Below are 56,441 nucleotides of genomic sequence, written 5' to 3'. Positions count from 1 at the left end.
GACATGCCGACGGTTGGTATAAATACGTCGGTTTGAACGGCGCGGTGGTCGGTATCAACCGCTTCGGCGAGTCTGCACCTGCTGATTTGCTGTTCAAAGAATTTGGTTTTACCGTAGACAATGTGGTTGCCACTGTCAAATCCGTTTTGTAAATCAGATTTTTGATTGAGATAAAAAGGCCGTCTGAAATTTCAGACGGCCTTTTATTTTTAACCAGTTAAACAGTTTCTGTTTCAGGTTTGACCTTGCTTTTCTTAAACTTCAACACGGCTTCTTCTTTTGCTGCATCCCAGTCTATCCGCACAAAGCCGCCGTCGGCAAGTTTGCCGAACAGGAGTTCGTCAGCGAGTGGTTTGCGGATTTTTTCCTGAATCAGGCGGTTCATCGGGCGTGCGCCCATTTGCGGGTCGAAACCTTTTTCTGCCAGATATTTGCGTAATGCCGACGTGAATTCGGCTTCGACTTTTTTGTCGAGGAGCCGGTGTTCGAGCTGGAGCAGGAATTTGTCCACGACTTTGACGATGATGGGTTCGGACAAGGGCGCAAACGGGATAATCGCGTCCAAGCGATTGCGGAACTCGGGCGTGAAGAGTTTGTTGATTGCCTGCATTTCGTCGCCGCATTCGCGTTTGGCGGTAAAGCCGAGGCTGGGGCGGCTGAGGCTTTCCGCGCCTGCGTTGGTGGTCATAATCAGGATGACGTTGCGGAAATCGGCACTCTTGCCGTTGTTGTCGGTCAGTTTGCCTGCGTCCATGACTTGCAGGAGGACGTTGAAAATGTCGGGGTGGGCTTTTTCTATTTCGTCTAAGAGCAACACGCAATGCGGCTGCTTGTTGACGGCTTCGGTCAAAAGGCCGCCTTGTTCAAAGCCGACGTAGCCCGGCGGCGCGCCGATGAGGCGCGATACGGCGTGGCGTTCCATGTATTCGGACATATCAAAGCGTTGCAGCGGTACGCCCATCGAGTAGGCAAGCTGTTTGGCGACTTCGGTTTTGCCGACGCCGGTCGGGCCGGAGAAGAGGAAACTGCCTATCGGTTTGTCGGGCAGGGCGAGGCCGGAGCGCGACATTTTGACAGCGGCAACCAGCGCGTCGATGGCATTTTCCTGACCGTAAACCATGTTTTTCAAATCGCGGCCGAGGAATTGCAGCACTTGTTTGTCGTCGTGCGACACGGTTTTTTCAGGAATCCGCGCAACCTTGGCGATGACGGTTTCGATTTGCGCTTTGCCGATGACTTTTTTCTGTTTGGATTTGGGCAAAATCCGTTGCGCAGCGCCTGCTTCGTCCATTACGTCGATGGCTTTGTCGGGCAGGAAACGTTCGTTGATGTAGCGGGCAGAGAGTTCGGCAGCGGCTTCAAGTGCACCTTGCGTATAGCGGACTTGGTGGAAATCTTCAAACATCGGTTTCAAGCCGCGCAGGATTTGCACGGTTTCGGAAACGGTGGGCTCGATGACGTCGATTTTTTGGAAACGGCGGCTTAAGGCGTGGTCTTTGTCGAAAATGGTGCGGTATTCGTCATAAGTGGTTGCGCCGATACAGCGCAATGAGCCTTTCGCCAATGCAGGTTTGAGTAGGTTAGATGCGTCCATCGTGCCGCCGCTGGTACTGCCCGCGCCGATGATAGTGTGGATTTCGTCGATAAACAAAATGGCGTGCGGGATTTTTTCGAGCTGCTTTAAGACGGACTTGACCCGCGCTTCAAAGTCGCCGCGGTATTTCGTGCCCGCCAAAAGCGAACCCATATCCAGTGCGTACACTTCGGCTTCTTTCAGCGCGTCGGGAATGTCGCCGTTGACGATTTGATGCGCCAAGCCTTCTGCCAGCGCGGTTTTGCCCACGCCTGCCTCGCCGACCAAAAGCGGATTGTTTTTACGGCGGCGGCACAGGATTTGCACCAGTCGTTCCATTTCGTGTTTGCGACCAATCAAAGGGTCGATACGGCCGGCTTTGACTTCGGCGTTGAGGTTGACGGTGTAGTCGGAAAGGGAGCCGGTTTTCTGTTCCGCTTCCTCGCCTTCGCGTCCCAGGCCGTCTGAATCATTGCCATCCTCGTCATCGGGCGAGCCATGGGCAATGCAACGCAAGACTTCAAAGCGCGTAATGGATTGCAATTTGAGGAAATAAACGGCATGGCTTTCAGATTCGCTCATCATGGCAACCAAAATATCTAAAGGCTCTACTGCGGCTTTGCCGGCAGACTGGGTATGCACCATTGCCCGTTGGATGACGCGTTGGAAGCCCAATGTCGGCTGGGTTTCGACCGTATCTAGAAGATGATCGGGAATTTGCGGCGTGTTTTCAGCAACGCTGGCCGCAAGCTGCTCGGACAGGACTTTTAAATCCGCACCACACAGTTTCAAGACGTTCGGCACAGCCGCATCTTCTTCTATCAACACCAAAAGCAGGTGTTCCAAGCTGATAAACTCATAACGGGCGTTGCGTGCTTCACGGTAGAGCAGTTGCAGGATGTGTTCCAATTCGGGTGAAAGCATGATTTAAACCTCTTCGACTATACATTTGAGCGGATGCCCTTCAGCTTTGGCACGTTCCATGACCTGATGTTGCTTGGTCTGCGCAATATCGCGCGTGTAGGTGCCGCACAGGCCTTTGCCTTCGTGGTGCACCAACAACATGACGGCCACTGCTTGTTCCTGTGCAAGCATAAAGACTTCGGTCAGGATTTCGACGACAAATTCCATGGTGGTGTAATCGTCGTTCAATAAAAATACGCCGTAACGTTTCGGCGGCTGTGTGTTGATATCGCTGAGCAGGGTATCGGATTGGTGGTCGGTATTCGGATGGTTCATAATCTTAGGTTTCAGTTTTCAGACGGCCTGTTTTAGAGTGTAAACCGTTTTCTGTTGTATTTCGGCAATTTTTTTCTATTTTCCCACTTTTTTGAAAACATAGCTTGACGTTTTGTCTTAACAAATGTAAAAAGACAGTTAAGCAGAAGTTGGCACTCGACCGCGTATGCAATACGGGGGAGAAACGCTGAACGTTTTAGTTTGCTGTATGCCTTGTTTTGCTAATTTTGTTAATTTTTAAGTATAGGAAGTTTCTAATGGCAACCGGTATCGTAAAATGGTTTAACGACGCTAAAGGTTTTGGTTTCATCACTCCTGATGAAGGTGGCGAAGATTTGTTCGCTCACTTCTCAGCGATCAACATGGATGGTTTCAAAACCCTGAAAGAAGGTCAACGCGTGTCTTTCGACGTAACCACCGGCCCTAAAGGCAAACAAGCTGCTAACATTCAAGCTGCTTAATCAAATGCGCGGCGTAAGCCGTAAAATCATGGCGGGGTTTCCCGCCATTTTTTATGGGCGTTCGGGTTAAAAATTATGAGTCAAAATTCATCTTATCAAAATGCTTTAAAGCAGCTAGACGAGCTTATCCACCATTTTCGCAGCGAAGGTGAGGTCAGTTGCGCCGTTGCCGAGCGTGAAGACCAAATCTTGATCCGCCTTGCCGATTTGAAACTGGATTTGCGTCCTGAAGATGAAAAAGCCATTGTCGATATAGACCGTTTTTACCGCCGCCATGTTTTAAGCGAATAAACGTTTCAAAAGCGTTTGCCGTTTTATTTTTTAAGCATGCCTGATAAAATAGGCCGTCTGAAAAGTTTGTAAAGAATCAGCATAATGAGTATTGCCAATAATAAAAAAGCCTTTCACGATTTCTTTATCGAAGACCAAATCGAAGCCGGTATAGTATTGGAGGGATGGGAAGTCAAAGCCATCCGCGCTGCACGCGTGCAATTAAAAGAAAGCTATATCTACTGGAAAAAAGACGCATTCTATTTGGTGGGCTGCCATATTACCGCATTGCCCACTGCCTCGACACACGTCAAACCCGACCCTGTCCGTCCGCGTAAGTTGTTGTTGAAACAATCGGAAATCAATAAGTTAATCGGTAAAACCGAACGCGCCGGTTATACGATTGTCCCCTTAAACCTGCATTACACCCGAGGTAGAATCAAAGTGGAAATCGGTTTGGCCAAGGGTAAGAAACAGCATGACAAACGCCAAAGCCTGAAAGAAGCGGATTGGAAGCGTGAGAAACAGCGTTTAATGAAAAACGTACGTTGATTTTTTCAGACGGCCTTTTTATAAAGGCCGTCTGAATATTTATTGTTTGAAAATTTTAAAAAGGAAAACAGATGAAAACTATGATTTTAGCGGCGGCTTCTGCCGTATTGTTGTTGGGCGCGTGTTCCACTACGGAACAACGAGTATTGAAACCTGAAGAGCTGACCAGCATCAAACATGTCTGCATCATTCAAAATGCAAAAGTAAGGCCGCATGATTTGGATCGTGCTTTGTCTAAAGCTTTGGCAAAACGCGGTATCGGCAGCACGATTGTGACAGCGGATAACCGTGGCAAACTGTATGATTCTTCTTGCCCGTATAATCTGCGTTATAAAACCAAAGGCAATAATGAAATCTTGCGTAAAGGTGTATTTGTGTTGAGAAGCACGAAGTACGCGGTTTCGACTGTCAGCTACTCCTTGAATGATGAAAACCACTTCCGAACCAATCCTGATTTAGTGAAACAGGCTGAAGGCGTTGTGGCTAAATTGTTGGAAAAAAACAACAAATAAAAGCCAGAATAAAAAACCGGCTTGCCGTGATAGAGAATATCGGGCAAGCCGGTTTTATTTTCAGACGGCCTTAAATGGATTTGATTTTTTCCCAAAGGGTTTTAACCGTACCTTGGTAGTAGGTTTCGGAAGTGCAATAGACTGTTTCTAAAGCGCATTGTCCTTGTGAGCCGTATTTTTTGATACACTGGTTCAAGGCAATTTGATGCACGGTTTTGAAACGTGGAGAGGTAATGGCCACTACGTTTTGCGCAGTCAATTTGCCCATGGCTTTAGGGTAGGCAACAGCGATACAGGTGTTGTGCAGAGGGACAACTGTTTTACAGCCTGTTGCTTGGCCTGCGCTGATACCGGCTAAGGCATCTTGGCCTTTGCAGAATGTTTCGAGTTCGGCTGTCGCATCCAGTTGGGTGGCATTTTCTTTGGTGGTTTTGATTTGCAGCACTTCATTGCTGTCGGCAGGGTTTTGCCACATGGCCAGGTAGCCGTAAGTATCGGCAGCCAGGGCGGCAGGAGTCAGTGCGCAAAGGATAAGTGTCGTTAGTGTTTTTTTCATGTTTGTTCCCTGTTTGTTGGGTATTTGTCGTTATTATAAAGCAAAAGTTCTTATTTGATATAAATTTGCTTTTAAAATGAATATTTGAGTGTGGTAGATAGATTATAGGCCGTCTGAAATTTCAGACGGCCTTTTATTATGTTTTAAAGAATAGGGCGTAGCTTAGAGGCTTATACGCCGTGGCGGTCGAGCCAACGTTCGGCATCCAGCGCGGCTTGGCAGCCGGAAGCTGCGCTGGTGATGGCTTGACGGTAGGTATGGTCTTTGACGTCGCCTGCCGCCCATACGCCTTCGATATTGGTTGCGCCGACATTGTCACCGGTACCGCCTTTGGTTTTCAAATAGCCGGTTTCATCCATATCGAGTTGGCCTTTGAAAATATCGGTGTTGGGTTTGTGGCCGATAGCGATGAAAACGCCTTTGACGGCGATTTCTTCAGTGCTGCCGTCATTGTGTTTCAGGCGTGCACCGGTAACGCCGCTTTCGTCGCCCAAGATTTCATCAACTGAGCTGTTGAGCTTGAGGATGATTTTGCCTTCCTCGACGCGTTGCATCAGTTTGTCCACCATGATTTTTTCGGCACGGAAGCTATCGCGGCGGTGAATCAGGGTAACGGTGTTGGCGATATTCGCAAGGTAGAGGGCTTCTTCTACTGCGGTATTGCCACCGCCGACTACGGCAACATCTTGTTTTTTGTAGAAGAAACCATCGCAAGTCGCGCAGGCGGAAACGCCTTTTCCGGCAAAAGTTTCTTCGCTTGGCAAACCTAAATATTTGGCGGATGCGCCGGTGGCAACGATGAGCGCATCACAGGTGTATTCGCCCATATCGCCTTTGAGGGTGAACGGACGGTTTTGCAAATCAACGGTATGGATTTGGTCGAAAATCATTTCAGTACCGAAGCGTTCGGCATGAGCTTGGAAACGGGCCATCAGTTCCGGACCTTGTACGCCTTCTGCATCGGCAGGCCAGTTGTCCACTTCGGTGGTGGTCATCAGTTGTCCGCCTTGCTCAACGCCGGTAATGATCACAGGGTTGAGGTTGGCACGGGCAGCATAGACGGCGGCAGTATAGCCGGCAGGGCCGGAGCCGAGGATGATGAGTTTGTGATGGTTGCTCATGATGGTTTCCTTGCTGATAAATGATTGAATTTTGTCGTATCTAAGCTTTCAGACGGCCTGAATTTTACTTGAATCTGCTGCCGTCTGAAATATATTTGTTGCTTGGGTTTAGTGGCTGTCTTTCCATTGATAGTATTTTGAGCCGAGGAAAGAGCCGAGTTTGCGCAGAAAAGGCTGGGTAATGATGTTGCTGTGGCGCAGTTGCTCAAAAGGTTTCAGACGGCCGTCATCACCCATAATGGCTTCGGCAATCGCCAAACCCGCAATGCCGGTAATCGCCATACCGTGTCCGGAATAGCCTTGGGCGTAGAAAACGGTAGGGGCGAGGCGACCGAAATGTGGGGCGAGGTTGCGCGTAATGTCGCATTCGCCGCCCCAAGAATGCTCGATTCTGGCATCGGCAAGTTGCGGGAAAACTTTCAGCATGTCTTGGCGGACGAGTTCGGTCATGCGGTCTGGGTCATCGATAAACTCGTTGTCTTTGCCGCCAAAGAGCAGGCGGCCGTCAGCGCTGAGGCGGTAGTAGTCGAGAACGTGGCGGTTGTCGCAGATGGCCATATTGTTGCGGATCAGGTCTTTGGCACGCTCGCCCAGAGGCTCGGTGGCGATGATAAAGGTGCTGACTGCAATGGCTTTTTGTTCCAATACTTTGAATTTTGGGTGCAAGCCTGCATAAGTATTGACGGCATAAACGAGGTTTTTGCACTCAACGCTGCCGTTAGGAGTATGTACCAGCCAGCCGTTATCGCATGGTTCGATACGCGTCATCGGGGATTGCTCAAAAAGTTGTGCGCCTGCATCGGCTGCCGCTTTGGCAATGCCTAGGGTGTAATTGAGCGGGTGCAAGTGGCCGGATAAAGGATCAAATTGCGCGCCTTGATACATATCGCTGGCAAGTTGCTGCTTCAGCGTGGCTTTATCCCAAAGCTGGTAATGGCTTGCGCCATAATGTTTTTGGGCGTGTTTGTGCCATTGTTGCAACTCTTCCCAATGCTGAGGACGGACGGCGACGGTAGCGTAGCCGCGTTGCCAATCGCATTGGATATTGTGTTTTTGAATGCGAGAGTCAACCAGTTCAACGGCTTGCAGAGATTGCTGCCAGAACCATTGGGCCTGTTCCAAACCGACTTGTTTTTCGATTTCTTCCATGCCGCAGGCAAAGTCGCTGATGACTTGTCCGCCGCTGCGACCTGATGCGCCGAAACCGATACGGGCGGCTTCAAGTACGATGACTTCATGGCCGTTTTCGGCAAGCGGCAGGGTGGTGCATAAGCCGGACAGGCCGCCACCGATAACGCAGGTTTCAGTTTTCAGACGGCCTTCAAGTGTCGGATAAGACGGATGGGGATCGGCCGTGCTGACATAGTAGGAAGGAAGGTATTCTTTGAAGCTGGGATTGATCATGATTTGAGCTTTAGGTTAGTTTTCACTTCATTGAAATTGGTTTTCAGACGACCTGGAATGTGGGTTTGGGTTCAGGCCATCTGAAAGGATAAGATGCAGTTAATAAAACAGGCTGTTCCGACGCTTTATCGGACAGCCTGTCTGCATATTAGGCGACTTTCTCGGCTGCCAATTTTTCTTGGCGGTAGGCTTCGGCAGCCTCGCGTTCCCGTTTGGTTGCCTGACGCATCATCCAATAGTTGACGACAATCACCAGCGTACCGATGATACCGATCAGGATGGTTGCCAAAACGTTCATCTGAGGGTCAAGACCGAGTTTGATTTTGGAGAAAATCACTTGCGGCAATGTCGATGAACCCGGGCCTGACAGGAAGGAGGTAATCACCAAGTCGTCCAAAGACAGGGTAATGCCCAAGAGGAAGCCGGAAGCAATCGCGGGGGCAATCAACGGCAGGGTAATCACGAAGAAAATCTTCAGCGGACGGGCACCCAAGTCCATAGCCGCTTCTTCCAAGGATTGATCCAATTCTACCAAGCGCGAGCGGATAACGACGGTAATGTATGCCATGCAAAGCGTGGTGTGGCCGAGGAAGATGGTGAAGAAGCCGCGATCGAAGTAGAGCGATTGCAGCAATTCACTGCCTTGCAGGAACATTTGCACCTGAATAATCAACAGCAGCATGGACAAACCGGTAATCACATCAGGCATCACCATAGGCGCGGAAATCATACCGGCAAACAGGGTACTGCCGCGGAAGCGTTTGATGCGCGCCATGGCGTAACCTGCCAATGTGCCGAGTGCTACGGCGGCAAGCGAGGAAACGATGGCGATACGCAATGACAGCCAGGCCGCTTCCAAGATGGTGTCGTTTTCCATCAATGCGCCGTACCATTTGGTTGAGAAACCGCCCCAAACGGTAACCAGTTTGGATTCATTGAAAGAATAGACGACCAAAACCACCAGCGGAATATAGAGGAATGCCAGCGAGAGCAGGAGCATCAGTTTCAAGAACCAGGATAATTTGGTTTTCTGCATTATTTGCCTCCTTCTTCCAATTCGCGGTTTTCATAGTGCTGGAACAGGGCAATCGGTACAACCAGCAGGGCAACCATAACGACGGCGACGGCAGAAGCCAGTGGCCAGTTGTTTTGGTCGAAGAATGCCTGCCACAATACTTTACCGATCATCAGATTTTCAGAACCGCCCACCAATTCAGGAATCACAAATTCGCCGACGGCCGGAACGAAGACCAGCATAGAGCCTGCGATAATGCCTGTTTTGGATAAAGGCAGAGTAATGGTAAAGAAGGATTTGATCGGACCTGCACCCAAGTCGGAAGCGGCTTCGAGCAGACGGTTGTCCAGTTTGACCAATTGTGTATACAGCGGCAAAATCATAAACGGCAAATAGGCGTAAACCATCACCAAATTCAGCGAGAAAGCATTGTAGAACAGGTCTAAAGGCTCGCTGATGATTCCATATTTAATTAAGAAATTATTGATGATGCCGTTGTGACCCAATAAGCCCATCCATGCGTAAACACGCAGCAGGAAAGAGGTCCAGAAAGGCAACATGATTGCCAACAGCAGGCCGTTGCGCGCAGCCGGATTGGCGCGTGAAATGGCATAAGCGGTCGGATAACCAATCAACAGGCAGATGATGGTTGTCGTCAGCGCAGTCTTAATCGAAGACCAGTAGGTCATCAGATAGATATTGCTGTTTTCACTGTCGCCAAACGGATTGAGCGTATTCCAAAAGTTTTGGAAGATGTCGGCGTAGTTCTGATAGCTGATGGCAATATTCAGACGGCCTAAATCTTCATCAATCGTTGTCAACGGCGTAAATGGCGGAATGGCGATTTCTTGTTCGGCAAAGCTGATTTTCAAGACGATGGCGAACGGAATCAGAAACAGCACCAAGAGCCAGATATACGGCACGGCAATCACTGCACGCTGTCCAGGGCGGCGGAACAGTTTATTTTTCAGTTTTTTAAGGTTCATCGCATTTCCCTCAAATTAACTGAACAGAGGTGTCGGTTGGTTTTCAGGCCAGCTGATATAGACGGTTTCATCCCAAGTCGGCGGCGTAATGTTACGCACATACCAATAAGGTGCGGGAACTTGGCTCTTGACGACACGGCCGTTGGCGAGTTTGATGTGGTAAATCGCAAAGCTGCCCAGGTAGGCAATCTCTTTGACTGTGCCTTGAGCCCAGTTGTGCGCGCCTAAGTGTTCTGGTTTTTCTTTGTGCAAATCAATGTCTTCAGGGCGGATGCTGATCCAAATTTCATGGTCGTTCGGAACGCCCAAGCCGTGGTCGATGCGGACGTGGTTTTCCAAGCCGTCACATTTGACGATGGAGAAATCGGCGCGGTCATCAACAACGACGCCGTCAAAAATATTGGTTTCGCCGATAAATTCGGCAGTAAAGCGACTATTAGGATAATCGTACACGTCGCTAGGCGTACCGACTTGTCGCAATTGGCCGTCAGACATAATGGCGATACGGGTAGCCATGGTCATCGCTTCTTCTTGGTCGTGGGTAACCATGATGCAGGTTACGCCGACTTGTTCCAGCGTGTTGACCAATTCCAGTTGGGTTTGTTGGCGCAGTTTTTTATCGAGTGCGCCCAAAGGTTCGTCAAGCAGCAGGATTTTAGGACGTTTCGCCAGGCTGCGTGCCAAAGCGATACGTTGTTGCTGACCGCCGGAGAGTTGGTGCGGCTTGCGTTTGGCGTATTTGGTCATTTGCACTAGGCGCAACATTTCTTCCACTCGGGCGTCGATTTCGCCTTTAGGCATTTTGTCTTGTTTCAGACCGAAAGCGATGTTTTGCTCAACGCTCATGTGTGGGAACAGAGCATAGCTTTGGAACATCATGTTGATTGGGCGCTCGTACGGAGCAAGCTTGGTAATGTCTTGGCCGTCGAGAATGATTTTGCCCTGATTTGGGCTTTCCATGCCTGCCAACATGCGCAGCAGCGTGGATTTGCCACTGCCTGAGCTGCCCAAAAGGGCAAAGATTTCATGTTGGTAAATGTCCAAGTCGATGTTATCGACAGCGTAATTGTCACCAAACTTTTTCACCAAGCCTTGGATTTGCAGATAAGGTTTGGCTGAAGACGCAGTGGTTGCGGTCATAATGGCAATACTCCAAAAAGAAAGACGAGTACCGGCAAAACGGATTTTCGAATGGGTGATAAAAAGCTGTTTGATTGCTGGCGGGAGTCGGACGGAGGCCGTCTGAAACTCTTGTAAAGCGCACGGGCAGCGTGGATAGAAAGCAGTTTAAGCCTAAGCTTTTGCTCTCGGCAAACTCGATATTATATTAGCCTAAGCCTCATAGGGGCAATATGAAATTGCTTGTATCGGCTGATTTGAAACAAATATGAAAGGAAAGGCAGGCAGGGAAACACGATAGTAAAAATGGGTAACGTTGTTTTTCTGCACAAAGTGGCTTAATTGTTATTTATATGTCTTAAATAATTATTCAAAATAGAATAAAATACGCAAATTGCATTTATTTGCTAAAACCATAATGGATTACGTTTTATATCGGGCGGGGCGGTTTGCTCAAAATTGAAACTAAATCCGCTATATAAAAAATAAAGGGACTGACGTAGATTAGCAGTTATGCTAGGCTACGAAAATGCAGATAACCAATTGTAAATTAAGCAAGAGAGTTCAAAAGAAACTACTTGAATTTTTTGTACTCCAAGTTACCTCCCGCTCCGCTGCCGATATTTTGGGCATTCAGCCCAACTCCGCTATTCTGTTCTACCGCAAAATTCGTATGGTTATCAGCCATTATCTGGCCTTGGTTGCCAATGAGGTTTTTGAGGGCCCTGTCGAGTTGGACGAAAGCTATTTCGGCGGACAGCGTAAAGGCAGACGTGGTCGCGGCGCGGCAGGAAAAGTGGTTGTCTTTGGTATTCTGAAACGCAACGGACGGGTCTATACCGTTGTGGTGGATAATGCCAAGTCTGAAACGTTACTCCCTGTCATCAAAAAGAAAATCATGCTGGACAGCATTGTTTACACGGATAGCCTGAGCAGCTACGACAAGTTGGATGTGAGCGGTTTCATCCATTACCGCATCAACCATTCCAAGGAATTTGCCGACCGTCAGAACCACATTAACGGCATTGAGAATTTTTGGAATCAGGCAAAACGCGTCTTGCGCAAATACAACGGAATCGATCGCAAATTTTTCCCGCTGTTCTTGAAAGAATGCGAATTTCGATTTAACTTCGGCACACCGTCCCGGCAGCTGAAAATCCTGCGGGATTGGTGTGGAATTTAGGGCTAATCTACGTCAGCCCCAAAATAAAAGGGAAAATATGAGTATCAAAGAATGGCCCGAGGGGGAGCGGCCGCGCGAGAAGCTCTTGGCGCATGGTGCGGCGGCGTTGAGCGATGCGGAGTTGCTGGCGATTTTGTTGCGTGTCGGAACGCGCGGTATGAGCGCGGTCGATTTGGCGCGTTATTTGTTGGGGGAGTTTGGCAGTTTGGGGAAGCTGATGAGTGCGGATGCTAAAACACTCGCTGCTTATAAGGGCATGGGTTTGGCGAGCTATACGCAATTTGCCGTGGTCAAAGAAATCGGGCGGCGGATTTTGGGTGAAGATTTGCAGGAGCAGATTGTTTTGTCAAACCCGAAATCGGTTGCGGATTATCTGCGTCTGCATCTTGGGCATGAAAAAATCGAGGTCAGCGTTGCTTTGCTGCTCAATCGTCAAAATCAATTGATTGGAGTACGGGAATTATCGCGCGGTACGGTGGCGGAAAATACGGTTTATATCCGTGAAATCGTCAAATTGGCATTGGATGAATACGCTGACAGTTTGATTTTGGCACACAACCATCCAGGCGGTTTGGCAAGGCCGTCTGAATCTGATGTGCAGTTTACAGAGCGTTTGAAACAGGCTTTAAGTTTGGTCGATATTACGCTGTTGGACCATTTTATCGTGACGGCAAAAGAAACCTGTTCTTTGCGCGAACAGGGTTATATGTAAGTATGAATGTTCAGACGGCCTCAGTAGGATTGGTTACCTTACTGAGGCCGTCTGAAGGATCATTGCGTTACTTCTTCGGAAGGCTCTTCCTTATAGATGATTTCTTCCGATTTTGGCTTTTCTTTGTTCTTTTCCTTCTCTTTTTCTTTTTCTTTATCCTTGTCTTTTTTACCGTCGGGAGTGGCGGCATCAATCACTGCCCCCGTTCCTTTGACAACCAATTTTCCGGCAGTCAGGACGGTTGTAGTGGCCAAATCGACAGCCGCACCTACAACGCAGCCGTTAAGCGTCAGGCAAAAGGCAAGTGCCGGAATCAGACGTTTTGTGCATCTCAATGACTGCATCCGCAGCGTCCTTCATGATGATGGCCGCATCCGAGTGCTTCTTGCCAAGCATCATCATCACCGTCAAATTCTTCAACTTCGTCAAATTCGCCGTTTTCTACCATGCTTACCAGCTCTTCCAGGCTTTCTGCGCCTTCTACCCAAAAGCAGGGAATATCGGGTGGTGTGTCGGGGGCAAGCAGGGCGGCTTGCTGGTCGTGCCAAGCAATCCAATAGCCGTTTTGCGTTTGTACGAATACGGCATCGGGATGGATGGTTTCGTTTTCGGTATTGACCAGCATTCTGTCAGCGATATCGGTTTGAAAAGGTAAGGTTTGCATAATAGTTTGAGAATGTGGGAAAAGGAAGTATTGTAACATGGCAAAAACAAACGCACCGTCTGAGTCAGGCGGTGCGTTTGTGTCTCGGCAACTTGGGTGCGGTCAGTTTAGAGTGTCAGCCACACCGGGAATGTCATTCCGTCAAGATTATTTGTCGTCGTTAGCCAAAACGAAGCGGTAAATAGCCGCGCCAACTGCTGCGCCGGCAATAGGAGCCAACCAGAACAACCACAGTTGTTCAACAGCCCAGCCGCCTTGGAACAAGGCAACACCGGTAGAACGTGCAGGGTTAACGGAAGTATTGGTTACAGGAATGCTGATCAAGTGAATCAGGGTCAGACCCAGGCCGATGGTGATAGGAGCGAAGCCGGCTGGAGCCAGTTTGTCGGTAGAACCCATGATGATGATCAGGAAGAATGTGGTCAGGACGAATTCGATCAGCAAAGCGGCCATCATGTCGTAACCGTTAGGAGAGTGCTCGCCGAAACCGTTGCTGGCAAAGCCGGAAGCAACAGCATCAAAACCGGTTTTACCGGAAGCAATCAGATACAGAACGCCCGCAGCAGCAATCGCACCGATCACTTGGGATACGATGTAAGGCAACAAGTCTTTACCGTTGAAACGGCCGCCGATGAAAAGGCCGACGGAAACGGCAGGGTTGAAGTGGCCGCCGGAAATGTGGCCGACAGCGTAAGCCATGGTCAGTACGGTCAAACCGAATGCTAAAGCGACACCGGCAAAGCCAATGCCAAGCTCAGGGTAAGCTGCTGCCAAAACCGCGCTGCCGCAGCCGCCGAATACCAGCCAGAAAGTGCCGAAAAATTCTGCAAAATATTTTTTCATTTGTTTTTCCTCGTAAAGGGTGGGGTGTTGCCGAAGGCATGAATCATAATAATATTGTTTCTAATCGAAAAACGGATTTACCTGTTTTTCCCGGTCTTGACAAAAGGCCGTCTGAAAATGGCGACAAATGGATAGGGATATATATCTGGCAGGCTATTTAGGCTGGGTTTATTTAATAGCGAAACAAATACCGTTAATGCAAAAGCATTTGGTTTTGTAGGTAATATTATTTACAGATTATTAATTTGATCAAAATCTCTGAACCCATTATCTGATTTAAAAAGGCCGTCTGAAAAGTTTTCAGACGGCCTTAATTTTAAACAAGGATAAGTTAATCCAGATGGTCGCTGCTTTGCGCCAAGATGGTGCGGTTGCCGTTGTTTTCCGCCGGTGAAACAATGCCGTCGGCTTCCATTTGGTCAATCAAGCGGGCGGCGCGGTTGTAGCCAATGCGCAGTTGGCGTTGGATATTGGAAATGCTGGCCTTACGCGATTTTAAGACAACGGAAACGGCTTCGTCATACATGGGGTCAAGGTCGCTGTCGTTGCTACGGCTGGTGCCGGTAAAGTCCTCGGTCGAACCGCTGCTTAAAATATCGTCGATATAGTCAGGCGCACCGAATTGTTTCAGATATTCCACTACGCGGTGTACTTCGTTGTCGGAAGCAAACGCGCCGTGTACACGTTGCGGATAACCGGTGCCGGGTGGCAGGAACAACATATCGCCTTGGCCGAGCAGGTTTTCTGCGCCCATTTGGTCAAGAATCGTGCGGCTGTCGATTTTGCTGGATACTTGGAAGGCAATGCGTGTCGGAATATTGGCTTTAATCAGGCCGGTAATGACATCCACGCTTGGGCGTTGGGTGGCAAGAATCAAATGGATACCGGCTGCGCGGGCTTTTTGGGCAAGACGGGCAATCAGTTCTTCAATTTTCTTGCCGGCAGTCATCATCAGGTCGGCAAACTCATCTACCACGACCACGATAAACGGCAGTTTCTCCAATGGCTCAGGGTTTTCAGGCGTGAGGCTGAACGGGCTGCCGATTTTTTCGCCACGCGCGACGGCTTCGGCAATTTTTTGGTTGAAACCGGCAAGGTTGCGCACGCCCATAAAGCTCATCAGGCGGTAGCGTTTTTCCATTTCGTTGACGCACCAGTTCAGGGCGTTTGCTGCCAGCTTCATATCGGTCACGACAGGGGCAAGCAGGTGCGGAATGCCTTCGTAAATGCTCAGCTCCAGCATTTTCGGGTCAATCATAATCATGCGCACGTCTTCAGGCGTTGCTTTGAAGAGCATGGACAGAATCATGGCGTTCACGCCTACGGATTTACCCGAACCGGTCGTACCGGCAACCAGCAGATGCGGTGCTTTGGCCAAGTCTGTCACAACAGGCTGGCCGGTAATGTCTTGGCCGAGTGCGAGAGTCAGTTTGGATTTAGATTCGGTAAACGCAGGCGAATTGAAGATTTCGCTTAAGCGGATCATTTGGCGTTTCGGATTAGGCAATTCCAAACCCATGCAGGTTTTGCCGGGGATGGTTTCCACCACGCGGATAGAAGCCACACCAAGCGAGCGCGCCAAGTCTTTTTCGAGGTTCAAAACGGCACTGCCGCGCACGCCGACATCAGGCTCGATTTCGTAGCGCGTAATGACCGGGCCGGAATAGGAATCCATCACTTTGACTTTAACTTTGAACTCGGCCAGTTTTTCTTCGATGGTAATGCTGTTTTCCAACAACTGTTCTTCAGTTTGCGATGCGCTTGGGTCAAATTGCGGCGGCAGAAGCAGGGCGGTAGTCGGCAGGCGTGCATCGGTAAGTGTTGCCGAAGTTGGATGAACTACGCTTGGCGTACTCTCTTGAACGCTTGGTTCTACGGTTTGAACAGGCGTTTCAACGGCTGTCTGTGTATATTCGGACGGCCTTGAGATTGTTTCAACAGATTCAACGGGTTCAATAGCTTCAACCGCTTGAATAGCTTCTGCTTCCGGTTGTACAGTTGCTTCCGGCTCACTATCGAATTCCGTTTCTTCGACGGCAGATTCGCTGATTAAATAATCGTGGATACTGCGTTCAGGCTGATTGCTGACATGCGCATTGACTTGTGCATCAAAAATCGGCACTTGGATTTTATGTTTAAAAGCAGGCGGTTCGGGGATATCAATCGGCGCAATCGAGGTTTGGAAAACAGGAGGTTCAGGAATATCGGTTTTAGCCATAGGGACAACCGGTACGGCAGGCGGCTCGACTACGGTTGCGTTTGGCGCGGCAGGTCGGGAGATATAAGGGGATTTTTTAACAGGCGCAGCCGGTTTCGGACGGGACGGCGTTGCCGGTGCGGCAGGTCGTGGTGCAACAGCTTCCGTGGCAGCTTGTTTACGCGCCCATCTTTCGGCGGCCGCTTCGGTATAGCGAACTTGACGGCGCAAGCTGGCAGGACGGCTGATTTGTCCCAAGTTGGCCAAAATTTCGTCATTTTCGATGGTGCGCGGAGAGTAGCCGCGTAATGGGGCGACGGCCTCGGCCAGTTTGTGGCGGGCGGCGGTGCGGCGGGCAAGGTTGTTGTGAATATCTTCCGCTTGGATTTCAGAAGGGAATGCCTGCATGGAAGTATAGGGGAGGATGGCTTCTTTTTCGGCAGTTCTTAAGGCCGTCTGAACGGTTTCGATATGCGGCGCATTGGCTTCTGCCACGCGGACATTATTGGCACGCGCTAAAGCACGCTCGCGTGTGCGGCGCAAGATAGGGTCGTTATAGTCGATGATTTCCATGCCGGTCATCGGCAGGGATGAAGCGCGCAATAATGGGGTTTCGACTTCGTCTTTGTAAATTGGCGCATTTTTTTCGGCCAAATGCTCGTTCCATTCTTCAACCGCTGCTTCGTGCAGGGAACGGGTGGCTTCTTCTAATGTGATTTCTTCAAAATTGCTGTTTTGCACCAAAGACGGGCTGTATTCGGGCGTTTCCATCTGTGCAAACGGCGTTATTTTAGGAATACGTTCCGGTTTGGCAGATTTGCGGGTTTTAGGTGCAACTTTGATTTCTTCTTCGGTAGCTGTGATGTGTTCCAGCTCTTCGGTAAACGGTTCTGCTGCGTGCTCTTCGTTTGTTTCGGCGCGTTTCATTTTATTGTGTTCGAGCACGGAAAGCAGGCGGATGCGGGCAATTTTATGGTTGTCGGCAGTGCGCTTGTTCATGCTGAACAAACGTTTCAGGCTGTCCAGTTGGTCGAAAAAACCGACCGGGCTGTCTTCTTCGTTTATTTCTTGTTCGTCGCCACTGAGTCGGGCCAATTCATGGCGCCACTTTTGCTCTTGTTTCTGGCGCCACCAGAACAAGCCGGCTATGACAGCCAGCAGAATTAAAGCCAATATTGTCCAAAGCATGCGTCCATCCCCTTAATTAAACGGCAAAGTCCGTTATTCTAACGCTTTTTTCGGGTAAACAAAACCAGCCGAAACAAGCTTTAACGGCAAAGGCAAACAGGATTGTCAAAGCTGTGGCTTGAGACGCGTATAATAGGCCGTCTGAACATTTTGCGGATGAGATGATGATTTTTCAAAACGGATGGTTTCCCGTCGGTATCGTGATGGCGGCATGGCCTGTGTTGCTGGTGATTTTTGCTTTGTGTGCAAAGCAGGCATGGGTGTCGGTATCGCAGCATCGTTCCGCATTTTTGGTGGCTGCCGTGATGTTGCCGCTGGCTTGGAGTTTGAATGCCTCCCCTGAAAGCGGACAACTGGCCGGCATGAGCTATCATCTGCTTGTTTTAAACCTGACGGCTTTAATGCTGGGCACCTCTGCCGCGTTCTGCCTTGGCGTTTTACTGTTTTTTCCATATTTGTGGCTTTGGGGCGATTGGCATATGTTTCCCATCAACGCCTTGTCCGTATTGCTTCCGCCTTTGTTGGTAAACTTGGGTTTCCGCCATTGGGTGTCGCGTTTGCCTGCCAATATCTTTATCTTTATTTTTCTGAATGGTTTTTGGGCTGCGGCGGTCGGCATGGTGTTTACCGGTGTGGTTTTGGTCGGTTTGTTGGACTGGGCGGATGTGTTTGATACGGCGGTATTGTGGAAAACCGCTTTTCCTGTTTTCTTCTTAATCGCTTGGGCAGAGGCATTTTTGAGCGGTATTTCAACAGCCATTTTTATCGCGCTCAAGCCGCAATGGATTTGTACTTTTGATGACGACAGGTATTTGAAATCCGCGCCTAAGATTTGGCAGTAAGACATGAAGGCATCCTTGCTTGGTTTTCAGACGGCCTAAATGTCCGAATGACCTGTTTTTGAATTGAATTTTTAACTTGTTATGTTTGCTTATATTTTTCCCATTGTTTGCGGTGCCGCTGTCGGGGCTGTATTGCGTTGGCTGTTTGGCTTGGTGCTGGTGTCTTCTGCGCCTTTTTCTATCGGTACATTGGCGGCAAACTGGCTGGGCGCGCTGCTGATTGGTGTATTGGCGGAACTCTTAACCGATCCGCAATGGCGTTTGCTTTGGATTACCGGCTTTCTCGGCAGCTTGACCACATTTTCAGGTTTTTCAGTGGAGATGGTGGGTTTGATGCAGGCGCAACGTTGGGGCGTAGCTTTGATGGCAACCTGTCTGCATGTTTTCGGTTCGTTTGGTTTGACGGTGCTGGGGATTAAATTGGCGCAGATTTGGAAGTAAACAAAAACAACAGGGTGCAAAATAGCACCCTGTTGTTTTTTATAGGCATTTAATCAATGCCAATAGGTAAACAGACGGTTTCTTGACAATAGGTTTTGCCGGACTCGCTTAAGTGTGCCGGTTTGTAGGCGGCAAAGGTGTAGGTCAGGTCTGCGCGGAATGTGTCGGGATCGGCTTCGGCGGTGTCGCAGTTGAGGCCGGTGGGAATATCGAGGGCGACTTTCAGGCCGTCTGAATGATTGAGTTGGCGGCAGAGGGCGGCGATTTCGGTTGGGAGCGCGCCGCTGAAGCCTGTGCCGAATATGCCTTCAATAATGATGTCGTAACCTTTTTTCAGACGGCCTTCCAGCTCTTGCTTGGTAATAAATTCAATATAGGGCAAACCGTTGAGGCGTTCGCGATTGGTTTGAGCCAAGGGGGAGAGGTTTTCTCCGAGTAAAAACAGAATGTCGATGTGCCAACCTTGCGCCTGCATATATCTTGCCATGACCAGGCCGTCGCCGCCGTTGTTGCCTTTGCCGCAAACGATCAGGGCGCGTCCGGCTTGAGAATGACGCTGCATCAGGTCTTGCGCGGCAGAGCTACCGGCATTTTCCATCAGTTGGTCGAAGCTTGTGCCTTTATCGACGGCTGCTTGTTCGCGTTCGCGCATCTGGGCGGCGGTATAGACTTTCATGATCGGCTCTCTTTACAGGAAGTTATTTGTCGGCGGTATTCATCAGGCGCAAGGCTTTCAGACGGCCTATTTCTTTTTGATATTCCACCAGTCCGATAAATGAGCCGTCTCGGCTGTACACACGGATGGGCTGTTCGGCAGAAATGTCTTCGGTAAATTGGGGGCGTTGGCCGTGTTTGAGCATGGTAACGGCGTAGTCGTTTAACTCAAGTTTGGGGAAATGTTGTACCAAGACATCGCAAGGTAGCAACAAGGCATCGCGTTCGGCTTCGTCCAATTCTGCCAAAGCTTCGAGCGTGTGGCTTTGGGCAATGGTAAAGCCTGCGGTTTCGGTACGGCGCAGGGCGGTCAGGTGGGCGAATGTGCCGATGTGTTTGGCGATGTCTTCGCTGAGGGTGCGGATGTAAGTGCCTTTGCTGCAACGTACGTCGATGACGGCTTTGGGCGCGTCAAACTCGGTAATATCGATGGCGTAAATTGTAATATCGCGCGCTTTGCGTTCAATAACAATGCCTTTGCGTGCGTATTCGTACAGCGGTTTGCCTTCGTGTTTGAGGGCGGAAAACATAGGCGGCACTTGGCGGATATCGCCCGTTAAAGCTTGGCAGGCCGTCTGAAATTTGGACAATGAAATATCGGCGCGTGCAGTGGCAACGATTTCTCCTTCTGCATCACCTGTGCTGCTGGCTTCACCCAGTTTCAGCGTGGCGGTGTAGGCTTTGTCGGCATCAATCAGATATTGGGCGAACTTGGTCGCTTCGCCGAAGCAAACAGGCAAAAGCCCTGTGGCCAAAGGATCGAGTACGCCGGTATGCCCGGCTTTTTCGGCACGGAACAAGCGCCGCGCTTTTTGCAGGGCGGTGTTGCTGGAAAGGCCTTCGGATTTGTCGAGGAGAAGAACGCCGTTGACCGGGCGTTTGGTGGGTTTGGCTGTCATATTAAGTAGGGGAGTGTTAATGTTCAGGCCGTCTGAAAGCATTCAGACGGCCTGTATGTTTTAATCAATCAGTCTTCAACCGGTTTTTCCGCCGCTACTTGGTCGATCAGGCTGGAAATGCTCATGCCGCGTTCGAGTGATTCGTCGTATTTGAAGTGCAACTCGGGCGTTTTGAAGAGTTTGATGCGTTTGGCCAATTCGCTGCGCAAATGGCCTTTGGCGTGTTCCAAAGCTTCTTCGGTAATGTCGCGTGTGCTGTCGTCAAGGACAGTGTAAAACACGGTTGCGTGGCTGTAATCGCGGGTGACTTCGACTTCGTTGATGGTGATGAAGCCTGTGCGCGGATCTTTCAGGCCGGTGCGGACGAGTTCGGCAAGCTCGCGCATGATTTGTTCTTTGACACGGTCTTGGCGGGCGTAGCCGCGTTGGGGTTTTCTCATGGTTTTCCTTGATGTATGGCAGGCTGTCGTTTTCAGACGGCCTGCGGTTTGGATTTTGAACAGCTGCCTATTATAACGGAGCGCGGTTTATTGTGCTTGAACTGAGAAAGGCATATCGATTTTTTGCCATTGTGCGCTTTCGTAGTCCAGTGCATCGGCGATGAGGGGGTGTTGTTCCAGCCATTGGGCGTTGATACGCAAGATGAAGCTGTGGTTGTTTTCATCGATGCGAAGCTGGGTTTGCGGCGGCAAATCAAGCGGCAGGCGCGAACGGCAGAAGAGGGCAGCCAGGCGCAGGGACAATACGGCACACCACATGATTTCGTTGTTGCCGATAATGTCCGCCATTTTCTTAAGATCGCCGCGATGGCCAATAACCAGTTGCGCCAAAATGGTTTGCTCTTTGCGTGAGAAGCCCGGCATATCGGCGTTTTCGAGAATATAGGCGGAGTGTTTGTGATAGCCGGTATGGGCAATATCCAAGCCGATTTCATGCAGACGGCCTGCACGGCTGAGGTATTGGTTCCACAGGGCAAGTTCTTGAACGGTTACGTTTTTGGCGTGGCACAGGCTGTTCATGAAGGCTTGCGCGGTATCAGCAACGCGTTTGGCTTGGTTGAGGCTGACGTGGTAGCGTTTTTGGAACTCTGCCGTTGTCTGTTCGCGCATATCGACATTGAGGCTGCGGCCGATTAAGTCGTAGAACACGCCGTCGCGGAGTGCGGCTTCGGTAACGGTCATTTTGGTCAGTGAGAGTTCTTCAAAAGCGGCCATCATCACGGCCAACCCGCCCGCAAAAACTTCAATGCGGTCGGGTTTAAGGTTTTCAAATTTGGCTTTTTTAACTGAACCGGCTTCGATAATCCTATCGGCAAGATAACGCATGCCTTGGGCGGTAATATCGGCTTCTTGCGGCAATTCAGCTGCCAAAACGTCGCGTATGGATTTTGCCGAACCGGACGTGCCGATGGCGAAATCCCAACCGGTGCGCTTCATCATTTTGCTGATGCGTTGAATTTCGATACGCGCGGCGGAAACGGCGGCTTGGAAATCTTTGGTGGTCACTTTGTTTTGGAAGAAGCGCATGCTGTACGTTACGCAGCCCAAAGGCAGGCTTTCTGTGGTCAGCGGTTGCAAATCCGAGCCGATGACAAATTCGGTCGAGCCGCCGCCAATGTCGATAACCAGCATTTTGTCGCCTTTGGGCGGCAGGGTATGCACTACGCCGGTGTAAATCAGACGCGCTTCTTCACGGCCGGCAATAACTTCGATGGGGAAACCCAGCGCCGCTTCGGCACGAGGCAGGAATTGGGCGATGTTTTTGGCAACACGGAAAGTGTTGGTGGCCACCACGCGCACGTTTTCAGGTTGGAATCCGCGCAGGCGTTCGCCAAATTTTGCCAAACATTCCAAGGCTTGTTCTTGAGAGGCTTCGCTCAGGTTTTTTTGTTCGTCCAAGCCGGCGGCAAAGCGAACCATTTGTTTGAAGGAGTCGATGACTTTCAGCTGGCCGTTGTTGTTTTCACAAATTTGCAGGCGGAAACTGTTGGAACCCAAGTCGACGGAGGCTAAAACGTTGGCGGGAGTGGTGGTCATAAAAAATACCGGTTGATTCGAAAAACCTAAATGTTACTTGAGGCGGTATCACTTGACAATAAAAGGTATACAGCTCTTTGATTCTGCTCATAGATGTATTTTATAATGCTGACTTTAAGCAAGTATATCAAAGGCCGTCTGAACTTTTCAGACGGCCTAAAAAGAGAAAACACATGAAATCGGAAAACCAAGATTCCTTATTTTTATCGCGCCGCCGCCTGTTGCAAGTCGGCGGAGCCATGCTTTTGACGCCTGCGACCGCATGGGCGGGGGCTCAACGTGAAGAAACGCTGGCCGATGATGTGGCTTCCGTGATGCGCAGTTCGATTAATAGCGCCAGCCCAGCGCGGCTGGTGTTTGCCGATTCGAGGGAAGGGGAACGTTGGTTGGCGGCGATGTCTTCCCGATTGGCACGCTTTATTCCTGATGAGGGCGAGCGCCGCCGCCTGTTGGTTAATATTCAATATGAAAGCAGTCGTGCCGGACTCAATACTCAAGTGATTTTGGGCTTGATTGAAGTGGAAAGTGCGTTTCGCCAATATGCCATCAGCGGCGTGGGTGCGCGCGGTTTGATGCAGGTGATGCCGTTTTGGAAAAACTATATCGGCAATCCGTCGCACAACCTTTTCGATATCCGCACCAATCTGCGCTATGGCTGCACCATTCTTCGCCATTACAACAATATCGAAAAAGGCAATATTGTCCGCGCTTTGGCAAGGTTTAACGGCAGCTTGGGCAGTAACAAATATCCGAATGCCGTGTTAGGCGCGTGGCGAAATAGATGGCAGTGGGGTTGATTAGGGATAATGGGATAGGGCAGATCTTGCGTGACGTTGGTTTCTGTTGTAACCGTTTTATACCGATGAAGCAGGTTTGCGATAAACAGCTTGCGATTTGACCCCATGCAATTCCTTTGAATCCTGTATAATCAGAAAATCTGTTAATTCACACTTTCAGACGGCCTTTCGCAAACTTAAGGCCGTCTGAAACATTATTTATGGCAAGAGATAACCGCATTCAAATGTTTCCGCACGAGTGGCGTGCCAGTACCACACTTTCCGGTGTTTACGCACTGCGTATGTTGGGGATGTTTTTGGTGTTGCCTGTCTTGGCGATGTATGCCGCTTCGTTGCCCGGCGCAGAAAACAATAAAGCGTTGGTCGGTATGGCGATGGGTATTTACGGGCTGACACAGGCTTTGCTGCAGCTGCCTTTAGGTATGGCTTCCGACAAGTTCGGTCGTAAAAAAGTGATTTATGCCGGCTTGATTGTGTTTGCGGCAGGTAGTTTTTTGGCCGCAGTTGCCGACAGCCTGCAGATGTTGGTTGCCGCGCGTGCCATTCAGGGCGCGGGTGCCGTCAGCGCGGCGGTAACGGCTTTGCTGGCGGATTTGACCCGTAACGAAGTGCGGACGCGTGCGATGGCGATGATCGGTCTGAGTATCGGCTTGACCTTCTCCGTCAGCCTAGTGCTGGCCCCGATGATTGCCAGCTTTATCGGCGTATCCGGCCTGTTTGCGCTGACCGGTATTCTGACTGTAATCAGTATCGGCGTGGTTGCCTGGATGACGCCTGATCCGGAAGTGTCAAAAATGCACGAAGACACGCAGGCGCAGCCTTCTCGTATGGGCGAGGTATTGAAAAATCGCCAACTGCTCAATCTCGACTTCGGTATTTTTGCCTTGCATGCGGCGCAAATGGCTTTATTTACCGCATTGCCGTTTGCCATGACGCAGTTGGGTTTGGAAAAAATCCATCACTGGCAAGTATATCTGCCGTCAACCATTACCGGCCTGATTATTATGGTGCCGCTGATTATTGTCGGCGAAACGCGCAACAAGCTCAAACAAGTGTTTATCCTTGGTATCGTCTGCATTGCCGCGGCGCAAATTGGTTTGCTGTTCGGAATGCACTCGGTATGGTTGATTACCGCTTATCTGATTGTTTACTTTATTGGTTTTAATGTGTTGGAAGCCAGCCTGCCGTCTATGGTGTCAAAAATCGCTCCGTCCGATTTGAAAGGCACCGCTATGGGCGTGTATAACACCATGCAGTCGGTCGGCTTGTTTGTCGGCGGCGCAACCGGTGGTTTATTATTCCAAAAATACGGTTTTGCAGGCGTATTTGCCTTTTGTAGCGTATTGATGTTGCTGTGGCTGGTATTGGCAGTCATTTCGCCTGCACCGAAACCCGTCAAAAACCTCAGCTATCCGCTTAACGCCGAATGGCAACAAAATCCGGATTTGCTCTACCAAAAATTGACCGAAATTGAAGGCGTTGAAAGCATCAGCTTTAGCGCAGACAAACAAACCATTTATATCAAGGCCTTGCAAAAAGGATTCGACCAAGAGGCCGCCGAAAAAATTATCACAGGAGTGTAAAATGTCATTGAATAAAGTTATCCTCATCGGCCGCCTCGGCCGCGACCCGGAAGTCCGCTATATGCCCAACGGCGAGGCCGTCTGTAACTTCAGCATTGCCACCAGCGAAACGTGGAACGACCGCAACGGCCAACGCGTAGAACGTACCGAATGGCACAACATCACCATGTACCGCAAACTCGCCGAGATCGCCGGTCAATACCTGCGTAAAGGCAGCCAAGTGTACCTGGAAGGCCGTATCCAAAGCCGCAAATACCAAGGCAAAGACGGCATCGAGCGCACCGCTTACGACATCATTGCCAATGAGATGAAAATGCTCGGCAGCCGCAACGACAACAGCGGCGGCGCACCATACGATGACGGCTATAATCAAGGCGGTCATTCAAGCCAAAGCAGCTACCAACAAGCGCCACAACAGCAATATCAATCTGCTCCGGCTCAAGAACCCCCAGCCGCCCCAGCCCGTCGTCCTGCCCCGGCACAACCGACCGCTCCGGTTGATGATATCGACGACGATATTCCGTTCTAATTATTGAGCAAATAAAAAGGCCGTCTGAAAAATATACTTTCAGACGGCCTTTTAAATGATTTAAAAGAAAATCCTACATTTGCACCGAGCCGCTGACGGTCAGGCTGATCTCTTCCGAACCGGGGGAGGCAGGTATGCCATCTTCTATTCCTGCCGCTATCTCTGCGGCGGGGATTGCACGCAGTATTTTGGCGTGTGCAAAGTCGCCGCCGACTTGGCGGTTGCCGATATGGCCCAGGTTGAGTTTAACGATTTTGTAGCTGGAGAAGCCGAGCGTTTGGGCGAGATTTTGGGCGCGGTCTTTGAAGCGCAGGATGACGGCCTTGCTCAGTTGGTCGACGGTTTCTTCGCGTTTTTCTTTGGATACGGAAAATGAGGAGCTTTCCAAAACGGCGATATTGATGCTGTCGGCAATCAAGCGGTTGAGTGCTTCAAAGTCTTTGCTTTCTACTTTGAAGTAGGCGTGTTCTTCCCAGCCGGTTTGGGTGCGTTTGCCGTTGGTGTATTGATAGCGCGGGGATGCGTTGCGCTCCATCAGCTCGGCTTTAAATTTGCTGTTTTGGGAGATTTTGTTGAACTGGTTAAATTTTTTCATGAAGACTTGGTTGACGGCTTGACGGTCTTTGCCTTCTGCGTTGATGCTGAAATGCGCGGTCATGGTATCCCGCGGCACTTCCATATTCGCGGATTCGGAAAATTCAACGATGTTGTAGTTGAGGCTTTCTGCTGCTACGGGCAGGGAGGTAGCTAGGAGTAGGGCGGTAAGGGTTGGGCGGAGCATTTTGGTTTTCCTTGTAATGCGGATTTTAAAAAAGTAATTTAGCATGAAAGATAGAAATGTTGGCTTTGGCAAGCGTAAGGATTTGTATGGGTTGAGGCCGTCTGAAAAGAATTTACTTTGTATCCATCAAGCCGACTTCATGGGGATTGAGGCGGGCTTTTTCTTCTTGGCCTAAGCCGACCAATTTCCGCAAGCGGGTCATGTAGGTGTTGACATCAAGGCCCCGTCCGTAGCGTTGTGCTTCCCAGATGGTTTCTGCCAAGGCTTCCATCATATCGTGTTCGGCTTTGACCCAGTCGCCGTTGTAACGGGCGCAAAGTTGTTGGTGGATGGCACGGATGCCCGAGGGCTGATCAATGGCGCTTTGTTCTTGTAGGGAAAGGTGTAGCGACATGTGCAGGAATGGGTTGCTTTCGCCGTCTTCGGGCAACCATTCTTTATCTAAATATTGTTCGATGTCTTCGAGATAGTGTCCGTATTCGGGATGGGCTTCGATAATGCGCAAAGCTTTTTGTTGTAGGCCGTCCAATTGGAGCGGCGCGAGCCTGTGTTGCCAGACGTGGGCAAAGAATCGGCGGACATCGTGGGTGTTTACGTCATACATGATGAGTGTAATTTGATTTTGGGATATGTGATTATATAGCGATTACGATAAAAAAGGCCGTCTGAAACATATGTTTTCAGACGGCCTTTGTTTTGCAGGCTTTAGCGGCGGTCGATGATTCGGTAATACACTTCGCCGTCTTGGACATAGCCCAATTCGACGCGGGCAATTTCGGCGATGGCCTCTTGTCCGTGTGCCAAATCTTCAACTTCCGCATTGAGGAAATTGTTGCGTAAAGTGAGCGTTTGGTTTTTTTCCTCCTGACGGACGAGCTGCTCCTGCAATTCTTCCGTATGCCCGACGCTGCCTTTGCCAAACCAAAGGCTGTACTGACAGCACAAAAGTGCGAAGGTTAAAACAAAAGTCACCCACTTCATACAATCAATATCCTATATTCTGCTTATTTGCCCAGTTGGTAGAATGCGGCTTTGCCAGGGTAGTAGGCGGCTTCGGCCAATTCTTCTTCGATGCGCAACAATTGGTTGTATTTCGCCATGCGGTCAGAACGGGACAGGGAGCCGGTTTTGATTTGCATACAGTTGGTGGCAACGGCCAAGTCGGCAATGGTGCTGTCTTCGGTTTCGCCGGAACGGTGGCTCATCACGCTGGTGTAGCGGTTGCGTTTTGCCAAGTCAACGGCTTGCAGGGTTTCGCTCAAAGTACCGATTTGGTTTACTTTAACCAGCAATGCGTTTGCCACACCTTTTTTGATGCCTTCAGCCAAGATTTTTGGATTGGTTACGAACAAGTCGTCGCCGACCAATTGAACTCGGCCGCCCAATTTTTCGGTCAACAGTTTCCAGCCTTCCCAGTCGTTTTCGTCCATGCCGTCTTCGATGGAAACGATTGGGAATTCGTTAACCAGGCCTTCCAAGTATTCGGCAAATTCTGCGCTGGTGTAAGAGCGGCCTTCGGCTTCCAGATGGTATTGGCCGTCTTTGTAGAACTCGCTGGATGCGCAGTCCAGGGCGAACAATACGTCTTCGCCTGCTTTGTAGCCTACGGCTTCGGTTGCTTCGACGATCAGTTGCAGGGCTTCTTTGTGGCTGTTCAGGTTAGGTGCGAAACCGCCTTCGTCGCCCACGGTAGTTGGGAAGCCTTTGGCATCACACAGTTTTTTCAGTGCGTGGAAAATTTCGGCGCCGCAACGCAGGGCTTCGCGGAAAGATTTTGCGCCGACAGGCATGATCATGAATTCTTGGATGTTCAGGCTGTTGTTGGCATGTTCGCCGCCGTTGATAACGTTCATCATCGGAACAGGCAGAGCCATTGGGCCTGCGCCGCCCAAGTAGCGATATAGAGGCAGGCCTGCATCTTCAGCAGCTGCGCGTGCTACGGCCATAGAAACGGCCAAAGTAGCGTTGGCACCCAAGTTGCCTTTGTTTTCAGTACCGTCCAATTCGATCATGATTTGGTCGATATAAGATTGTTCGTTGGCATCGATACCGATGAGGGCTTGTGCGATTTGGTTGTTGACGTGGTCAACGGCTTTCAATACGCCTTTGCCCAAGTAACGGGATTTGTCGCCGTCACGCAGTTCCAAAGCTTCTTTTTGGCCAGTTGATGCGCCGCTTGGTACGGCTGCGCGTCCCATAACGCCGGATTCCAACAATACGTCACACTCTACGGTAGGGTTGCCGCGGGAGTCCAAAATTTCGCGTGCAAAAATATCAACGATTGCGCTCATGAATATCTCCAAATAGGATGGTAAAAGAAAAGTAGCTTTGTTACGTTTCAGACGGCCTTAAGGATGATTGCCAAAGTCTGATGAATGCAGACATTATACCGTCTTTGCCAAGTATGGCATCGGAGTCGGTATGAAACCGACTGTAAGTTTGTTTCACGTCAATATCGCTCAAACAAACATAAGCCGTATAGTGTAACATTTTTTACCCTTTTTAGGGTGAAAAGCTGATTAAATAAGGCATAAGGCCGTCTGAATAGCGGATTAGCCTTCGCCCAAAATCATTGAGCCTACGCCGTCATCGGTCAGCACTTCCAAAAGCAGGGCGTTGGGAACGCGACCGTCTATGATATGCGTGGCTTTGACGCCGCTTTTGGCAGCTTCGACGGCAGAGGCAATTTTAGGCAGCATACCGCCGTACAGCGTGCCGTCTTCAATCAGTTCGTCAATGCGGCTTGGCGTCAGGGTAGTCAGTAATTTGCCTTCTTTATCCAGTACGCCGGGGATATTGGTCATCATCAGCAGTTTTTCGGCTTGAAGTTTTTCCGCCAGTTTGCCGGCAACCAAGTCGGCATTGATGTTGAACGCTTCGCCGTTTTGACCTACGCCGATGGGTGCGATGACCGGAATGCAGCCGCGTTCGACCAAGCCTTCCACCAAACGGGTATCGATGTCGGCTACTGTGCCGACTTGGCCGATGTCCACACCTTTTTGTTCGGGCGTGTCGATCAGGAGTTTTTCCGCTTTGATGAAGTGGTTGTCTCGGCCGGTAATGCCGACGGCGCGACCGCCGAAGGTGGTAATCATGGAAACGATTTCTTTATTGACGTGTCCGCCCAAAACCATTTCTACAATGTCCATGGTTTCGCTGTCGGTTACGCGCATGCCTTGAACAAACTCCCCTTTTTTACCGACTTTTTCTAACATTTCATTGATTTGCGGACCGCCGCCGTGAACGATGACGGGATGCAGGCCGATTAGTTTGAGCAGGACGACATCGCGTGCGAAACCCTCTTTTAAAGCAGGTTCGGTCATGGCGTTGCCGCCGTATTTGATGACGATGATGGAGCCGGAAAAACGGCGGATATAAGGTAAAGATTCGGCAAGGACGCGCGCTTTGATGGCAGGGGAGACAGATTGTTGCTGGGTCATGGTTTCAACCTTGTTTCATGATTTCTGCCTTTATCTTAATCCCAAAGGCCGTCTGAAACAATATTTCCAAGCGCTTGAAATCCTGTTAAATCAGTTAAATGGTTGAAACCAGCCTCATGCAAACGGTAAAATGACGGTTTGCTTCGGCCTCTTCGCCGATTACTAAGGATACCCATGATGAAAATCAGCACCCAATTCGATGCCGGTTCGGTCGTTGTCAAAGACTTGAGCAACCCTGCCGATATCCGCCTCGCCCTGCGTCCCGACAATGCTTCGGAGTTTGCCCAATGGTTTTACTTCCGTTTGCAGGGTGCGGCCTATCAAAACTGCGTGATGCATTTTGAAAATGCGGCGGACGCGGCGTATCCTTTGGGCTGGGAGGACTATCAGGCTTGCGCCTCTTACGACCGCCAAAATTGGTTCCGTGTGCCGACCAGCTACGAAAACGGCGTGTTGACCATCAACCATACGCCTTTGTCCAATAGCGTTTACTACGCTTATTTCGAGCCTTATTCCTACGAGCAGCATTTGAACCTTTTGGGCGATGCGCAGGGCAGCGGCTTGTGCCGTATCGACGATTTGGGCAGCACTGTTCAAGGCCGCGACATCAATCTTTTGACCATCGGCAACCAAGTCGAAAGCGACATGAAAGTCTGGATTATCGCCCGTCAACATCCGGGCGAAACCATGGCGGAATGGTTTGTCGAAGGTTTGCTGGGCCGCCTGCTTGATCCGCAAGATCCGACCGCGCGCATGCTGCTTGACCGCGCGACTTTCTACATTGTGCCGAATATGAATCCGGACGGTTCGGTTTTGGGTAATCTGCGCACCAATGCCGCCGGCGCCAACCTCAACCGCGAATGGGAAGCCCCGACTTTGGAGCGAAGCCCCGAAGTCTTTACCGTCCGCGAAAAAATGATGGAAACCGGCGTGGATTTGTTCTTGGATATTCACGGCGATGAAGGTCTGCCGTTTGTCTTTGTGGCCGGTACCGAAGGCGTGCCGAACTACAACGAGCGCATCGAAGCCTTGGAAGATCAATTCAAACTTGCGCTGCTCAATGCCAGCCCCGATTTCCAAGACGATTACGGCTATGACAAAGATGCGCCGGGTCAGGCAAACATGACTTTGGCGACCAACTGGGTCGGCAATCATTTCAACTGCCTTGCCTATACTTTGGAAATGCCGTTTAAAGACAATGCCAACCTGCCGGACGACGATTTCGGCTGGAACGGCCAACGTTCGCTGCGCTTGGGCGAGGCAATGTTGTCTGCTATTTTGAATGTGGTTGGCGATTTGCGTTAAACCATCTGACACTGCATACAGGCCGTCTGAAAGTTCAGGCTTTCAGACGGCCTTTGAGATAAGGAACACACATTATGATGATACATCCCCAGTTTGATCCGGTGCTGATCAGCATCGGCCCGCTTGCCATCCGCTGGTATGCCTTGAGCTATATTGTTGGCTTTATCCTGTTTACGATTTTGGGCCGTCGCCGTATCGCGCAGGGCAATTCTGTGTTTACCAAAGAAACACTCGACGATTTCCTGACTTGGGGTATCTTGGGCGTCATCTTGGGCGGCCGTATCGGCTACGTTTTGTTTTATAAATTTTCTGACTATCTGGCCAACCCGTTGGATATTTTCAAAGTATGGGAAGGCGGTATGTCGTTTCATGGCGGCTTCTTGGGTGTGGTCGTTGCCATGTGGCTGTTTGGCCGCAAGCACAACATCAGCATTTTAAAATTGATGGATACCGTTGCGCCGCTCGTACCGCTGGGCTTGGCTTCCGGCCGTATCGGCAACTTTATCAACGGCGAACTTTGGGGACGCGTGACCGAGCTCAATGCTTTCTGGGCAATGGGTTTCCCGCAAGCGCGTTACGAAGATGCGGAAGCTGCAGCGCACAATCCTTTGTGGGCCGAATGGCTGCAACAATACGGTATGCTGCCGCGCCATCCGTCTCAGCTTTACCAGTTTGCCCTTGAAGGCATTTGCCTGTTTGTCATCGTTTGGATTTTCTCGAAAAAACCGCGTCCGGCTGGTCAAACGGCGGCATTGTTCTTGGGTGGTTACGGTTTGTTCCGCTTTATTGCCGAATTTGCCCGTCAGCCTGACGACTATCTCGGCCTGCTGACTTTGGGTTTGTCCATGGGTCAATGGTTGAGCGTGCCGATGATTGTATTGGGTGCGATTGGTTTTGTTTGGTTTGGCCGTAAAAACAGCGTTGCCAAAGCATAAATAAAACAATAAATAAAGGCCGTCTGAAAAGGTTTTCAGACGGCCTTTTTATGGCTTCAAGCAAACGGATTTCGGGTTTAACCAAAAAAGCCCATTTTGACTTGAATGAGTTTTTCCAACTCCGGCAAGACGCGGCGGCGTGAAACGAAGAAGATAATGTGGTCGCCGTCTTGCAGGATGGTTTCGGTGTGGTGTCCCATGATGACTTCGCCGGTTTCGCCGCGGACGATGGCGGCAATGTAGCAGTCGCTCGGCCATTTAATGCCGCTGATACGGCGGCCGACGATGGCGGAGGTATTTTTATCGCCGTGTACCACCACTTCAATGGCTTCGGCCGTACCGCGACGCAGAGGATGGACGGCAACGATGTCGCCGCGGCGGATGTGGGCGAGGATGGAGCCGATGGTAATCAGATGGGGGGAAACAACGATATCGATTTTGTTACCTTCAAGCAAATCGACGTAGCTTGAGCGGTTGACGATGGTAATTACGCGTTTGGCACCAAGGTTTTTCGCCAACAGGCTGGACATGATGTTGTTTTCGTCATCGTTGGTCAGCGCGCAGAAGACGTCGATTTCGTCGATGTACTCTTCGTCCAGCAGAGTTTCGTCGGTGGCGGAACCTTGCAGGACGAGGGTGTTGTCCAGATTCTCGGCAAGCCATTCGGCGCGGTGGGGTTTGTATTCGATGATTTTGATGTCGTATTTGGACTCGAGCTGCTTGGCGAGGCGGTAGCCGATGTTGCCGCCGCCGGCAATCATGATGCGGCGGGTACGCGCTTCTTTCGGACGCAATTCGCGCATGATGGCTTCAACGCTGTTGATGTCGGCGGCAAACAGGACTTCATCGCCTTCGATGATGACGGTTTGCGGGGTGGGGACGATCAGGCGGTTGTTGCGGTAGATGGCGCAGATTTGGCAGTCAACGCCTTCGAGCAGGTGCTGGTTGATGTCGGCAATTTCACGCCCGATCAGCAACCCGCCTTTGCGGGCTTGAACAATCACCATGCGCACTTTATCGTTGGCGAAACTGAGTACCTGCAATGAGCTGGTGTAGTTGAGCAGTCCGACGAGTTGTTCGGTAACTAGCTGTTCGGGGCTGATGGTTTCGGTAATGCCGAAGATGTTGAGGCTGCCTTCTTCGGGTTTGTCGCTGCCGGCAACCGGATATTCGAGGTATTCGCTTGAGCGTACGCGTGCAATACGGCTGGGGATGTTGAACAGGTCGGCGGCGATTTTGGAGGCAACGATGTTGGTTTCGTCGCTGCGGGTCAGGGCAAGCAGGAGGTCGGAGTCCGCCGCACCTGCCTGTTCGAGGGTAAAGGGCGATGCGCCGTTGCCGACGATGGTTTGGACATCAAGGCGGCTGCTGATACGGTTGAGCGCTTTTTCGTCGATGTCGATAATAGTGACGTCGTTGCTGGGAACGGAGGCAAGGTTTTGGGCGACGGTCGAGCCGACTTGGCCGCTGCCGAGGATGAGTATTTTCACGGTAATTGAGTGTGTTCGGTAAAAATGAAATTGTAACAAAAGGCCGTCTGAAATTGGAGTTTTCAGACGGCCTGAATTTTCTTAATCAGCTAAAGAGTTACCAGTAGCCCAAAACTTTCCACCACAAGATACCGACAGTGCAGAATATCAGGATTTCAAGCACACTCATGATGAAGCCGGCTTTCCACCATTCGGTCATGGTCACATAGTTGGAGCCGTAAATGACAGGAGCGGAACCAGTGGCGTAGTGGGTCAGTGACATCATGATGCCGGTAGCGGATGCCATAACCAGGGCAAACAGCATTGGTGGTGCACCCAAGGCGAGGCCTGCGCCGTAGAACGCGCCGAACATCGCGGTAACGTGTGCCGTGCCGCTGGCGAAAACGTAGTGGGCGTAGAGGTAGGCGAGTACCAACAGAGTGCAGCCGGCTTCCCAACCCAAGCCGAGATGGGAAATGCCGCCCTGCAGCGATTCGGACAGCCATGCAATCAGTCCCAATTTGTTGAGGAAGTTCGCCATCATGACCAAGGCGGCAAACCAGACGATGGTGTCCCACGCGCCTTTTTCTTTCAGCGCGTCGTCCCAAGTCAGTACGCCGGTGAGCAGACACAGGGAGAGACCGAGGAAGGTGGTGGCGGTGGCATCGACTTTCACGCCGAACAACATTTCGGGAACGCCTGCCCACAAAAGCAGCAGAATCACGAAAATGCCGAGCATGATTTTTTCGTCGCGCTTCATCGCGCCCATTTCTTTCAGTTTTTCTTTGGCAAGGGCGGTTGCGTTAGGCGTTTGTTTGATTTCGGGCGGATACAGGAAATACAGCACCAGCGGCATCAGGAACATGGCAATCAGGCCGGGTACGACCATGGCGGCGAACCATGTGCCCCAAGAGAGGTGGATTTCCGAATTGGTGGCTTTGGCAACCAATTCGACGACCAGCGGGTTGGGCGCGGTCGCGGTAATGAAGATACAGCAGGTGATAATGTTGGCGTGGTAGTTGACCAGCGCGAGGTATTTACCGATTTTACCCTCTGTGCCTTTTTCGGGGTCGGAATCGAAACTCAGGGCGATGGAACGCATAATCGGGTGCACGATGGCGCCGCCGCGCGCGGTGTTGCTCGGCGTAACCGGACCGATGACCAAGTCCGCCAGTGCTAAGCTGTAACCTACGCCCAGCGTTCGTTTGCCGAAAAGGGAAATCAGAAGGTAGCCGATACGCATCCCCAAGCCGGTTTTCAACAAACCGCGCGAAATGATGATGGCGATACCGATCATCCAGATTAACGAGTTGTTGAGGCTGCTCAGAGCGTCTTTGGTTGCGTCGGCGGCTTTTTCGTTGGTAACGCCGGTCAGCGCGACCAAGGTAATGCCCAAAATCGCCATTGCGCCGATGGGCATGGCTTTGCCGATGATGCCGGCGATGATGCCGACGAACAACGCCAAAAGGTGCCATGCGTCAGGCGATACGCCCTGCGGCACGGGGATGACGAACCAGATAATCAGCGTCAGCGCGAGCGCAACCGCAGCAGGAATTGGCTTGAAGCCCATGTTGAGTCTCCTAGTTTGAGGTATTGGGGAAATCGGATTTCAGACGACGTGTGTCCGTTTGAGCGGGGAAAGGCCGTCTGAAACGTATTTGGCAGCAGTTGTTTTTTATGTTTTTCTTTTGGGTATTTGGGTAATGCGTATTTTTTGTTGCCATCTTTTTCAGACGACGTTTTTTAGGTTATTGCGTTTTGCCCTCTCCCTAACCCTCTCCCACGGGGAGAGGGAATAATGGCGCTGAAAATCAACTATTATCGGATTTTCTGCAATCTGTCCCCTCTCCCCGTGGGAGAGGGAATAATGGTGCTGAAAATTGACCGTTATCAGATTTTCTGCAATCTGTTCCCTCTCCCCGTGGGAGAGGGTTAGGGAGAGGGCAAAACTTCAGTTTTAGTAGCAACTGTATTTTTGCCTGACGGGGGAAAAATACAGTTGCTACAGGTATTTTTCAGACGACCTCCCATAATACAAAAGGTCGTCTGAAACGCCGTATCGGATTAATCCTGCTCCGCCGGCAGGCCGTACTCTTCGGGGAAGGTACGCAGTGAGCTTTGCAACACGGTAACTGCGCCGTCAATCAGGCCGCAGCGGCCGCTTCGGGGCAGCAGTTGGCACAGGCTTTGCAAGGCGCGGAGGTCGTCTGAAGTGCCGATGCCGGTATCCACGCGGTTGAGCAGGCGTGAAAGTTGGAACGTGCCGCCTTTGCACGGCGGGCATTGTCCGCATGAGTTGGACGCAAAAAATTCCACATACTCAGCCACTTTGCGCACCACGCTGGTTCCCTCGGAAATCACAATCATCGCGCCCGTACCGAGGCTGGATTTGCGTTCGCGCACGGACACGAAGTCCAAAGGCACGTCCAAATCTTTCGCGGTCAGAAGCGTGTTTGACGGGCCGCCGGTGAAGACGGCTTTAAACGTGCGCCCTTCGAGCATACCGCCGCCGTGGTCGAAAATCAGCGATTGTAGGGTCGTGCCCATCGGCAGTTCGTACAGGCCCGGATTCAATACATCGCCGGAAAGCGAGTAGAGTTTCGTGCCTGCGGCATCGCCCAAACCCAGCGATTTGTACCATTCCGCGCCTTTGGCAAGGATTTGCGGGATGTTGGCGAAGGTTTCGGTGTTGTTGATTAAGGTCGGTTCGCCTTCTACGCCGCTTTCGGCGGGGAACGGCGGTTTGCGGCGCGGGAACGGGAAACCGCCTTCCAACCATGAAATCACGGCGGTTTCTTCGCCGCCGATGTAGCGGCCTGAAGTTTCGACCAATTTCAGGTCTAAAGGTTTGCCCAGATAGTTTTCGATGCGGATGAACAAATCGCTTTTTTTCCATTGCTCGATGGCGGGTACGATGGAGGCAATGGATTCGGTCTGGTGCGGGTTGACATACATAATCGCTTTGTTGGCGCGGCAGGCGACGGCGGCAATCAGTACGCCCTCGATGACTTGGTGCGGCGTTTTCGCCAGCAGCACGCGGTCTTTGAACGTACCCGGTTCGTCTTCGTTGGCATTACAGACGACGTATTTGTCGCCGTGTTTGCTTTGTGCGGCAACGGCCGCCTCCCATTTGCGCCAGGTCGGGAAACCTGCGCCGCCCATGCCGCAGAGGTTGGCGTCTTGCAGCTTGGAAACGATGCTTTGAGGATCGGCAAGCGCCGCCAGCAGACCTTCGCCGCCGCCGACTTTACGCCACGCGGCCAAATCCGCGCCGACTTGGCGGGACGGGTGCAGTAAGTTTTGATTGGCTTGGTTCATGATTGTTGCTCCTGCAAACCGGCGTGTTCGCGCAAATCGAATTTGCCGTAGTCGGGATATAAAACGGGGGCTTTGATGTCGCTGGTCAGTCCGGCACGGGTCATTTCGCGTTGCAGATCGTGGACGTGTCCGACACCGCCGCGCACTTTTTTCAGCGGCAGGCCGCAATTTGCGGCGGCTTTACCCGCGCGGCGGCCGAAGCTGATGATGTCCAAAAGCGCGTTGCCCATTAAGCGGTTGCGGCCGTGGATACCGCCGGTTACTTCGCCGGCACAATAGAGGCCTTCGACGCAGGTCGCGCCGTCGCCGTTGATTTCGATACCGCCGTTTTGATAGTGCAGGGTCGGATGAATCATGACTGGCTCAACAGCAGGGTCAATGCCGCATTTGTGGGCAACGTGGCCGAGTGTTACCAAACGGTTCAATACGTCAGGGTCGTTAGCAATCAGGCGCGGGGTGTCGAGGAATACGCCGACTTGTCCGTCGCGTACTACGCCGCGACCTTCGCGGCATTCGCGCAGAATCGCAGCGGCAACAACGTCGCGCGGTTGCAATTCGTCAACAAAACGTTCGCCCAAACCGTTGACCAGTTTGGTGCCTGCGGAGCGCACGGCTTCGGAAATCAGCGCGCCTGCCAAGTGCGGCGGATGGGCGACGCCGGTCGGATGGTATTGGAATGAATCGATGTCGCGCAGTTTTGCGCCGATGCGGTATGCCATCACCAAACCGTCGGCGGTTGCACCGTAGTGGTTGGAAGTGGCGAAACCCTGCAAATGCAGCCGTCCGCTGCCGCCGGTCGCCAATACCACGGCTTGGGCGTGAACCAATACCAAAGAGCGTTTTTCCAAATCGTACAAAATCGCGCCGACGCAGCGGCCGTGTTCGTCCGACAATAATTCGATGGCGGGGTGGCGGTTGAGCTGGATAATATTTTCGTTGAGTTCGACCGCCTCGCGCAGCACGCGCATCATTTTGAGGCCGGTAAAGTCGCGGTAGCTCAGGATGCGCGGCACGGTCGTACCGCCTGCACGTTTGCGGCTCAACATGCCGTTGCTGTCCGCGCCTTTGGCAAGGTCGAAAGTCATGCCCAAACCGATCAGCCAGCGGATGGCGGACGGCGCGTCGGTAACCATTTGCGCCACCAATTCTTTCTTGCCTGCGTTGTGGCCGCCTTTGATGGTGTCGTCAAAGTGTTGCTGCAAGCTGTCTTCCGCGCCGACAGCAGCCTGAATGCCGCCTTCGGCCATCACGGTATTGCTGTCGCCGATACGCAGCTTGTTTGCCATAATCACGCGCGCGCCTGCTTCGGTCGCAGACAATGCTGCCGCCGCACCCGCACCGCCGCCGCCGATCACCAATACGTCGGTGTTCAAGTGTTCCGCGCCCGACAAATCATAGTCGTCAATCAGCGGATGACTGATCAGCAGTTTCGCCAAATCAGGATGGCAGTAATCGCCCGTGTTCGGACCGATGGGCAGTTTGACGCGTGCATTGGCCTGATAGTCGGGGTGAAACTGGCTCAACAATTCGTTTTTTTCCGGCAGGTCGCCACGCAGTTCCAATGAGGAAGCGCGCAGGTTGGCAAGGGCGGTTTCATAGTCTATGCCTTGGATTTCGTTCGCCATCACATTGCCTCCTCTTCAAATTCGACTTTCATTTTGCCGCTGTCGATTTCGCGCAGACGGCGCATCAAATCCACCGGACGCAGCGTGCGCGCCGCTTTCATACGGCGGGCGAACAAGCCTAAGTGGTTCGGACGGATGTGTTCGGGGCAGGAAAGGGTGCAGAGGTTGCACATCACGCATTGGTCGAAGGTCAGCGCAGCCGCGCCAAAATCTCCTGATACCACTTGCACTACGCCGTTTTCCACTTCCAAACCTTTGGGACAGGCGCGGTTGCAGCCGCCGCAATGACGGCAGTGTTGCGCTTCGGGGAAGGCTTTGGCGGTGTCGTCCAGCCAGTTCCAGCCGTCGCCGACCTCGCTCACGTCGTAATATTGAATATGCTCGGGAATGAAGTAGTCTAAGAAGCTGACCTGCATCCCTTCTTCGACTTTGGTTTCACACGCCAACGCAGTCGTTACCTCGCGCTCGCCTTCCTTGCGGATCATACAGCGGCACGAACCGCACACGCCTTGCCCCATACAACCGATGTTGGCAGTAATCGCGCTGCCGGCACGGGCATAGGCCTGAATGATTGACGAGTCGGCGGAAGCTTTGACTTCATGGCCGTCTATGGTCAGGGTTAACAAATTTTCACTCATGGTTTGTTCCTGTGAAATTGGAAGTTGGAATAGTGGATAATTTGATTAATTGTATTTTCATTACATTTATTGCGTGTGAGGAAATATCCAAGTTACTTACTCAGAAATTCTTTTAAAATCAATATTTATCTGTATGAGTCGAAGTGTATTAGAATTTAGTATAGGGATAACCTAAGGTTTTATAGAGGAATTATTGTAAACAAAATATGCCTATTATTTAGACAAATTTATCTCAATTATTTGATTTTAAATATAAAATAAAATTACTTTTTTAGTATAAATTTTAAAATATTCGTCTATTTGCTAGTAAAAATCATTGTTATATATTAGATAATTTTGCATAGATTGTTGTATATATTGAATAATATTTTGTTGCGTAAGCAAGTGAAAAGACTGTTATAAAATTTCAGAAAATCAAACAAGTTTGATATCAGTCAAGAAGATTGAGGGAGAAAATGACACGGATTTTACAATTGTGTATTGTATTGGAAAATAAGAAAGGCTGTCTGAAATTTTGGTGGTTTCCTTTTAAATACAAGCTACTAAATTTCTTTCTCAGATACTTAAGGCAAATATTTTCAGACGGCCTTGCAATAAGATTATCATTTAAAAACAATGTAATTTTACTTCTATTTAAGTGAATGGCTAGTGGATATAGATTATCAATAACCAAGTAATTTAATGCGATATTAAATTTCATTTAAATCAATAAGGTATGAAAATGATATTGTCTGGGTCATTCATTTGAAAGCACTATTACACTATTGAAGGCCGTCTGAAAAAATCGGTCTCTTAAAGAAATAAACAAATCCTCCCTACCATGACTCCGAAAAGGAACACAATCATGACCGTCATCAAGCAAGAAGACTTTATCCAAAGTATTTTTGACGCTTTCCAATTCATCAGCTACTACCATCCTAAAGACTACATTCAGGCTTTGTATAAGGCTTATCAAAAAGAAGAAAACCCTGCGGCCAAAGATGCGATGGCGCAAATTTTGGTCAATAGCCGTATGTGTGCTGAAGGCCATCGTCCGATTTGTCAGGATACCGGTATTGCAACCGTATTCTTGAAAGTGGGTATGGATGTACAGTGGGATGCCGAGATGAGCGTACAGGAAATGGTTAACGAAGGCGTACGCCGTGCATACACCTATCCTGACAACAAACTGCGTGCCTCTGTATTGGCCGACCCGGCTGGCAAACGTCAAAATACCAAAGACAACACCCCTGCCGTTGTACACATGGAAATCGTAAAAGGCGATAAAGTTGAAGTCACTTGCGCAGCCAAAGGCGGCGGTTCTGAAAACAAAACCAAAGTTGCCATGCTCAACCCTTCAGACAATATCGTTGATTGGGTATTGAAAACCGTTCCACAAATGGGTGCAGGCTGGTGTCCTCCGGGCATCTTGGGTATCGGCATCGGCGGTACGCCTGAAAAAGCAGTGTTGATGGCAAAAGAAAGTCTGATGAGCCATATCGATATTCAGGAACTCAAAGAAAAAGCCGATTTCGGTGCAGAATTGTCTACTACCGAAGCCCTGCGCTTGGAACTCTACAAAAAAGTAAATGCCTTGGGCATCGGCGCACAAGGTTTGGGCGGTTTGAGCACCGTGCTGGATGTCAAAATTCTTGACTACCCAACCCACGCGGCTTCCAAACCGATTGCCATGATTCCAAACTGCGCGGCAACCCGCCACATCGAATTTGAATTGGACGGCTCAGGCCCGGCCAAACTGGAAGCCCCATCTTTGGAAGACTGGCCGGATCTGACTTACAGCCCTGACAACGGCAAACGAGTCGATGTCAACAACCTGACCAAAGAAGAAGTGGCCACATGGAAAACCGGCGACGTATTGTTGCTGAACGGTAAAATCCTGACCGGCCGCGATGCCGCGCACAAACGTTTGGTTGATATGCTCAACAAAGGCGAAGAATTACCGGTAGATTTCACCAACAAACTGATTTACTACGTCGGCCCGGTTGATCCAGTCCGTGACGAAGTTGTTGGCCCAGCCGGTCCGACTACTTCCACCCGTATGGATAAATTTACCCGCCAAATGCTGGAACAAACCGGCCTCTTGGGTATGATCGGTAAATCCGAACGTGGCGCAGCAACTTGCCAAGCCATTGCCGATAACAAAGCTGTTTACCTGATGGCTGTCGGCGGCGCGGCATATTTGGTTGCCAAAGCCATTAAAGCATCTAAAGTCTTGGCGTTCCCAGAATTGGGTATGGAAGCGATTTACGAATTTGAAGTCAAAGACATGCCTGTGACTGTTGCGGTAGATAGCAACGGCGAATCGGTTCATGCCATTGCGCCAAAACAATGGCAGGCCAAAATCGGTATTATTCCGGTTGAAGCTTGATATTTGACTGAATAATCAAAGGCCGTCTGAATGATTTCAGACGGCCTTTTTTTGCTTATAAATAATTCAAATGTTTTCAAACGAGTAAATTTCCCTTTCTAAAAAGCACTTGTCAAAATCAGCGTTTGAAACTAGAATTCACAGCTTATCGAGTCGGAGTGTGGCGCAGTCTGGTAGCGCACTTGCATGGGGTGCAAGGGGTCGAAGGTTCGAATCCTTTCACTCCGACCAAAGAATTGGAAAGAGCCGTTTTAAAAACGGCTCTTTTTTCGTTTGGATGATTTATCTGAATAATGTGTCCGAATGGATTTTAAAACTTAATAACAATGCCGTCTGAAACAAAACCTGCTTTCTCAAAGCAGGTTTTGTTGTTTCTAAAGCAGGGCTATTCGGCACTATCTTTTAGCGTATCTCTATAAGTATAAAGATAAGATGCACCGACAAAGGATGCGCCACCGACGACATTGCCCAAGAATACGGGAATCATGTTGAAGAAAAACTGCCCCCAAGTGATGTTTGCGCCTGCCAAAATACCCGCTGGGATAACGAACATATTGGCGACAAGGTGTTGGAAGCCGTTTAATACGAAAATCATGATGGGGAACCAAATGGCCAGCATTCGTCCGGTTGTGTTTTTAGCGGCAAAGTGCAACCACGCGCCCATACAGACCATCCAGTTACATGCTACTGCCGATACAAAAGCGCGGCCGAAATCCATATGGACTTTTGCTTCCGCCACGGCAATGGTTTTTTCTGCCATGCTGCCTTCAATCATACCGACATAGTATCCGAGGAAAAAAGCCATCGCCAGCGTGCCCACCAAATTGCCCATACAGACGATAACCCAGTTGCGCAGCAGCATTTTGGAGGAAATCCGTCCGGCCAATCTGCCTAAAGACATGATCATCATGTTGCTGGTTACCAGCTCGCCGCCGCCAAGCAGGATGCAAATCAAGGCGATTGGGAACACGGCTGCGCCGAGTAAAGTGGCAAAACCACTCCATTCATGAGGTATGCCGCTGACTACTTTTAAATAGGCAAGATATCCAAAGCCGATGTATCCGCCGGCTAAAACGCTCAAGATTGCCAGTGTGGGAATGCTGGATTGTGCTTTGGCGCAGCTTTTGTCGAGAACAACCTGTAAAATTTCCTGTGGGTATAAATCGCGCGAAGCCATGATGTTCCTTAAAGTGGGTTGAGGAGGGAACGCCGTTTCAAAAGTGGCGCAAACTGTCGCGGTAGGGCAGTGTTATAAGGAGCCGGTGTACGGTCTTTGTTTTATCAATCAGCCTGAATTAAATCTAAAAAACAGATACGTCGCCCTGCTTTAGCTCAAAAGAAATATTATTACATTTTGCTTCTGTATTAAAAAAGGCCGTCTGAACGTTGAGGTTTCAGACGGCCTTGTTTTGAATTTTTAAACTTACAAATGTGCCAGCTTTGCATTGCCTTCGCGAGGAATAGGGCGCGGATTGCCTTGTGCATCGATGGCGACGTAAGTGAACACGGCTTCGGTGACCAGTTGGCGGTCTTCCGTTACCATATCGTTCATCAAAGTCTTCACCCATACTTCGATTTTTAGTTGCAAAGAAGTATTGCCTACGCGGACGCAATGACCGTAGCAACATACAACGTTGCCGACCTTTACCGGTCTGATGAAATTCATTTCTTGAACGGCTACGGTTACAATTCGTCCCTGTGCGATTTCTGCCGCCAAAATACCGCCGCCCAGATCCATTTGCGACATAATCCAGCCGCCGAAGATATCCTGATTAGGATTGGTATCGCGCGGCATGGCTACCGTACGCAATAAAAGTTGTCCTTCTGGTGCAGCATGTGTTTGTTTGTTGCCAGCCATAAATAATCCTGTCAAAAAAGTGCTATTTTACGCCATTTGTAGCGATAAACCTATGTAGGCCGTCTGAAAAATCAGCAGGCAAAGTGTTACAATCAACATATTCATCAGACAAAGGAGAAAGTTCATGCATCCGATTCAAGAACCAAGAAATAGCGGCCTTTTGCGCGTATCCGACATTCACGAAATCTACTGGGAAGAATCAGGCAATCCTGATGGCCACCCCGTGATTTTCCTGCATGGCGGCCCCGGAGCAGGGGCATCACCTGCCTGTCGCGGCTTTTTCAATCCAGAGCATTTCCGCATCGTCATCATCGACCAACGCGGTTGCGGACGTTCCAAACCCTATGCCTGTATCGAAGACAACACCACTTGGGACTTGGTTGCCGATATTGAAAAAGTACGCGAAATGCTCGGTATTCAAAAATGGTTAGTTTTCGGCGGCTCATGGGGCAGCACCTTGTCGCTGACTTATGCCGAAACCCATCCCGAGCGCGTCAGCGGCTTAGTTTTGCGTGGTATTTTCCTATGCAGGCCGTCTGAAATGGCATGGTTGAACGAAGCAGGCGGCGTCAGCCAAATTTATCCGGCCCAATGGCAAAAATTCATTGCCCCCGTGGCCGAAAACAAACGCCAAGCCCTAATTAAAGCCTATCATGAAATGCTGTTCAGCGAAGATGAAGCCACACGCCTCAAAGCGGCCAAATCATGGGCAGACTGGGAAAGCTATCTTATTCAGTTTGAACCTAAAGACGTGGATGAAGACCCGCAAGCCTCCCTTGCCATTGCAAGAATGGAAAACCATTACTTCGTGAACGAAGGCTGGTTACAGGGCGATAAAGCCATCTTGGCAAACATCGGCAAAATCCGCCATATCCCAACCATCATCGTCCAAGGCCGCTATGACCTATGCACCCCGATGCAAAGCGCGTGGGAACTCTCGCAAGCCTTCCCTGAAGCGGAATTGAGAATCGTCCAAGCAGGCCACTCTTCTTTTGATCCCTCGCTTTCCGAAGCATTAGTGAAAGCGGTGGAGGATATTAGAAGCAAGTTATAAAGATTAATCAATGACAATGCCGTCTGAAAAAGTTTCAGACGGCATTTTTTCTATTTACATATTAAATTTAATATCATATTATCATTTCATGATATCAGTTTGAATTTTTTAGAATTTCAATATGAAACCTCTAATTTACTACGCCCATTCCGCGCAAGACAAACTCGGCAATCTCTTACCTTACGAACATTGGCAAACCTTGCAAAGCCATTTGGTCAATGTTGGGGAAATGGCGGCGGAGTTTGCTCGGGTATTTGGTGCGCAGGAAATTGCTTGCCAGACGGGGCAGCTTCATGACTTAGGGAAATATTCGGAACCATTTGACCGCCGATTGCATGGCGGTCCTTCAGTCGATCACGCTACTGCCGGAGCCAAAATCGCTGTCGAGCGTTGGGGGAATGTGATCGGTAAGCTGATGGCGTTTTGCATTGCGGGGCACCATGCAGGGCTAGCCAACGGGAGCGGTGAAGGGGATAACCGCCGCACGTTAAAACAGCGTTTAGCCTTGCAATTTGGCGCAGATATTCCCGCCCTCGATAACCTGTGGCAACAAGAAATCAAGTTCCCTCAAAACTTGTCCACACCGCCACTCAAAGCCGACGCGCATCATCCTTTTTTCTCCTACGCCTTCTTCACCCGAATGCTTTATTCTTGCTTGGTGGATGCTGATTATCTTGACACCGAAGCCTTTTATCTAAAGCTAGAAAACAAAGCCGCCGAGCGCGGCGGTTATCCCGATTTAAGCGCCTTACAACACAATTTCAATCAATTCATCAACGATTTCAGACGACGTATCGCCCAAGCTCCAGAGCAAACCGAAGCCGAAAAATGCAACGCCGCCTTAAACCGCCTGCGTAGCGAAATTCTGGATTATGCCGTAGAACAAGCGGCGCAACCGCAAGGACTGTTCACGCTCACCGTGCCCACCGGTGGTGGCAAAACCTTCACCTCCATGTCATTTGCGCTGGAACACGCCAAACGACACGACATGCAACGCGTGATTTACGTCATTCCGTTCACCAGCATCATCGAACAAAATGCCGCCGAATTCCGCAAAGCCTTTGGCGAATTGGGCGAACAAGCCGTGTTGGAACACCACAGCACCTTCAACGACGGCAAACTGCAAAATGAGGCTACCAAAGACAAATTGCGCCTTGCCTCGGAAAACTGGGACGCACCAATTGTCGTGACCACCGCCGTGCAATTCTTCGAATCCCTCTTTGCCGACCGCTCCTCGCGCTGCCGCAAACTGCACAACATCGCAGGTTCCGTCATCATCCTCGACGAAGCGCAAATGCTGCCGCTCAATCTGTTGCTGCCCATCATGCAAGCCATCAAAGAATTGGCGCAAAACTACCGCTGCAGCGTCGTCATGTGCACCGCCACCCAGCCAGCCGTGCAAGCCGAAAACGGCTTCTATCGCGGCTTTGAAAACGTGCGCGAAATAGCCCCAAAACCGACCGCACTTTTCGACAAACTGCGTCGTACCACCGTGCAACACATCGGCACACAAACCGACGCCGACCTGCTCGCCAAACTTGCCGAACACCCGCAAATGCTCGTCATCGTCAATAACCGCCGCCACGCTCGCAGCCTGTACGACCAAGCCAAACACCTTGATGGTACGTTCCACCTGACCACCTTAATGTGTGCCAAACACCGCAGCCAAAAGCTCGATGAAATTCGAGGCCGTCTGAAAAACGGCGAACCCTGCCGCGTTATCGCCACCTCCTTAATTGAAGCCGGCGTTGATGTCGATTTTCCTCTGGTGATGCGCGCCGAAGCTGGTTTAGACAGCGTTGCCCAAGCCGCCGGACGCTGCAACCGCGAAGGAAAAAGGCCGTCTGAAAACAGCTTTGTCTGGATATTCGCGCCCGAAGAACAATGGAAAGCCCCGCCCGAACTTGCCGCCCAAGCCGCCGTTATGCGCCTGACCGCCGACAGCTTTTCAGACAGCCTCATTCCACAGATTTTCGATTTCTCAACACCACAAGCTATTTATATGGTTTGTTCGTTAAATTTTACACGTTTCAAATTTGGAGAATCGATGTGAATTTCGACTATATAGCCCACGCCCACCAAGACTCATCAGGAAATTGGTATTCCCATCCTCTGCAAGACCACCTGCAAAAAGTCGCCCAACTCGCCAAGCGTTTTGCAGGGCGTTACGGGGCGTTGTTTGCCGAATATGCGGGGCTTTTGCACGATTTGGGGAAATTTCAGGAAGCTTTTCAGAAATATATCCGTCATGCATCCGGCTTTGAAAAAGAAAATGCCCATTTGGAAGATGTCGAATCTACCAAGTTGCGCAAAATTCCGCATTCCACTGCCGGTGCCAAATATGCGGTGGAGCGCCTTAATCCGTTTTTCGGGCATTTGCTGGCGTATCTGATTGCCGGGCATCATGCTGGGCTGGCAGATTGGTATGACAAAGGCAGCCTGAAACTTCGTCTGCAACAGGCGGATGATGAGTTGGTTGCGTCTTTGTCGGGCTTGGTGGAAAGTGGTTTGTCTGAAGATTCTTTCCTTTTATCCAATAATGATTTAACACAAAATTTTCTTGCTTTTTGGGAAAAACCAGAACAGGAAAAACTGTTCAAGGAGCTACATATTTGGCTGCGTTTTCTCTTTTCCTGCTTGGTGGATGCCGATTTTTTAGATACCGAAGCCTTTATGAACGGCTATGCCGATGCGGATGCCGCGCAGGCAGCCGGATTACGCCCGAAATTTCCCAGTTTGGATGAGTTGCATCGGAGATATGAGCAATATATGGCGCAACTTTTAGAAAAAGCAGATAAAAATTCAACTTTAAATCAAGAACGCCATGCCATTTTGCAGCAATGTTTTTCCGCCGCCGAAACCGACCGCACTTTGTTTTCTTTAACTGTGCCGACCGGCGGCGGCAAAACTTTGGCGAGCTTGGGGTTTGCTTTGAAGCACGCGCTGAAATTCGGCAAAAAACGAATTATCTACGCGATTCCCTTCACCAGTATTATTGAGCAGAACGCCGATGTTTTCCGCAAAGCATTAGGCGATGACGTGGTATTGGAACACCACAGCAATTTGGAAGTGGCCGATAACAAAGAAACCGCCAAAACCCGCCTTGCCACGGAAAACTGGGATGCCCCGCTGATTGTTACCACCAATGTGCAACTGTTTGAAAGCCTATTTGCGGCGAAATCCAGCCGTTGCCGCAAGATTCATAACATCGTCGACAGCGTGATTATTTTGGACGAAGCCCAGCAGCTGCCGCGTGATTTCCAAAAGCCCATTACCGATATGATGCGGGTGCTGGCTCGTGATTACGGCGTTAGTTTTGTGCTCTGCACGGCAACCCAGCCTGAACTTGGTAAAAATATCGACCCATTCGGGCGCACTATTTTGGAAGGATTGCCGGACGTGCGCGAGATTGTGGCGGATAAAATCGCCTTATCGGAAAAACTGCGCCGCGTCCGCATCAAAATGCCACCGGCAAACGACGAAACACAAAGCTGGCAGGAAATTGCCGATGAAATTGCTGTCCGGCCGTGCGTTTTGGCAGTAGTCAATACACGAAAGCACGCCCAAAAACTCTTTGCCGCCCTGCCTTCTGACGGAATCAAACTACATTTATCCGCCAATATGTGCGCCACACACCGAAGCGAAGTGATTGCGTTGGTTCGCCGATATTTGGCACTGTATCGCGCAGGCAGCCTGCACAAGCCCTTGTGGTTGGTCAGCACGCAGTTGATTGAAGCCGGCGTAGATTTGGATTTCCCTTGTGTTTATCGGGCGATGGCAGGGCTGGACAGCATTGCCCAGGCGGCGGGGCGGTGCAACCGTGAAGGAAAACTGCCGCAGTTGGGCGAAGTGGTCGTGTTCCGTGCCGAGGAAGGCGCGCCCAGCGGCAGCCTGAAACAGGGACAGGACATTAGCGAAGAAATGCTGAAAGCAGGACTGCTCGGCGACCCACTTTCCCCGTCGGTATTTGCCGAGTATTTCCGCCGATTTAACGGCAAGGGCGCTGTGGACAAACACGACATTACAAGACTTTTAACGGCAGAATCATCCAATGAAAATCCACTGGCAATCAAATTCCGCACCGCCGCCGAACGCTTCCGCCTGATTGATAACCAAGGCGTGGCACTCATTGTGCCGTTTATCCCGTTGGCTCATTGGGAAAAAGACGGCAGTCCGCAAATCGTCAAAGCAAACGAGCTGGACGATTTTTTCAGACGACATCTAGACGGTGTTGAAGTTTCAGAATGGCAGGATATTTTGGACAAACAACGCTTTCCGCAGCCGCCAGACAACTCCTTTGGGCAAACCGATCAACCACCGCTACCCGAGCCGTTTGAAAGCTGGTTCAACTTGCTTGAAAGCGACCCGCTCAAACACAAATGGGTTTACCGCAAGCTGCAACGCTACACGATTACTGTGTACGAACACGAACTGAAAAAGTTACCTGAACATGCCGTTTTTTCAAGAGCGGGATTGCTGGTGTTAGATAAGGGCTATTACAAAGCCGTGCTTGGCGCGGATTTTGATGATACGGCTTGGCTACCTGAAAATTCGGTTTTATGAAAAATTCCCCTATTGCTAGGGGAATTTTGTCATTTCTAACATAGCGTTATAGTTTCAACACACAGCTACCCGAAGGTAGCTGAATAGCAATAATTTATCTAACCGATTGTGCGGGAAGAAATTTAGCATAGGCGTATTTTACAGTCTATTAAAAAAATAAGCGAATGACACTTGACCTGTACATTTAGAATAAATTAATATAGCTTTATAGAAATTAATAAGGAGGCAAAATGAGTTTCATCCTAGAAATCAGCGGTGATTTGGCATGCTTTACCAGGCCTGAGCTTAAGGTGGAGAGAGTAAGCTACCCTGTTATCACACCGTCTGCTGCCAGAAACATCCTAATGGCGATATTGTGGAAGCCAGCAATCCGCTGGCGAGTCTTGAAGATAGAAATCCTAAAACCGATTCAGTGGACGAATATCCGCCGTAACGAAGTGGGAACCAAAATGAGTGAACGCAGCGGCTCGCTCTATATTGAAGACAACCGCCAGCAGCGCGCATCCATGCTACTGAAAGACGTTGCCTACCGTATTCACGCCGATTTTGACATGACAAGCGAAGCCGGCGAGGGCGACAACTACGTCAAATTTGCCGAAATGTTCAAGCGGCGCGCGAAAAAAGGGCAATATTTCCACCAGCCTTATTTAGGCTGTCGTGAGTTTCCTTGTGATTTCAGGTTGCTGGAAAAAGCCGAAGATGGATTGCCACGCGAAGACATTGCCCAAGATTTCGGCTTTATGCTGTACGACATGGATTTCAGCAAATCCGCCCCACGCGATTCCAATAACGCCGAACCGATGTTTTACCAATGCAAAGCGGTAAACGGCGTGATTACCGTGCCCCCAGTCGACAGCGAGGAGGTGAAACGATGATTTTGCACGCGCTCGCCCAATACTACCAACGCAAAGCCAAAAGCGATGGCGGTATTGCCCAGGAAGGGTTTGAAAACAAAGAAATCCCGTTCATTATTGTTATAGACAAACAGGGCAAATTTATTCAGCTGGAAGATACCCGTGAGCTGAAAGGCAAGAAGAAAGTTGGCCGCATTTTTTTAGTGCCACATAGTGTTAAACGATCTAGTACAAAAGTTGTCAGTAATACTTTATGGGACAATTATGGATATGTTTTAGGATATATGGCAGATAAAAATCCTGAGTTTGTTCAGAATCAGCATAAAAGTTTTATTGACAAGGTTAATGAATTTAAAAAGGAATTACCCAATGATATAGGCATCGCTGCTGTTGCTGAATTTTTGGCTTCTGCGGAAGAAAAAAGCAAAGTTATGCAAGTCGCAAATTGGGCGGAATGTGCCAAGGTCAAAGGCTGTAATCTCAGCTTCCGCTTGGTGGACGAGGCAGTAGATTTGGTTTGTCAATCAAAGGCGGTGCGGGAATATGTGAGTCAAGCGAATCAAACGCAATCCGATAATGTCCAAAAAGGTATTTGCCTTGTAACGGGCAAACCTGCATCGATTGCACTTTTACATAATGATATTAAAGGGATTGAGAAATTTGAGAATGGTAGCTATAAACAAGCCAAACCAGCTCCTTTGATTTCTGCAAATTTAGATTCTTTTAAATCTTATGGTAAGGGTAAAAATAAAGATAACGGCCTGATGTATCCGATTGGCGAGCAAGCCATGTTCGAATACACCACCGCCTTAAACACCCTGCTTGCCGGTGAAAACCGCTTCCGTATCGGCGATGTAACAGCTATCTGTTGGAGCGCAAAACCGACTCCGTTGGAAGAAAGCCTTGCTTCGTTGATTAGTGGCGGTGGCAAAGATAACCCCGATGCCCATATTGATGCCGTCAAATCGCTTTATAAAAGTCTGTATGACGGCAAATATACAAAACCGGACGGCAAAGAAAAGTTCTACCTTTTAGGCTTGTCTCCCAATTCCGCACGCATTGTCGTCCGCTTTTGGCATGAAACGACTGTCGCCGCCTTATCCGAAAGCATTGCAGCATGGTATGACGATTTAAAAATGGTGCGCGGCGAAAACTCACCATATCCCGAATATATGCCGCTGCCGCGTCTGCTGGGCAATTTGGTGTTGGACGGCAAAATGGAAAACCTGCCGTCTGACCTGATTACCCAAATAACCGATGCCGCACTCAACAACCGCGTTTTGCCCGTCAGCCTGTTGCAGGCTGCTTTGCGGCGCAATAAGGCGGAACAGAAAATTACCTATGGCAGGGCAAGTTTGCTTAAAGCCTATATCAATCGCGCAATCCGCGCAGGTCGTCTGAAAAACATGAAGGAGCTAACTATGAGCCTAGATAGAAACCGTCAAGACATCGGCTATGTGTTGGGGCGGCTATTTGCCGTGCTGGAAAAAACACAAGCCGAGGCCAATCCCGGCTTGAACGCCACCATTGCCGACCGCTATTTCGGTTCGGCGAGCAGCACGCCGATTGCCGCATTCGGCACACTGATGCGCCTGTTGCCGCACCATTTGAACAAACTGGAATTTGAAGGTCGTGCCGTGCAACTGCAATGGGAAATCCGCCAGATTTTGGAGCACTGTCAGAAATTTCCCAACCATTTGAATTTGGAACAGCAAGGCCTATTCGCCATCGGTTATTACCACGAAACTCAATTCTTGTTTACCAAAGACGCATTGAAAAACCTGTTCAACGAAGCGAAAACTGCATAAGGAGTAAACGCTATGACTATTGAAAAACGCTACGACTTTGTCTTTTTATTTGACGTGCAAGACGGCAATCCCAACGGCGATCCCGACGCAGGTAACCTGCCGCGTATCGACCCGCAAACCGGCGAAGGTTTGGTAACCGATGTTTGTTTAAAACGCAAGGTTCGCAACTTTATCCAAATGACCCAAAATGGCGAACATCACGATATCTTTATCCGCGAAAAAGGCATTTTGAACAACCTGATTGATGAAGCCCACGAGCAAGAAAACGTAAAAGGCAAAGAAAAAGGCGAGAAAACCGAAGCCGCCCGCCAATACATGTGTAGCCGTTATTACGACATCCGCACATTCGGCGCAGTGATGACCACCGGCAAAAATGCAGGACAAGTGCGCGGTCCCGTGCAGTTGACCTTCTCTCGTTCCATAGACCCTATTATGACCCTAGAACACAGCATTACCCGTATGGCGGTTACCAACGAAAAAGATGCCAGTGAAACCGGCGACAACCGTACCATGGGGCGCAAATTCACCGTCCCCTACGGCCTATACCGCTGCCATGGCTTTGTTTCCGCACATTTCGCCAAACAAACCGGCTTTTCCGAAAACGATTTGGAACTGTTTTGGCAGGCACTTGTCAATATGTTCGACCACGACCATTCCGCCGCACGCGGACAAATGAATGCACGCGGGCTTTATGTGTTTGAACACAGCAATAATTTAGGCGATGCACCTGCCGACAGACTGTTCAAACGCATTCAGGTAGCCAAAAAAGACGGCGTGGAAGCAGCAAGGAATTTTGACGACTACCTTGTCAGCGTGGACGATAAAAATCTTGGTGAAACCAAACTGCTGCGTAAATTAGGCTGAAAATGACCGCACTTTCAGCCAAAGCCAAAGCCAAAGGGGAAACTCGGGACACGCGCCTGATTCCCCTTTCCGCCCTGCAACACTACGCCTTTTGCCCGCGCCAATGCGCCTTGATTCACAACGAGCAGGCGTGGGCGGAGAACTATTTGACCGCGCAGGGCAAGGCGCTACACGAACGGGTGGATTCGGGCGAACCGGAAACGCGCAAGGGCGTGCGCTTTGAGCGGACGGTGCATGTGTCGGCGGAGAAGCTGGGCATCAGCGGCGTGTTGGATTTGGTGGAAGTGGATACAAAAACAGGCCGTCTGAAACCTGTGGAATACAAACGCGGCAAGCCCAAACCCGACCCAATGGACGAAATCCAGCTTTGCGCCCAAGGCTTGTGTTTGGAAGAAATGACGGGGCAAACCGTCTTTGAGGGCGCGCTGTGGTATATGCAAACCCGCCACCGCGTCCCCGTCGTGTTTTCAGACGACCTGCGCGCCCAAACACTCGCCACCATCGCCGCCGTGCGCGAACTTCTAAACAGCGGCCAAACCCCGCCGCCTAACTACGGTAAACGCTGCAAAGCCTGCTCGCTGGTGGAAATTTGTCAGCCGGAGCTGTTGGGGAAACGGGATAGGAGTGTGGGGTATGTGGCGGGGTTGTTCTCTTTAGTAGAGAGTTAGTTGAATAGCCTTTATTTTCAATGGCTCATTTTAATACAATTCAAGAATAGGTAATATTATGAAAATAATATATTTGGATTACAACGTTATTAGTTATTTAAGAACAGGAAATTTTCCTAAAAATATTTCTCCCAAATTAAAAGAGAAGGTTGAATTCATAAAAGAAAATTACTCTATTGCATTTAGTCCAGCTCATTTAGAGGATATTGCAGCATCAAAAATAAGATGTGGAACATCTGATGATGTTATAAGATCAGAAATAGAATTTTTAACTTCAATAGCAGGAAGAAACTCGCTAAGACCTATAACTCGTGAAACTTTAAAAATATATTATGATGAATATCCTATAGATTGCTACCACAGAGTTGTCAGTGGTTATGTAGGAAATGATCTGATAGAACCTATTGAGAAAAAAATTCTTGAGGACGCACATAGCAATCCATTATCAGAACCTAAGGAAATGAATAATATTTCACCAGAAGATATTTTTGATCAGTTTAGAAAGAAACAAATATCTTGTTCATTATATAAACAAGGGTATTTAAGTGAATCTGAGATTGAAAAAAGTCTTAATTGGACATTTGATGATATAAAAGATAAGTTTTATATTGTTGAGGCATATATAAATTTAGCAGCTAATTTACTAGAAAAATTAGGTTATTATAGGGAATCAGAAAATAAATATAGATCTAGATTGCATGATGTTTCTCATATGATATACGGTGCTTATTGCGATGTTTTTGTTTCTGCTGATAAAAAAATGATAAATAAATTAAAGGCTATTTATAGTGCTTTAAATATTCCTACTGAAGTTCTTTCTCTTTTAGATTTTCAAAATAAGTTAGACTGTTAATGAGCGGCAGGCTGTAACCTGCATCTCCACCAACTGCGTGCGTAGCTGCGCCACACACCCTACTGTGGACGATACAAGCTTTAAAACCAAAATGTAGGGTGTGTGCGGTACGCACGCACGCGGTTTTTGCTGTTCAAACTATTGTTTAAAACTTTCAGACGACCTTATGTTTCAGTCTATGTAGGTCAGATACTTGTATCCGACAACCTTTTGATATTTATATGATTTGAAATTATTGCGGTAATTTTGAAAGTGTCGGATTCGAGAATCCGACCTACCATTTTTCAGGTAGCTAAACTCTGTTAAATGCCCCAAAACTACGGCCACCCCCAAGGAGTCTCCCATGCGCAAACTGCAAAACACGCTCTATATCACTACCCAAGGCAGCTATCTGCATAAGGAGCGGGAGACGCTGGTGGTGGAGCAGGAGCGTAAGAAGGTGGCGCAGTTGCCGGTGCATTCCATCGGGCATATTTTCTGTTTCGGGAATGTGCTGGTGTCGCCGTTTTTGCTGGGGTTTTGCGGTGAAAATAATGTGAATTTGGCGTTTTTTACCGAAAACGGACGTTATTTGGGGCGGCTTCAGGGGCGGCAGAGCGGTAATGTGCTGCTGCGTCGGGCGCAGTATCGGGTGTCGGAGCAAAATCCCGTGCCGATTGCGCGCAATATCATTGCGGCGAAGATTCAGGCGAGTAAGCGGGTGCTTCAGCGGCAGATTCGCAATTACGGCGAGAATGCGGCGATTCAAAGTGCGGTCGATTCTTTGAATATTTCGCTGCGGCAGTTGAAGAGCGCGGCGGAGCTGGATGTGGTACGCGGCATTGAAGGCGATGCGGCGGCGCGGTATTTCAGCGTGTTTGGGCAGCTTTTGAGCGAGAAAAGCGGCTTTACTTTTGACGGACGTAACCGCCGTCCGCCCAGAGACGGGGTGAATGCGCTGTTGTCGTTTGTGTACAGCATTCTAGGCAAGGACATCAGCGGCGCGCTGCAAGGCGTGGGGCTGGATCCGCAGGTGGGTTTTCTACACGCCGACCGGCCGGGTCGCGACAGTTTGGCGCAGGATATTTTGGAAGAATTCCGCGCATGGTGGGCGGACAGGCTGGTGTTGTCGCTGATTAACCGCGGGCAAATCAAACCGCAGGATCTTGTTACCGAGGCAAGCGGTGCGGTAAACCTGAAAGCCGAGGCGCGTAAGCTGTTGTTCCAAGCTTTGCAGGCGAAAAAGCAGGAAAAAATCGTTCATCCATTTTTAGGTGAAGAGATGGAAATCGGGCTGCTGCCGTATATTCAGGCGATGCTGTTGGCGCGACATTTACGCGGGGATTTGGCGGAATACCCGCCGTTTTTGATGAGATAGGTTTGCAGGCTGCCTGAAAACGGGTTGGCTGCTTTCAGACGACCCCTAAAGCAGCCTGCACATGGGAATACAAAATGCTGATGCTGATTACTTACGATATTTCGCTGGAAGACACAGAAGGACAGGCAAGGCTGCGGCGCGTGGCGAAGTTGTGTTTGGACTACGGCGTGCGCGTGCAGTATTCGGTTTTTGAATGCGACATCGCGCCCGATCAGTGGGTTGTTTTAAGAGACAAACTTTTGAAAACCTACAACCCTGAAACCGACAGCCTGCGCTTTTACCATCTAGGCAGCAAATGGCGGCGCAAAGTGGAACACCACGGCGCAAAACCGGCGGTGGATGTGTTTAAGGATACGTTGATTGTGTAAATCGCCAACCTACGGTTCTCATGAAAATGCGGCAGGGTTGGCGAATTGGGATTGTTCTTTAACAATCAGGATATTGCGAATGCGGGTGTAACGGAAAAGGCTGTGTTATACTCGCGTTCACGCTTTTCTTGGGAGCTTAGCGAAATCGGGGCTGCGAAACTTGACGGAGCAAGGCTTTTAAGAGGGGCTCCAGCCGCCTTCAGGCGGCTGTGTGTTGAAACAGGTACGGCAGGGAATGCTACTTCATGATAGAGAGCCAGCCGCCTTCAGGCGGCTGTGTGTTGAAACATGCGCTTGATAGAGGCGAGAATCTATCCGTGAACCAGCCGCCTTCAGGCGGCTGTGTGTTGAAACAGAATATAATGACGTTGTAGTTAGCTTCTACAAGGGCCAGCCGCCTTCAGGCGGCTGTGTGTTGAAACAAGTGAACTTTGAATTGCACGTAGACTTTGCTTATCCAGCCGCCTTCAGGCGGCTGTGTGTTGAAACGTATTTACGGATAAGTTGTTTGATGTTCACGCTACCAGCCGCCTTCAGGCGGCTGTGTGTTGAAACTTAGTAAGTATAACTACTCAAGGTAATACAGCGGTTCCAGCCGCCTTCAGGCGGCTGTGTGTTGAAACGTTTTGTAGTCAACATGATTACTTTTCCTTTTGTCCAGCCGCCTTCAGGCGGCTGTGTGTTGAAACATGTGTGTGTAAGTCCAGATACAGACGTGTATAAGCCAGCCGCCTTCAGGCGGCTGTGTGTTGAAACAATTAAAGAACGAATTCAGCATTGCGCTTCCATGCCAGCCGCCTTCAGGCGGCTGTGTGTTGAAACCTACCAGCTTCCTACCAGCTAACTATCCGATAGCTCCAGCCGCCTTCAGGCGGCTGT

At 50.0% G+C, this 56,441-nt stretch carries 53 protein-coding genes, 1 tRNA gene and 1 CRISPR repeat array (1 of these 55 running past the window's edge); of the genes, 26 read left to right on the top strand and 28 right to left on the bottom strand.

Going from position 1 to position 56,441, the window contains the following annotated elements:
* Positions 1–152, top strand: partial view of a transketolase gene (tkt, locus tag ACTHTA_RS03575; protein ID WP_308887317.1) — the 3' portion only. 1,828 nt of this gene lie to the left of the window's left edge; the window shows 152 of its 1,980 coding nt (coding positions 1,829–1,980); its start codon lies off the left edge, out of view; its stop codon occupies positions 150–152.
* 65 nt (positions 153–217) lie between these two features.
* On the opposite strand, the gene clpA is transcribed toward tkt, so the two are convergent.
* Both clpA and clpS read right to left on the bottom strand, forming a co-directional pair.
* Positions 218–2,497, bottom strand: coding sequence for an ATP-dependent Clp protease ATP-binding subunit ClpA (gene clpA / locus ACTHTA_RS03570; protein WP_313971163.1), 2,280 nt, complete (start codon positions 2,495–2,497; stop codon positions 218–220).
* A 3-nt stretch (positions 2,498–2,500) separates the two neighbouring features.
* Positions 2,501–2,812, bottom strand: coding sequence for an ATP-dependent Clp protease adapter ClpS (gene clpS / locus ACTHTA_RS03565; RefSeq protein WP_003679561.1), 312 nt, complete (start codon positions 2,810–2,812; stop codon positions 2,501–2,503).
* A gap of 257 nt (positions 2,813–3,069) precedes the next feature.
* Between clpS and ACTHTA_RS03560 the strand changes: the two genes are divergently transcribed.
* The 4 genes from ACTHTA_RS03560 to ACTHTA_RS03545 all read left to right on the top strand — a co-directional run bounded on the left by ACTHTA_RS03560 (position 3,070) and on the right by ACTHTA_RS03545 (position 4,607).
* A complete protein-coding gene (locus ACTHTA_RS03560) occupies positions 3,070–3,273 on the top strand; it encodes a cold-shock protein (protein ID WP_003682902.1) in 204 nt (67 codons plus the stop codon).
* Positions 3,274–3,348: 75 nt separating this feature from the next.
* The gene (locus tag ACTHTA_RS03555; protein WP_049329774.1) at positions 3,349–3,564 is read left to right on the top strand and encodes a hypothetical protein; all 216 of its coding nucleotides are present in this window, start codon (positions 3,349–3,351) and stop codon (positions 3,562–3,564) included.
* A gap of 84 nt (positions 3,565–3,648) precedes the next feature.
* Positions 3,649–4,095 (top strand): SsrA-binding protein SmpB, encoded by a 447-nt coding sequence (gene smpB, locus ACTHTA_RS03550; RefSeq protein ID WP_003679566.1) that lies wholly within the window; start codon positions 3,649–3,651, stop codon positions 4,093–4,095.
* A gap of 71 nt (positions 4,096–4,166) precedes the next feature.
* Complete coding sequence (locus ACTHTA_RS03545) at positions 4,167–4,607, top strand: hypothetical protein (protein WP_308887402.1); 441 nt, start codon at positions 4,167–4,169, stop codon at positions 4,605–4,607.
* Positions 4,608–4,677: 70 nt separating this feature from the next.
* Here the strand turns inward: ACTHTA_RS03545 and ACTHTA_RS03540 are convergent, their stop codons facing one another.
* The 6 genes from ACTHTA_RS03540 to ACTHTA_RS03515 all read right to left on the bottom strand — a co-directional run bounded on the left by ACTHTA_RS03540 (position 4,678) and on the right by ACTHTA_RS03515 (position 10,829).
* Positions 4,678–5,163, bottom strand: coding sequence for a DUF4189 domain-containing protein (locus tag ACTHTA_RS03540; protein WP_003682910.1), 486 nt, complete (start codon positions 5,161–5,163; stop codon positions 4,678–4,680).
* A gap of 170 nt (positions 5,164–5,333) precedes the next feature.
* The gene (trxB, locus tag ACTHTA_RS03535) at positions 5,334–6,284 is read right to left on the bottom strand and encodes a thioredoxin-disulfide reductase (RefSeq protein WP_049329772.1); all 951 of its coding nucleotides are present in this window, start codon (positions 6,282–6,284) and stop codon (positions 5,334–5,336) included.
* A 108-nt stretch (positions 6,285–6,392) separates the two neighbouring features.
* Complete coding sequence (locus tag ACTHTA_RS03530; RefSeq protein ID WP_440364165.1) at positions 6,393–7,688, bottom strand: NAD(P)/FAD-dependent oxidoreductase; 1,296 nt, start codon at positions 7,686–7,688, stop codon at positions 6,393–6,395.
* A gap of 148 nt (positions 7,689–7,836) precedes the next feature.
* Positions 7,837–8,724 carry an ABC transporter permease subunit gene (locus ACTHTA_RS03525; RefSeq protein ID WP_308887398.1) on the bottom strand — a complete coding sequence of 296 codons (888 nt, stop codon included), beginning with the start codon at positions 8,722–8,724 and terminating at the stop codon, positions 7,837–7,839.
* A complete protein-coding gene (locus tag ACTHTA_RS03520) occupies positions 8,724–9,689 on the bottom strand; it encodes an ABC transporter permease subunit (protein WP_070749865.1) in 966 nt (321 codons plus the stop codon). Before ACTHTA_RS03520 ends, ACTHTA_RS03525 begins: the two co-directional genes overlap by 1 nt.
* Positions 9,690–9,704: 15 nt before the next feature.
* The gene (locus ACTHTA_RS03515) at positions 9,705–10,829 is read right to left on the bottom strand and encodes an ABC transporter ATP-binding protein (RefSeq protein WP_003685445.1); all 1,125 of its coding nucleotides are present in this window, start codon (positions 10,827–10,829) and stop codon (positions 9,705–9,707) included.
* Positions 10,830–11,337: 508 nt separating this feature from the next.
* On the opposite strand from ACTHTA_RS03515, the gene ACTHTA_RS03510 reads away from it, so the two are divergent.
* Both ACTHTA_RS03510 and radC read left to right on the top strand, forming a co-directional pair.
* On the top strand, positions 11,338–11,991 hold the full coding sequence (locus ACTHTA_RS03510) for an IS1595 family transposase (RefSeq protein WP_308887396.1): 654 nt from the start codon (positions 11,338–11,340) through the stop codon (positions 11,989–11,991).
* Between the two features lie 37 nt (positions 11,992–12,028).
* The gene (gene radC / locus ACTHTA_RS03505) at positions 12,029–12,703 is read left to right on the top strand and encodes a RadC family protein (RefSeq protein WP_308887395.1); all 675 of its coding nucleotides are present in this window, start codon (positions 12,029–12,031) and stop codon (positions 12,701–12,703) included.
* 59 nt (positions 12,704–12,762) lie between these two features.
* Here radC and ACTHTA_RS03500 read toward each other — a convergent pair whose 3' ends face one another.
* The 4 genes from ACTHTA_RS03500 to ACTHTA_RS03485 all read right to left on the bottom strand — a co-directional run bounded on the left by ACTHTA_RS03500 (position 12,763) and on the right by ACTHTA_RS03485 (position 17,595).
* Positions 12,763–13,047 carry an NF038104 family lipoprotein gene (locus ACTHTA_RS03500; RefSeq protein ID WP_308887394.1) on the bottom strand — a complete coding sequence of 95 codons (285 nt, stop codon included), beginning with the start codon at positions 13,045–13,047 and terminating at the stop codon, positions 12,763–12,765.
* The gene (locus tag ACTHTA_RS03495; RefSeq protein WP_049351639.1) at positions 13,035–13,367 is read right to left on the bottom strand and encodes a hypothetical protein; all 333 of its coding nucleotides are present in this window, start codon (positions 13,365–13,367) and stop codon (positions 13,035–13,037) included. Before ACTHTA_RS03495 ends, ACTHTA_RS03500 begins: the two co-directional genes overlap by 13 nt.
* Before the next feature lie 147 nt (positions 13,368–13,514).
* Entirely contained in the window at positions 13,515–14,210 is a 696-nt protein-coding gene (gene aqpZ / locus ACTHTA_RS03490) for an aquaporin Z (RefSeq protein ID WP_308887393.1), read from the bottom strand.
* Positions 14,211–14,541: 331 nt separating this feature from the next.
* On the bottom strand, positions 14,542–17,595 hold the full coding sequence (locus ACTHTA_RS03485) for a DNA translocase FtsK (protein ID WP_308887391.1): 3,054 nt from the start codon (positions 17,593–17,595) through the stop codon (positions 14,542–14,544).
* 164 nt (positions 17,596–17,759) lie between these two features.
* Here ACTHTA_RS03485 and ACTHTA_RS03480 point away from each other — a divergent pair, with 164 nt between their 5' ends.
* Positions 17,760–18,437, top strand: a complete 678-nt coding sequence (locus tag ACTHTA_RS03480; protein ID WP_308887390.1) for an energy-coupling factor ABC transporter permease — start codon at positions 17,760–17,762, stop codon at positions 18,435–18,437.
* Between the two features lie 81 nt (positions 18,438–18,518).
* On the top strand, positions 18,519–18,878 hold the full coding sequence (locus ACTHTA_RS03475) for a CrcB family protein (RefSeq protein WP_308887389.1): 360 nt from the start codon (positions 18,519–18,521) through the stop codon (positions 18,876–18,878).
* A gap of 49 nt (positions 18,879–18,927) precedes the next feature.
* On the opposite strand, the gene ACTHTA_RS03470 is transcribed toward ACTHTA_RS03475, so the two are convergent.
* From ACTHTA_RS03470 to ppx, 4 genes are all read right to left on the bottom strand, one after another.
* Positions 18,928–19,554 carry an NAD(P)H-hydrate epimerase gene (locus ACTHTA_RS03470; protein ID WP_308887388.1) on the bottom strand — a complete coding sequence of 209 codons (627 nt, stop codon included), beginning with the start codon at positions 19,552–19,554 and terminating at the stop codon, positions 18,928–18,930.
* Between the two features lie 22 nt (positions 19,555–19,576).
* Entirely contained in the window at positions 19,577–20,491 is a 915-nt protein-coding gene (gene truB, locus ACTHTA_RS03465; protein WP_440364170.1) for a tRNA pseudouridine(55) synthase TruB, read from the bottom strand.
* Between the two features lie 68 nt (positions 20,492–20,559).
* The gene (gene rbfA, locus ACTHTA_RS03460) at positions 20,560–20,931 is read right to left on the bottom strand and encodes a 30S ribosome-binding factor RbfA (protein ID WP_440364166.1); all 372 of its coding nucleotides are present in this window, start codon (positions 20,929–20,931) and stop codon (positions 20,560–20,562) included.
* Positions 20,932–21,018: 87 nt separating this feature from the next.
* A complete protein-coding gene (ppx, locus tag ACTHTA_RS03455; RefSeq protein ID WP_440364167.1) occupies positions 21,019–22,527 on the bottom strand; it encodes an exopolyphosphatase in 1,509 nt (502 codons plus the stop codon).
* 173 nt (positions 22,528–22,700) lie between these two features.
* Here ppx and ACTHTA_RS03450 point away from each other — a divergent pair, with 173 nt between their 5' ends.
* The 3 genes from ACTHTA_RS03450 to ACTHTA_RS03440 all read left to right on the top strand — a co-directional run bounded on the left by ACTHTA_RS03450 (position 22,701) and on the right by ACTHTA_RS03440 (position 25,436).
* On the top strand, positions 22,701–23,324 hold the full coding sequence (locus ACTHTA_RS03450; protein WP_039863563.1) for a lytic transglycosylase domain-containing protein: 624 nt from the start codon (positions 22,701–22,703) through the stop codon (positions 23,322–23,324).
* A gap of 200 nt (positions 23,325–23,524) precedes the next feature.
* Entirely contained in the window at positions 23,525–24,907 is a 1,383-nt protein-coding gene (locus tag ACTHTA_RS03445) for an MFS transporter (protein WP_254321814.1), read from the top strand.
* 1 nt (position 24,908) lies between these two features.
* On the top strand, positions 24,909–25,436 hold the full coding sequence (locus ACTHTA_RS03440; RefSeq protein WP_003685741.1) for a single-stranded DNA-binding protein: 528 nt from the start codon (positions 24,909–24,911) through the stop codon (positions 25,434–25,436).
* Between the two features lie 73 nt (positions 25,437–25,509).
* Here the strand turns inward: ACTHTA_RS03440 and ACTHTA_RS03435 are convergent, their stop codons facing one another.
* The 5 genes from ACTHTA_RS03435 to argB form a co-directional block, all read right to left on the bottom strand.
* Positions 25,510–26,217: an SIMPL domain-containing protein gene (locus ACTHTA_RS03435; protein ID WP_308887383.1), complete on the bottom strand. Its 708-nt coding sequence runs from the start codon at positions 26,215–26,217 to the stop codon at positions 25,510–25,512.
* A 112-nt stretch (positions 26,218–26,329) separates the two neighbouring features.
* Entirely contained in the window at positions 26,330–26,821 is a 492-nt protein-coding gene (locus tag ACTHTA_RS03430) for a DUF1841 family protein (RefSeq protein ID WP_440364168.1), read from the bottom strand.
* A 101-nt stretch (positions 26,822–26,922) separates the two neighbouring features.
* A complete protein-coding gene (gene ftsB, locus ACTHTA_RS03425; RefSeq protein WP_003679613.1) occupies positions 26,923–27,198 on the bottom strand; it encodes a cell division protein FtsB in 276 nt (91 codons plus the stop codon).
* Between the two features lie 23 nt (positions 27,199–27,221).
* Positions 27,222–28,508: a phosphopyruvate hydratase gene (gene eno / locus ACTHTA_RS03420; protein WP_308887382.1), complete on the bottom strand. Its 1,287-nt coding sequence runs from the start codon at positions 28,506–28,508 to the stop codon at positions 27,222–27,224.
* Positions 28,509–28,769: 261 nt separating this feature from the next.
* Entirely contained in the window at positions 28,770–29,657 is an 888-nt protein-coding gene (gene argB / locus ACTHTA_RS03415) for an acetylglutamate kinase (protein WP_049328699.1), read from the bottom strand.
* Between the two features lie 174 nt (positions 29,658–29,831).
* Here argB and ACTHTA_RS03410 point away from each other — a divergent pair, with 174 nt between their 5' ends.
* Both ACTHTA_RS03410 and lgt read left to right on the top strand, forming a co-directional pair.
* Positions 29,832–30,962 carry a M14 family metallopeptidase gene (locus tag ACTHTA_RS03410; protein WP_049328682.1) on the top strand — a complete coding sequence of 377 codons (1,131 nt, stop codon included), beginning with the start codon at positions 29,832–29,834 and terminating at the stop codon, positions 30,960–30,962.
* 74 nt (positions 30,963–31,036) lie between these two features.
* Complete coding sequence (gene lgt, locus ACTHTA_RS03405) at positions 31,037–31,897, top strand: prolipoprotein diacylglyceryl transferase (protein WP_004520768.1); 861 nt, start codon at positions 31,037–31,039, stop codon at positions 31,895–31,897.
* 77 nt (positions 31,898–31,974) lie between these two features.
* On the opposite strand, the gene trkA is transcribed toward lgt, so the two are convergent.
* The 5 genes from trkA to ACTHTA_RS03380 form a co-directional block, all read right to left on the bottom strand.
* Entirely contained in the window at positions 31,975–33,387 is a 1,413-nt protein-coding gene (gene trkA / locus ACTHTA_RS03400) for a Trk system potassium transporter TrkA (protein WP_440364250.1), read from the bottom strand.
* Between the two features lie 97 nt (positions 33,388–33,484).
* On the bottom strand, positions 33,485–34,936 hold the full coding sequence (locus ACTHTA_RS03395; RefSeq protein WP_308887377.1) for a DASS family sodium-coupled anion symporter: 1,452 nt from the start codon (positions 34,934–34,936) through the stop codon (positions 33,485–33,487).
* A gap of 494 nt (positions 34,937–35,430) precedes the next feature.
* Positions 35,431–36,684 carry a complex I 51 kDa subunit family protein gene (locus tag ACTHTA_RS03390; RefSeq protein WP_045075738.1) on the bottom strand — a complete coding sequence of 418 codons (1,254 nt, stop codon included), beginning with the start codon at positions 36,682–36,684 and terminating at the stop codon, positions 35,431–35,433.
* Positions 36,681–38,309, bottom strand: coding sequence for an FAD-binding protein (locus ACTHTA_RS03385; RefSeq protein WP_440364249.1), 1,629 nt, complete (start codon positions 38,307–38,309; stop codon positions 36,681–36,683). Before ACTHTA_RS03385 ends, ACTHTA_RS03390 begins: the two co-directional genes overlap by 4 nt.
* Positions 38,309–38,947, bottom strand: a complete 639-nt coding sequence (locus tag ACTHTA_RS03380) for a 2Fe-2S iron-sulfur cluster-binding protein (RefSeq protein ID WP_308111370.1) — start codon at positions 38,945–38,947, stop codon at positions 38,309–38,311. The genes ACTHTA_RS03385 and ACTHTA_RS03380 overlap by 1 nt, the downstream gene beginning before the upstream one ends.
* 844 nt (positions 38,948–39,791) lie before the next feature.
* Between ACTHTA_RS03380 and ACTHTA_RS03375 the strand changes: the two genes are divergently transcribed.
* Entirely contained in the window at positions 39,792–41,315 is a 1,524-nt protein-coding gene (locus ACTHTA_RS03375) for a fumarate hydratase (protein ID WP_308887374.1), read from the top strand.
* 154 nt (positions 41,316–41,469) lie between these two features.
* Positions 41,470–41,546: transfer RNA gene (locus tag ACTHTA_RS03370), tRNA-Pro, on the top strand.
* A 154-nt stretch (positions 41,547–41,700) separates the two neighbouring features.
* On the opposite strand, the gene ACTHTA_RS03365 is transcribed toward ACTHTA_RS03370, so the two are convergent.
* A complete protein-coding gene (locus tag ACTHTA_RS03365) occupies positions 41,701–42,492 on the bottom strand; it encodes a formate/nitrite transporter family protein (RefSeq protein WP_308887373.1) in 792 nt (263 codons plus the stop codon).
* 246 nt (positions 42,493–42,738) lie between these two features.
* The gene (gene yciA / locus ACTHTA_RS03360) at positions 42,739–43,173 is read right to left on the bottom strand and encodes an acyl-CoA thioester hydrolase YciA (protein ID WP_308887372.1); all 435 of its coding nucleotides are present in this window, start codon (positions 43,171–43,173) and stop codon (positions 42,739–42,741) included.
* 124 nt (positions 43,174–43,297) lie between these two features.
* On the opposite strand from yciA, the gene pip reads away from it, so the two are divergent.
* From pip to cas2, 10 genes are all read left to right on the top strand, one after another.
* The gene (pip, locus tag ACTHTA_RS03355) at positions 43,298–44,227 is read left to right on the top strand and encodes a prolyl aminopeptidase (protein WP_003685493.1); all 930 of its coding nucleotides are present in this window, start codon (positions 43,298–43,300) and stop codon (positions 44,225–44,227) included.
* 121 nt (positions 44,228–44,348) lie between these two features.
* Complete coding sequence (gene cas3, locus ACTHTA_RS03350; RefSeq protein WP_308887371.1) at positions 44,349–46,280, top strand: CRISPR-associated helicase Cas3'; 1,932 nt, start codon at positions 44,349–44,351, stop codon at positions 46,278–46,280.
* Positions 46,277–48,790 (top strand): CRISPR-associated helicase Cas3', encoded by a 2,514-nt coding sequence (gene cas3, locus ACTHTA_RS03345; RefSeq protein WP_308887370.1) that lies wholly within the window; start codon positions 46,277–46,279, stop codon positions 48,788–48,790. Before cas3 (ACTHTA_RS03350) ends, cas3 (ACTHTA_RS03345) begins: the two co-directional genes overlap by 4 nt.
* Before the next feature lie 230 nt (positions 48,791–49,020).
* On the top strand, positions 49,021–49,665 hold the full coding sequence (gene cas5c / locus ACTHTA_RS03340; RefSeq protein WP_308887369.1) for a type I-C CRISPR-associated protein Cas5c: 645 nt from the start codon (positions 49,021–49,023) through the stop codon (positions 49,663–49,665).
* Positions 49,662–51,452: a type I-C CRISPR-associated protein Cas8c/Csd1 gene (cas8c, locus tag ACTHTA_RS03335; RefSeq protein ID WP_308887366.1), complete on the top strand. Its 1,791-nt coding sequence runs from the start codon at positions 49,662–49,664 to the stop codon at positions 51,450–51,452. The genes cas5c and cas8c overlap by 4 nt, the downstream gene beginning before the upstream one ends.
* Before the next feature lie 12 nt (positions 51,453–51,464).
* Positions 51,465–52,316 (top strand): type I-C CRISPR-associated protein Cas7/Csd2, encoded by an 852-nt coding sequence (cas7c, locus tag ACTHTA_RS03330; protein ID WP_308887365.1) that lies wholly within the window; start codon positions 51,465–51,467, stop codon positions 52,314–52,316.
* A 2-nt stretch (positions 52,317–52,318) separates the two neighbouring features.
* Positions 52,319–52,984: a CRISPR-associated protein Cas4 gene (gene cas4, locus ACTHTA_RS03325; protein ID WP_308887363.1), complete on the top strand. Its 666-nt coding sequence runs from the start codon at positions 52,319–52,321 to the stop codon at positions 52,982–52,984.
* 58 nt (positions 52,985–53,042) lie between these two features.
* The gene (locus ACTHTA_RS03320; RefSeq protein WP_308887362.1) at positions 53,043–53,837 is read left to right on the top strand and encodes a hypothetical protein; all 795 of its coding nucleotides are present in this window, start codon (positions 53,043–53,045) and stop codon (positions 53,835–53,837) included.
* Positions 53,838–54,180: 343 nt separating this feature from the next.
* The gene (gene cas1c / locus ACTHTA_RS03315) at positions 54,181–55,194 is read left to right on the top strand and encodes a type I-C CRISPR-associated endonuclease Cas1c (RefSeq protein WP_308887361.1); all 1,014 of its coding nucleotides are present in this window, start codon (positions 54,181–54,183) and stop codon (positions 55,192–55,194) included.
* Between the two features lie 74 nt (positions 55,195–55,268).
* Complete coding sequence (gene cas2, locus ACTHTA_RS03310) at positions 55,269–55,562, top strand: CRISPR-associated endonuclease Cas2 (RefSeq protein ID WP_308887360.1); 294 nt, start codon at positions 55,269–55,271, stop codon at positions 55,560–55,562.
* A gap of 189 nt (positions 55,563–55,751) precedes the next feature.
* Positions 55,752–56,385: direct repeats of the CRISPR family, unit length 33 nt; unit sequence CCAGCCGCCTTCAGGCGGCTGTGTGTTGAAACA.
* Positions 56,386–56,441: the final 56 nt, after the last annotated feature.

It is taken from the genome of Neisseria sp. P0013.S005 (assembly GCF_051958425.1).
In the GTDB taxonomy this organism is placed as follows: Bacteria; Pseudomonadota; Gammaproteobacteria; order Burkholderiales; family Neisseriaceae; genus Neisseria; species Neisseria subflava.
This window is presented reverse-complemented; position numbering and strand designations above follow the sequence as displayed.

What these genes read in the sequence shown, in the direction of transcription:
- clpA (WP_313971163.1), bottom strand. Translation starts at nt 2,497, where the DNA reads ATGCTTTCACCCGAATTGGAACACATCCTGCAACTGCTCTACCGTGAA.
- clpS (WP_003679561.1), bottom strand. Translation starts at nt 2,812, where the DNA reads ATGAACCATCCGAATACCGACCACCAATCCGATACCCTGCTCAGCGAT.
- ACTHTA_RS03560 (WP_003682902.1), top strand. Translation starts at nt 3,070, where the DNA reads ATGGCAACCGGTATCGTAAAATGGTTTAACGACGCTAAAGGTTTTGGT.
- ACTHTA_RS03555 (WP_049329774.1), top strand. Translation starts at nt 3,349, where the DNA reads ATGAGTCAAAATTCATCTTATCAAAATGCTTTAAAGCAGCTAGACGAG.
- smpB (WP_003679566.1), top strand. Translation starts at nt 3,649, where the DNA reads ATGAGTATTGCCAATAATAAAAAAGCCTTTCACGATTTCTTTATCGAA.
- ACTHTA_RS03545 (WP_308887402.1), top strand. Translation starts at nt 4,167, where the DNA reads ATGAAAACTATGATTTTAGCGGCGGCTTCTGCCGTATTGTTGTTGGGC.
- ACTHTA_RS03540 (WP_003682910.1), bottom strand. Translation starts at nt 5,163, where the DNA reads ATGAAAAAAACACTAACGACACTTATCCTTTGCGCACTGACTCCTGCC.
- trxB (WP_049329772.1), bottom strand. Translation starts at nt 6,284, where the DNA reads ATGAGCAACCATCACAAACTCATCATCCTCGGCTCCGGCCCTGCCGGC.
- ACTHTA_RS03530 (WP_440364165.1), bottom strand. Translation starts at nt 7,688, where the DNA reads ATGATCAATCCCAGCTTCAAAGAATACCTTCCTTCCTACTATGTCAGC.
- ACTHTA_RS03525 (WP_308887398.1), bottom strand. Translation starts at nt 8,724, where the DNA reads ATGCAGAAAACCAAATTATCCTGGTTCTTGAAACTGATGCTCCTGCTC.
- ACTHTA_RS03520 (WP_070749865.1), bottom strand. Translation starts at nt 9,689, where the DNA reads ATGAACCTTAAAAAACTGAAAAATAAACTGTTCCGCCGCCCTGGACAG.
- ACTHTA_RS03515 (WP_003685445.1), bottom strand. Translation starts at nt 10,829, where the DNA reads ATGACCGCAACCACTGCGTCTTCAGCCAAACCTTATCTGCAAATCCAA.
- ACTHTA_RS03510 (WP_308887396.1), top strand. Translation starts at nt 11,338, where the DNA reads ATGCAGATAACCAATTGTAAATTAAGCAAGAGAGTTCAAAAGAAACTA.
- radC (WP_308887395.1), top strand. Translation starts at nt 12,029, where the DNA reads ATGAGTATCAAAGAATGGCCCGAGGGGGAGCGGCCGCGCGAGAAGCTC.
- ACTHTA_RS03500 (WP_308887394.1), bottom strand. Translation starts at nt 13,047, where the DNA reads ATGCAGTCATTGAGATGCACAAAACGTCTGATTCCGGCACTTGCCTTT.
- ACTHTA_RS03495 (WP_049351639.1), bottom strand. Translation starts at nt 13,367, where the DNA reads ATGCAAACCTTACCTTTTCAAACCGATATCGCTGACAGAATGCTGGTC.
- aqpZ (WP_308887393.1), bottom strand. Translation starts at nt 14,210, where the DNA reads ATGAAAAAATATTTTGCAGAATTTTTCGGCACTTTCTGGCTGGTATTC.
- ACTHTA_RS03485 (WP_308887391.1), bottom strand. Translation starts at nt 17,595, where the DNA reads ATGCTTTGGACAATATTGGCTTTAATTCTGCTGGCTGTCATAGCCGGC.
- ACTHTA_RS03480 (WP_308887390.1), top strand. Translation starts at nt 17,760, where the DNA reads ATGATTTTTCAAAACGGATGGTTTCCCGTCGGTATCGTGATGGCGGCA.
- ACTHTA_RS03475 (WP_308887389.1), top strand. Translation starts at nt 18,519, where the DNA reads ATGTTTGCTTATATTTTTCCCATTGTTTGCGGTGCCGCTGTCGGGGCT.
- ACTHTA_RS03470 (WP_308887388.1), bottom strand. Translation starts at nt 19,554, where the DNA reads ATGAAAGTCTATACCGCCGCCCAGATGCGCGAACGCGAACAAGCAGCC.
- truB (WP_440364170.1), bottom strand. Translation starts at nt 20,491, where the DNA reads ATGACAGCCAAACCCACCAAACGCCCGGTCAACGGCGTTCTTCTCCTC.
- rbfA (WP_440364166.1), bottom strand. Translation starts at nt 20,931, where the DNA reads ATGAGAAAACCCCAACGCGGCTACGCCCGCCAAGACCGTGTCAAAGAA.
- ppx (WP_440364167.1), bottom strand. Translation starts at nt 22,527, where the DNA reads ATGACCACCACTCCCGCCAACGTTTTAGCCTCCGTCGACTTGGGTTCC.
- ACTHTA_RS03450 (WP_039863563.1), top strand. Translation starts at nt 22,701, where the DNA reads ATGAAATCGGAAAACCAAGATTCCTTATTTTTATCGCGCCGCCGCCTG.
- ACTHTA_RS03445 (WP_254321814.1), top strand. Translation starts at nt 23,525, where the DNA reads ATGGCAAGAGATAACCGCATTCAAATGTTTCCGCACGAGTGGCGTGCC.
- ACTHTA_RS03440 (WP_003685741.1), top strand. Translation starts at nt 24,909, where the DNA reads ATGTCATTGAATAAAGTTATCCTCATCGGCCGCCTCGGCCGCGACCCG.
- ACTHTA_RS03435 (WP_308887383.1), bottom strand. Translation starts at nt 26,217, where the DNA reads ATGCTCCGCCCAACCCTTACCGCCCTACTCCTAGCTACCTCCCTGCCC.
- ACTHTA_RS03430 (WP_440364168.1), bottom strand. Translation starts at nt 26,821, where the DNA reads ATGTATGACGTAAACACCCACGATGTCCGCCGATTCTTTGCCCACGTC.
- ftsB (WP_003679613.1), bottom strand. Translation starts at nt 27,198, where the DNA reads ATGAAGTGGGTGACTTTTGTTTTAACCTTCGCACTTTTGTGCTGTCAG.
- eno (WP_308887382.1), bottom strand. Translation starts at nt 28,508, where the DNA reads ATGAGCGCAATCGTTGATATTTTTGCACGCGAAATTTTGGACTCCCGC.
- argB (WP_049328699.1), bottom strand. Translation starts at nt 29,657, where the DNA reads ATGACCCAGCAACAATCTGTCTCCCCTGCCATCAAAGCGCGCGTCCTT.
- ACTHTA_RS03410 (WP_049328682.1), top strand. Translation starts at nt 29,832, where the DNA reads ATGATGAAAATCAGCACCCAATTCGATGCCGGTTCGGTCGTTGTCAAA.
- lgt (WP_004520768.1), top strand. Translation starts at nt 31,037, where the DNA reads ATGATGATACATCCCCAGTTTGATCCGGTGCTGATCAGCATCGGCCCG.
- ACTHTA_RS03395 (WP_308887377.1), bottom strand. Translation starts at nt 34,936, where the DNA reads ATGGGCTTCAAGCCAATTCCTGCTGCGGTTGCGCTCGCGCTGACGCTG.
- ACTHTA_RS03390 (WP_045075738.1), bottom strand. Translation starts at nt 36,684, where the DNA reads ATGAACCAAGCCAATCAAAACTTACTGCACCCGTCCCGCCAAGTCGGC.
- ACTHTA_RS03385 (WP_440364249.1), bottom strand. Translation starts at nt 38,309, where the DNA reads ATGGCGAACGAAATCCAAGGCATAGACTATGAAACCGCCCTTGCCAAC.
- ACTHTA_RS03380 (WP_308111370.1), bottom strand. Translation starts at nt 38,947, where the DNA reads ATGAGTGAAAATTTGTTAACCCTGACCATAGACGGCCATGAAGTCAAA.
- ACTHTA_RS03375 (WP_308887374.1), top strand. Translation starts at nt 39,792, where the DNA reads ATGACCGTCATCAAGCAAGAAGACTTTATCCAAAGTATTTTTGACGCT.
- ACTHTA_RS03365 (WP_308887373.1), bottom strand. Translation starts at nt 42,492, where the DNA reads ATGGCTTCGCGCGATTTATACCCACAGGAAATTTTACAGGTTGTTCTC.
- yciA (WP_308887372.1), bottom strand. Translation starts at nt 43,173, where the DNA reads ATGGCTGGCAACAAACAAACACATGCTGCACCAGAAGGACAACTTTTA.
- pip (WP_003685493.1), top strand. Translation starts at nt 43,298, where the DNA reads ATGCATCCGATTCAAGAACCAAGAAATAGCGGCCTTTTGCGCGTATCC.
- cas3 (WP_308887371.1), top strand. Translation starts at nt 44,349, where the DNA reads ATGAAACCTCTAATTTACTACGCCCATTCCGCGCAAGACAAACTCGGC.
- cas5c (WP_308887369.1), top strand. Translation starts at nt 49,021, where the DNA reads ATGAGTTTCATCCTAGAAATCAGCGGTGATTTGGCATGCTTTACCAGG.
- cas8c (WP_308887366.1), top strand. Translation starts at nt 49,662, where the DNA reads ATGATTTTGCACGCGCTCGCCCAATACTACCAACGCAAAGCCAAAAGC.
- cas7c (WP_308887365.1), top strand. Translation starts at nt 51,465, where the DNA reads ATGACTATTGAAAAACGCTACGACTTTGTCTTTTTATTTGACGTGCAA.
- cas4 (WP_308887363.1), top strand. Translation starts at nt 52,319, where the DNA reads ATGACCGCACTTTCAGCCAAAGCCAAAGCCAAAGGGGAAACTCGGGAC.
- ACTHTA_RS03320 (WP_308887362.1), top strand. Translation starts at nt 53,043, where the DNA reads ATGAAAATAATATATTTGGATTACAACGTTATTAGTTATTTAAGAACA.
- cas1c (WP_308887361.1), top strand. Translation starts at nt 54,181, where the DNA reads ATGCGCAAACTGCAAAACACGCTCTATATCACTACCCAAGGCAGCTAT.
- cas2 (WP_308887360.1), top strand. Translation starts at nt 55,269, where the DNA reads ATGCTGATGCTGATTACTTACGATATTTCGCTGGAAGACACAGAAGGA.